Genomic DNA, 56,800 nt, shown 5'->3' on the forward strand with positions numbered 1-56,800 from the left:
GAAATGAAGGCCTGCCTGACGGCAGGCCGTTACCGGCCCGCACACAAAAAATCTGACACTCTCATGCCCCTTTGTGTTGCTGATAACGCACGCTTGGCGTTGGTCAACCGAGTCAACTCCGTCAACCTGTCAACCAACTTAAAAAATCCAGCCGCTAACACGAACGCGCGGGTTCTTTGCCCCGTACCCATTCGAAATGCCCAGGGTCCCCGGCGAGCTACCAAGCGATAGGGCAAATGCACAGGTGAACAGCAGTTCACTAAGCTGTGCACTTTTCCGCTAACACGATCACGCGGGTTTCCTGCCCCGTGCCTCAAGAAGCTTCGCAGGGTCCCCCACCACTTTTCGAAGCACGGAGAAATGCCCTAGCTCCTGTCGCTGGAGGAGTCATCGCTTAGGGGGGCTAGGGGATGTTCTCTCAAATGCTGTGTTACGGGTGTTACGCGTGTTACGTTTCAGGCTAGTGTATTGATTTTACTCATTTTTTTATTTGTTACACCGCTGTGGATCATACTCAGAGGCAAGTGTTACAAGGGCTGTAGGTGTTACATATAATTGCGTCTTGGATTGGTTTCTATCGACCCCAAAGCTGCCGTTGGCCAAAGGCAGCAATCGGCCGAGGCTGTGTAAAAACGTTTTTGAGCGCGACAGGTACTCAAAACCGGACCGAAAATCGCGCTTCTACGCAAAATCCACATCTGCTGACGTGCCGATAAATTTCAGATTTGACGTAGACGCGGACACTTCAATTTTGGTGAAGCGTTTTTACACACTCTGGGCCAAAAGCGGACGCTGGGTATGGATTGCAGATCTCGTACAGACACTACTCAAGGGCTATGCAGACCTGTTCGAACCAGGCGGCAAAGGTTGGCCAACTTTCGTCTGTACTTCCGTTGTGTGACCAGTATCGAACAACACCAGCCTCCGATATGCAGAAGTAGTCGCTGTTATCTTCAATGAAAGGCAACCAATCCCGGGGCACACCCTGGGCCCAGGCGGTTTCGGTAATTTCAAAGATATCCAGATGGATGCATCCCCCCAAAATCACCGCTGGTTCAAATGCGGCGTTTGCGACATCGCTGCCACCTTTCAGGAACCGGATATATTGATCGGGAAATCGAAAATTGAGCCTGCTCTCTGCGTCAGCAATTTCAGCATCTGTTGGAATACGAAAAGGATTGTCTGTCATTCGTTCAAGTCCGAGTATCGTGCAGTGGGCGATAGCTTATTCAATCAGAGAGTGTAGATGTCCGCTTTGGGTTGCTGCCCTTCGCCACAGACGGCAATCGGCCAGAAGCAGTCATTCGGGCTGCCTACAAAACCTGGGGCGCTTCAGTTTAGCTGCTGGCGCGACGCACTGTAGCCGTCGCGATCCGGCCAGAAGCAACCGCTAACTCCTCCTTATTTGGGCTCTGACGCCTTGCCGTCCGACCCCAACCGCGGCCCCCTTTCTACCAGAGATCCACGTGTTGAGGGCCTCAGCGAATCCGTTACTGCCATGGAGTGCCGGGTATAGGCAGGCCATCTTCAATGGAATCCCCGACCATGCTGCCGTTACGGGCCTGAATCACTAGGTAATTCAACGGCACCTCGCCGGTATTGCGCCAACAGCGCCGTCCTTCCGGTGCCACTCGAATCACCGACCCCGGCCCTACCGGCACGATGCAGTCATCCACACAGAACTCACCCTCACCGCCTAGAAAGAAATACACCTCCTCGTTGAGCCTGTGGGCATGTGTGAACGGCATGGTGACTCCAGCAGGCAGCGAGTTGATGGAGATTTCCATCCCGCTCAGCCCCAGCACCTCTTTGAGGAAATGCTTGCCCTTCATCGGTCTCGGTAGCCGGGGATGCGCAAACAGGTGGTTCATCCACTGCTGCGGCTCACCTACTTGGGCGCAGGACATGTTCTGCTCGGTACTCATCGATTGTTCCTTGTTGCGACTTTGGTTTATTGAAAAAAATGCGGCTGCAGCCTCGACCTACGCCGATGCCGGGTAAGGTCAATGCCCGCTGACTTGCGCGGTCAGCGCTGGCGTGCGGCCCTGATGCTCAATCTCATCCAGCGTCTGGTGGGCCCGCATGAGTTTGCTGGCCGCACTGCCGGCCTCCAACTGCTCGGCTTGGACAAACCAGCTGTAGGCATACTGGGCATGGATCAGTGCCTGCGCCGGATCGGCTGCTGCGGCTTCGAGGTGACACTGGCCAACGCTAAGCGCCAGGCTGCTGTTGATCAGTTCGGGCTCGATTTCGGTGGTCAGACAGTGCGGTTGCGCCGCTTGGACGGGAAACACAACACTGACAGCGATAGCGGCCGCCAGACTCACAGACAGTATTGGGCTCATGTTGATCGCTCCTTGGGTTTGACGTTCATGGCGCTTGGTTCCATTATGAAACCTGAGATCGACAGTAAGTTTCATGATAGAACCTGTCAAGGCCTTTAACGCCTTGCCGCTGGAATCATCCGACCGTCAGGACAGCCCCATGGAAAGAGTGAGTTTCGAAGACCGCAATTGCTCGATCGCCCGAGCCCTAGATGTACTAGGCGACTGGTGGAACGTACTGATCATCCGCGAGGCACTGTGGGGTACCCGCAAATTCGATGACTTCCAGCGCCATCTCGGCATGTCCAAGAGCATTCTGTCGAAGCGCCTGAAGCTGCTGCTGGAGCACGACATTCTGGAAAAGCGCAGCCAGGGCAGCAGCGTTGATTACCACCTCACAGCCAAGGGCCGTGAGGTGCTGGCCATCATCGTCAGCCTGCTGCAATGGGGCGACCGTTGGTATCCGCAGGCCGAAGGCCCACCCGTGGTGCTGGTCAACCGCCAGACCCGCGTGCCGCTGGCACCGCTGTGCTTTCAGGATGATCAGGGCACCCCGCTGGAGCTGGCCTACATTGGCCTGAGTGCAGGCCCCGGCGCCAACGAGGAAACTCGCGAGCGAATCCGTCAGATCCAGCACCGTCATACGCCGGACTGATCTGGCTGATGAACGTTTACTTATTATGGTTTGGCCCAAGCGGTGGGTTCGGCGATTAGCGGAAAGTTCGCAAGGGAGATAAAGCGCATTGAACAATACGCTTGCGTCCAAGTACGTACCAGTGGCTGGCTCCGTCAGCTTTGGGTCGATTGCAGCCAGTGGTGACAGGTAGCAATCGGCCAAAAGCGGTCATCCATAATGCCCGTGGTTGACTGCGTCAGAGTGTTTAGGTGCGCTATTGGAACAAGCCATTGCTCACGCTGAAGTCGCAACATATTCCCAGGAAGCGCATACCCAGTGCTGCGACCGTTGTATGACGTTTTGTTAGTCAATCTGTATCTAACGTTCTCCCTTTGACCGCCCTACTATCGCCCGCTCCTTCCAGGTTTTTCGAGGCTCTTGCGGCATGAGTAATGAGAATACAGGCTCTTGCGCCAAGGCCGATCAGGAAATCAAGCACACGTTCTTGTACCTGTTTTTGACCATATTTATCCCCTTTGGCCTCGGTCATTTCGTGTCGTACCTGTTTCGCACGGTCAACGCCTTGATCTATGTGGACCTGGAACGGGAACTGCACCTGCCCGCCAGCAGCCTGGGCCTCCTGACCGGCGTGTACTTTCTGACCTTCGCCGCGGCGCAGATTCCGCTCGGCGTCATGCTCGACCGCTACGGTCCGCGCAGCGTGCAGGCACCCATGCTGCTGTTCGCTGTATTGGGCTCGCTGATTTTCAGCTTCTCCCATACTGAACTGGGTCTGATCATTGGTCGCGGTCTGATCGGCCTGGGTGTTGCCGGTTCGCTGATGAGTGCGATCAAGGCGTGCGCCATCTGGCTGCCGGTTGAGCGCCTGCCGCTGAGTACGGCGTGCCTGTTATCGGTAGGCGGTCTGGGCGCCATGGCGTCCACCACACCGTTGCATGAACTGCTCAAGTGGATTTCATGGCGTGAAGCATTTCTGATTCTGGCGCTGCTGACCTTGTTCGTCTGCGTTGTCATTCATCTCAGCGTGCCGCGTACCTACAAACCCAAACCCACCACGCTCGCCGAAATGTCCAAGGCCGTGGGGACGCTTTACTCCTCGTGGATATTCTGGCGACTGACGTTGTACTCGGTGTTTGCCCATGCGATCTACATGTCGGTGCTGTCGCTGTGGATGGGACCGTGGCTACGCGATGTCGCCCGGTTGAGCGAGTCCAACATGGCCAATACCTTGCTCTGGGGCACCGTGGCGATGGTGGCAGGCTCGCTGGCCTTCGGATCGATCACCGACTACCTGCGGCGCTTTGGCGTGCAGCCGATCATGGTGTGCGGCGCCGGGGTTTCGATATTCATCGTATTTCAATCACTGATGATCAGCGGACTACCGGTATCGCCGCTGCTGATTGCGATGGGTTTCAGCTTCTTCGGTACCTCCACCACGATGAACTACGCAATCGTAGCTCAGTCGGTATCGCCTGAGCTGGCCGGGCGGGTCAGCTCGTCGTTCAACCTGGTGGTGTTCGTGCTGGCGTTCGTCTTGCAATGGTTGATGGGGGAGATTTTGAACCTGTGGCCAGCAACCGGGCAAGGACATCCGGTGGAGGCTTATCAGTGGTCGCTGGGAGTGATGATTGCGTTGCAGGTACCGGGAATGTTGCTGTGGTTGAGTTTTAAACCATGGCAATTGAAAACAGCGGCGGCGCGGTAAAACCATAACTGTCAGGTCGTTTTCGATTGCAGTCCTTCGCGACAGGCAGCAACCGGCCATAAGCAGACGTTCGGCTCAGGTAGCCTGGAGCCGAATTGCAGGACCAGCTGCTCAAAATATGATTTTCGCCTGAAGATCAACTTGTCAGGTTCAGCATGCTTTCATCTCGGCGCCTATGGAGTGAGATCCAACATGCGAGTTCGACAAACGCTGTCACCCTTTCGTTAAGTTTTTTTGATTCATTCCGAGACAAAACATCTTCCGATAGTCAGATGGAGTTGTACCTAGTTGAGCGCCAAATTGTTGTCTTAAAGATAGAGAAGTTCCAAAACCTACTTCACCCGCGATGCATTCAATCGGTAGTTCAGTCGTTTCTAGTAGCTCCTGTGCTCTCACAACTCGTTCGGCGTTTAACCATTTGGACACGGTAGTACCGGTGGCCTCCTTGAATCGACGAGTAAAGGTCCGCCTATTCATTTTTGCCATGTCTGCAAGGACGTCGAGCGACAAATTACCGGCCAGGTTTATGCGGGCCCACGCAAGTACATCAGACAAATGAGTCTCGCTAGAAAGCTCCGGCACAGGATGCTCAACGTATTGAGCTTGGCCTCCCTGCCTATGCGGCGGTGTCACCAGCATCTTCGCGGTGCGATTCGCCACATCAGCACCTAGCCGCTGGCGTATCAGATGCAGGCAGCAATCGATTGCCGCCACGGTTCCCGCAGAGGTCGTGATATTGCCATCGTTGACGTAGAGCACTTCGGGCCTGAAGCGAACCTCAGGGAAACGTCGCGCGAACTCCTCTCTGGCGGCCCAGTGAGTGGTTGCTTCCTTGCCATCAAGTAACCCGGCATCTCCGAGGACGAATGAGCCTAAACATAATCCCACTATGAGCTTGCCTTGGGCATTGGCGAGCTGGAGCGCCTTCACCAACTGTGCAGATGCGACGACCGATTGATCGCCCCATGCCGGAATGACAATTACGTCGGATGCCTCCATCAGTTCCAAGCCATGAGTGACCTCCAGACCAATCCCTTGATCGCTACTCACCATACCCGGCGACTCTGCGCAGTAACTGACGTCGTATTGAGGTTCACCAGGCGCGGATTGAGCTGTTCCCAGAACCACTCCGGGGACAGAAAGATGGAACAGGCTCACTCCATTAAAAGCTAGGACAGCGACGCGTATGGTTTGCATCAGGCAGCCTCGTCTTGGATCAGATGTATCCCTAGTAAATCATGGACAACCACTCATGCCTTCGATTGTTTAGGGGAACGGGATATGCGGCCAGTCCAATTAAGGGATGACGACTCGATGGCCCGATTATATCGAAATATGTCATTCAGGCCACTGTTGAGCATAAAAGCATTCAGCAAGAATGGAGTCATCAATGTATCAACAGGATGAATCACATGAAATTCAGAATTCTCCCCCTTGTACTCAGCATGGCCTGCGCGGCAGCAAGCACATCAGCGTTCGCAGGGACAAACGACCCTAAGGTATCTGCCGCTTCTCATAAGGTGGACTTACAGCAAGTTCGCAACGCAACGGTAAAAATCACCTATGGCGGTACGACGTTTCTAATCGATCCAATGCTGGCAAAAAAGGGTGCCTACCCTGGATTTGAAAACACCTACCGTAGCAACTTGCGCAATCCATTGGTTGATCTGACCGAGTCGCCCGAAAAAGTGATCTCTGGTGTCGACGCCGTCATCGTCACCCATACCCACCTTGACCACTGGGACGATGCGGCTCAGAAAGCACTGCCAAAAGACATCCCTCTGTTCGCTCAACATGAAGAAGATGCGCAGCTGATTCGCTCCCAGGGTTTCAAGAATGTGCACGTACTGACTGATGAGGCTGAATTTGGCGGCGTCAAGATCACCAAGACTGGTGGTCAACATGGCACAGACGAAATGTATGCCGTGCCAGCCCTTGCGAAACCGCTAGGCGAAGCTATGGGCGTGGTCTTCCAAGCGCAGGGCTACAAGACCCTTTACCTTGCTGGCGACACTGTCTGGCGTAAAGAGGTCGACCAGACTATTGAGAAATTTCATCCTGAAGTCATCGTACTCAACGCCGGAAAGGCAATGATGACTGGGTACAAGGGGTCGATCATCATGGGTGAGGAAGACGTCTTGCGCGCCTCAAAGGCTGCGAAAGACGCGAAAATTGTTGCAGTGCATATGGACGCAATCAACCACATGTCATTGACCCGTGAAGAGCTGCACACCTACGTCAAGAAGCATGGCATCGAAAGCCGAGTCGATATTCCGGAAGACGGCACTTCGCTGGAGTTCTGATTAAAGGGGCCGCAGGGGACGCTGGCTTATCTGCCGGTAAACGCTCGGCCTCGATAACATCACGTTCAAAATATGACTGGAGATTATTTATGAAGCGAGGTCTCGTTGTAGTTGACTTGCAAAACGAATACCTACCCACGGGCAATATGCCTTTGACCGGTATTGACGCCGCTGTAGAGAACGCAATCCGGGTGATCAGACACGCGCGCAATTCAGGATTTCCTATTTTCCACATACGGCATGAGTCCGAAGAAGGAGCTCCAATCTTTGCGAAGGGATCCACCGGTGCGGAAATTCAAGCAGATGTAGCTCCACAAGGTAATGAACCTGTAATCGTAAAAAAACACATTAACGCTTTCAGGGAAACTGATCTGAAGCAGCAGTTGGACGCCGCTGATATCCAGGAGATTGTGGTCATAGGCGCGATGAGTCACATGTGCATCGACGCCGTGGTGCGTGCAGCGGTGGACATGGGGTGTCCGGTTACTGTACTGCATGATGCATGCGCCACATCGGATCTTACTTTCCGGGGCGTGGCTGTACCTGCCGCTCAGGTGCATGCGGTGATGATGGCAGCTTTTGAGTTCGGCTACAGTACCGTTAAATCTGTAGACGATTACCTCTCGGCGTAAGCACGTAACAATCAGTTTTGGCTTCAGATAAGTTGAAAGACGATTAGACACAATCTCCCTTCCTGTACAGCAAAAGGGCCCTGTGCCGCCCTAGTTGATAATAATCACCGGGCCACCAAGTCTCGACATGTCAGCAGCATTTTTGCCTTTTCATTTCTCAGATTTGGGTGATTAACGTCTTGCTTCGCTGGCGTGTAGTTGTCTATACACTCATCCGACAAGCTTCAACCGTGCTGGCTTCCATGATGCGATCTCCTGATTCGGTAGTCGCTGTGGCTGGCTGTTATGGTTCGAAAGGAGAACTAGCTCAACGTCCGCTAATGGCCGATTGAGGTCAGTCGCAAAGGTCTTCAATCGGCCAAATACGGAGCTTTTGAAGAGTTTATGAGGGCATGAAGATGTTCATTGAAGGGGTTGGTAGGGCTGTTGGCCGAGACTTGAAAGTCAGGCTAAAGCGGAAGCCTAGAGAGCTTCCGCTTTAGCATTAACCCCGTTTTTTTAGCTGTTGTTCTATGAGGCTCATCTCTGCATCGATTGCTGCAATCGTAAGAGTCTCTGTTTTAGTAGTTTTACCTGTCCTTGGCTTTACAAGGTTGAGGAGCCCGCTCAAATGAGCTTTTCTCGCTTTCAGGGTTTCGGATGTGCCGACTTTGCTATGGATTGTAGTGTTCATGGCTAGGCCTCTTGGATGCCCGAAACAGCCTACCCTGAGGCTGTTTCGGGGGAGATGGCTGTTACATCGCTAGGACGTCTTGCAGGCTATACTGATTTGAGCGGTCAGAAAGATCACTACAAGTCCAGCTTCTAAAGTTCTCGCCCTGTTCCGGAATATCCAGCTTGTACAGCGCCACAGGGTCACGGTCGATTAGGCGACGAACTGCCCATAGCTTACCGCCTACATCGAGTAGCGCTTTTGCGGCCTCATTCCACTTTTCCTCAAGCACTGTGTTTGCCAGATCTGCCGCTTGATCTTCAATCTTCGCGCGTTCGCTCTGAGCTTCGGTGATGTGCTTATCGATAGTGACGAGCTCTTGCTCAAGCGCTGTGATAATCAGTTGTTGTCGACGATGATGCTCAGTCGCCGTGGTGAGATGTTTTGCGGCCTTTTGCGCATCGGCATTGGCGGCTTTCTCGCCTTCTTCATCACCCCAGGCAACCGCCTGCGCATAAGCTGTTGCAGCCTCTGTCTCAGCCTGTCGGGCTTTTGTCATATCTTCCTGGGCCTGCAGGCGGACCTGCTCCAGGCGAGTACTGATGCTATTACGTTTTTGCTTGAGTTCTTCTTCGTCGTTTTTCCAAGTAGTCATGGCTTCGATGTGGCCTGCCATCAAACTGTGATGATCTGCCAGGTTTTTTCGACGATGGATCTTTCTATCCAGTGTTTGGATGTCCCGATCACGGTAGCCGAGTTCTCTTTTTTTATCGGTGAGTTCATATCGCAGGTTGCTTTCCAGACTTTGCATGACCTCATAGTTTTCTAGCGCATCCGCATAGGGAGCCAACTCGCGCTGAAGTGTCTCCTTCTCGAGGATTTTTTTTGTGCGGAGGTCTTTCAGTTCTTGGATTTCGTTCATCTGTTTTGTCTCTGTGCAATTCGATTATGGGTTAGTTGAGCGGCTGGCGAGGCCGGGAATGAGCCGGCGCTACCTCGATCAGAAGGGATGCTGTCAGGCAGCCCGAGCCTCGCTCTCATCCGTTCCCGGAACCGTCTTCACGATGTAGCAGCGTTGCGGGCCGAGGCCGGGCAACCGGACCAGACTCGACGCTTTGCCATCACTTCCCGGCTCAAGAACGCCGCGCTGCAGCAGCTCCTTGTTAACCGCATTGATGTTCATGCCCCGGAAGATCTCCGAGCGCCATGCCTCGGGCAACACGTAATAGGTGTTCGTGGTGTGCAGGGAGTCGCCCATGCCGTGCTCCAGCGTCTTGCGAAAGCCGAGGCGGTCGATGGTGCGCGGGCCGTGCTCGTCGATCTTCGCCGCCGCCGATTCCCAGCGGGTGAAGCGGCTTTCGCCGAAGCGCTCGATGACCTGGCGCAGCCGCGCCAAGATCGCATCGCCCTCGAAGTTACCGGCGCCGCCACGCTCGTTCATCCATGCGTTTAGGCACACGCGAGCAGCGGTAGTGGCGGTTCCATCGGGCCAGCCGGTGATGCCCATCGCGGTGGCTAGTTCGCCAGCTGCGGCCGCGAGGCCGAAGCGAGCAGCTGCACGGTGCGCCTGCCCGCTGGCCGATGCCGGTAGTGACTGGGCGATAAACCCTTCCAATGTGCGGCGCAGGATGGCAGACCAACCGTGACGCTTGCCGGGTTCGCACAATGCCGTCAGGAAGGCTGTAAGCGGTGTGCCGTAGTACTTCGCTACCCGCGCTTTGAGCGCATCGGACAGCGCCGCGGCATCCTCGAAACCGTTGAGCGCGTCGAACATACCGAGGCCTTTGCTCGCATCGGCCGGAACCGCGAGCATGCGTACCTCCATGCCCGCTTTCAGCTCCTTGTTGGCCTCGGCCATGTGCTGAGCCAGTGTCTTCTCGCCAGTGGAGAGAAACAGCAGACGCCACTCCTGTACCTGTCGGCCCGCTTGGCCTCGGTCATTGGCGCGTGCCTTGCCGGTGCCGTTGCCGAGCATGTACACCGTCTCGCCAATGATGCGCGGATCGCACATGCCGATTTCATCTAGCACCAGGAGGCCGTCCGAATGAGCTGCAGCGATGGACTCCAGCGCGTTATCGGTGGAGCGCCACGAACGCACCAAGCGCGGTCCGCCGTAGATCGAGGCGGCAACTTGCAGGTGTGTGGTCTTACCGCCCGAACTGTCGCCGTACAAGTGAAAGCCGCCCGACTCATGGCCAAGCATGTGCAACAGCGGGCCAGCAAAGGCCACGCCGACGACAAACGCCAAGCGATGGTTGCCGACGCACAACGCGCCGATCTGTTCTTGCCATTGCTCCAAGGTGCCTGCTTCGCTGATCGGTGGAAGCTGCGCACCGGCCTCGTAGAAGTGTAGGTGTTCGCTGTGTGCGCCGACCTGTTGCTCGGGCAGCAGAAAGGCGCTGTCGTGCCAACCCAAGCGGGTCACCAGCCGCGCCCGTTGCGCACTGTCGAAACCCCCGAGATAGCTTTGCAGGTCATTGCGTGCATTGCGTCCCGAACGGCTTCCAGCGAGGCGCAGCCCCATGTCCACCAATGGGCCGAGCACGTCCTTACCGAAGTCGCCGGTCATGGTGCGCGCCGGGATGTTCCACCGTTTTTTGGCGCCGTCTGGATCGTCGAATTCGACCAGCAGACCCCAGTTCTGGCCTTTGTCGTCGCGAGTGCGGGCGAGTATTTCCAGAGACGAACACACTGGGCGCGCCTCGCCGTCGTCGCCGGCATAAAACACCCCTTCGGGCGTTAGACGGAAGCCACCGGGCATGAGGTCATTCTTTGATTTTGCAGGGCGCTTGGCCGCTGTTTTTGTCTTTGGCTCCGGCTTGTCTTCGGTTTGCTCAATCGTCGGCTTTTCCACGGGCAAACCGAATAGCTCACCGCTGCTTTCCAACTCAGTGAAGTGAGCAGCTGTCCAGCCTTTGGCGAGCGCATCGGCCGCATCGTCACCGTCGTTCCATTGACCACCTTTGGCGAAGGCGGCGCGATCGTTCTTCAGCATGGGCTTACGTTTGAACACATCCAGCGCGATGACCCGAACCGAGGCGGCACCGATCTCACGCAGTTTGTCGGCGATAGCTTCCATGCACGCTTTGCCGCTGACATCGTTGTCTGGCCACAACAGCACGTCGCGACCTTTAAGCGGTGTCAGGTCGGCTTTGTGCCAGGAGTTGGAGCCGTTCGGCCAGCAGGTGGCTACGTAATCCGGCAGCAGTTCAGCGGCGGCGTCGGCGGCTTTTTCGCCTTCGCACAGGGCAACCGGTGCGTCAGCGCGCAGTGCCAGTTCATCAAGGCGCAGCAGTGGACGCGGATCTGGCAGACCCTGCCAGCGCCATTGTGTGGTTTGGCCATCGGAGCGCTGACACCACGTCAGCGGCGCAAATACCTTCTTCGGTTTGCCGTCGTCTTCCGGGCCGAGGTCGAAGCGGTAGAGCGCCATGAGGGGCTGACCCAGTGCATCACGGTAGATCCACACTTTAGAGGGCGCGCCGTGTTGCCGGTGCTTGGCCGGACACTTGTTCATGGCCTCGGCCGGGATCGGCTGAATGGCAATCCATTCATGTGCTTTAGTCTTGCCGGGGGCTGGCTTCGCCTGGGCGGCGCCGGGCGAGACGTTCAGCAGGTCTGCCAGTTTGGTACAGGCCTCGACGTCGGTGCCTCCGTCCAGATAGCGCACCAGATCAATCAGATCGCCGCCCTTATCGCTGGTGGCGAAGTCGGCCCAGGTGCCCTTGCTCAAACTGATCTTGAGCGAACCGGCGCGTTTATCGCTGCGGGTAGGATTCGGGGCGGTGTATTCCTTGCCGCCGTCTACGCGCTTGCCGTTAGGCAGCCAGTGCGACAGGACGCGATCAATGTCTTTTAGCGCGGCGGCTTTTACGTCTGCAAAGCTCGGACGTTTCGCGGTGCTGTTCGGTCGTTGGCTCATGTGTCGACCCTCGGCAAAAACAGCGCGTCGTTGATGTCGTCGATCAGGGCTTTGGCCATCTCACCCAAGTACAGGGCGGGCCAACTGAAACGCTCGCCGTGGTCGCTCATGGCGGCGTCGAGGTTGAGCTGGTTAGCGTGGTGCTGCAGTTGAGAAACCATCTCCAGCGCATCTTCGACTGGGACACCGGCGTTCACCCGAAACAGCTTCAGGTCGGAAGCGTTGACGCGGGAAAATGTGGCGTGGCCAAGGGTGGTGGAAATGGTCATAGCGCACCGCCTTTCTGCGCCGCAGGAATCGAGGTGGTGTCACCGTGCAAGGCGAGGGTCTTGATCAGGCCGAGCGTGCCGCGCACATCCCAAAGAACGGCGGCAATGACGTGGTTTGCAAGGCGGGGCGACTCGCTGTCGAAGTGATCTTCAAGCAGGGTCAGCACCGAGTCGGCGCGATTAATGGCACAGGTGATGGCGTCGATGGGCACACCGGCTTCCGCGTTCGTGCTGACGCACAGCAGATCTTCGGGCAGGGCAAAACTCAGTGCGTTGTTCATTGGGCACCGCCTGCGGATTCGAGTACGCGGGCTTTGGCCATGTGAGTGTTGTAGCGGGCGAGGCGTGTTGCGAGGCTGGAATTGGCGTGTAAAGCGGCGAGAGCCATTGCACGATGGGCAGCGGCGCGAATTTTGGACGGATTGAGGGCGTGTTTCATCTGGCGTAACTCCTGTATGTGAGGAGCTGCCACAGTTCGCCGCTAAACGAATTGGGGTGGCAGCTGTGCGCGGGTTAGCGGACCGGGCATACAGGACCCCGGCAGACCCGAAGGTCTCCCACGCACAGCCACCATAAAGCAGGAATGCGGGCACAAAAAAAGCGCCAGCAATCGGTATGGGGGCGCCTGTGCGCCTGTATGTACTCGGGCCGCTAAACCCGGTCGCTGATTTTGCAGCGACGGCCAGAGAGTAACGTCCGTTTTTCGAAAGTGCAACTGCGCTGATGGCTTGCGGATTTTTCAGGTGCGGCATAAATTGTTCGTGCATGTAGATTTACCTCAACGCCTCCGGATTGCCCCCGGAGGCGTTTTCGTTTCAGGCATGGGCTTCCCAGCGCAGGGAGAGCAGGGGCAGAAATCCGCCGCTGAGCATGGAGTGGGCGTCTTCGTAGGCTTGCGTTTGCTGACCTTCGTCGACGATCACGGCACCGATCTTTTCGCAGTGGAGGGAGAGGGCGCACCAAGTACCGTCGGCCCAGCTGAGTACGCTGACAACGCGACCTTGTTTGTCCTGCTGGCTGCGGTAGCGCTCAAGACGCTGCATGAGACGGTGTGAAAAGCCGATCCGGCGTAGCACGGAAAAGGGATGCATCAACGCATTACTGGCGATCTTGCGGCTCATGCGGCCACCTGATCGCGCGCCTCGATGCGGCTGCGTGCCCATGCCTGGACTTCGGACAGAACCCAAGCGACAGGTGCGCCGCGAGCAGTGCTATTGCTCAGTTTGACGGGCTGCGGAAAGCCGCAGTCGGGACGCTGCATGAGCTTGTAGATGGTGGAACGCTTCATGCCCACGATGCCCTCAACTTCGGGCATGCGGATCAAAGTCGAAGATGCATCGAACAGTGCGTTAGAGGTTGCAGAGATAAGGCGGGGAAGTTCGGTGACAGAGGCTTTCATAGGTCTTGCTCTCGACAGGTTAGGACTGAGAGCAATGATCTAGGGGTAGGTCAGCGGTGAGCAGTTCACTTCCAATTGAAATTTCAGTTACAGCACGAAATTGCGTTTGAGGATGGTTTCCACGCTTTTGCGTGTCAGCGCCTTTTCGGTTTCGAGGGCGATCCACTCGGGGCGCTGTTTGGGTGGTTTAGCAACTTCACGTTCCAGCCAGGCGTGCACGGCCGTTTTGACGTTCCGTTCAGGCATGCCTTTCGCCAAATAATAGCGACCTTGTTTAACGATTGCCGCGTCGCGGGCACTGATGTCCATGCCGCGCTCCATGCCGCTGATGATGCCTCCTTTGCTGCGGATGGCATTCTTGATCGCACGATCAGCGACGGGCGTCAGCTCGTCATTGATCAAGCAGGGCAGGGAAGTAATGGGCTCTAGGTGAAGGACATACTGATCGAGAGCCTGGATGCGCTCGTCCGGGTCGACCTGCATCTCTACGAACTGGCAATAGAGATCCCATGGCCAGTCAGTCGGTGGTTCAGAAGTATGTGACCAAGCCTCTTGATCGGCGGCACGCATCCAGTCGGCTAAAGTTCCCAGCGCTTTTACAGCACAGGCCATGATGTAGGCAGCATGCGCCTCGTGCTCCGAAGCCGAGTAACAGTTGCTGTATTGGCGAACCCAATGCGCGAGACGTGCTCTATTGTCGGTTGAGGCATATTGAAAAATCGTCTCTTCATGCATCGTCGTCTTGATGCACATGCTGCTGAGATCGCTGTCGATGCCGCCGGTCTGAATACGCAGGCAGCACTGATCGATCAAGTAACACACGTCAGCGAGTTGCTCATGGCAGAACTCGTAGAGCGGTTGCGCCGAGAGATACTTGATCAGTCCAGCGGTTAGCGCTGAATGCAAAGTGGGTTGGTGATCAATCATCGCCAAGGTCTCTCAGCGTGTAACGCTCGATCCCACGCCCTCCGTTTTGCAGGCGTAACCAGCGAGAATCGCGCAGTAGCCACTCGTACCGAACGTTAGCCCGCAGCAACCGTGGGCTGAGTCTGGCGTTACACGCTAGGGCGGCGTTACATCGGGTGTACGGAAGGTCACGCAAACGTGTAACAGCTGTGAAAGCCAATGAATCTGGGCGTTTAGCGTGAGGCGTTACACGAGTAACACTCGTAACATGGATTTTCGAGGGGGAGTGGATGGGCTTACTCATACCGCTTTTCCAAACTGTCCCTTGATAACCTTTCCGCTTGCAAGCGCATCGAGGTGATCCGCGTACCACTGCATCATCTTCACTCGGTGCTCAAGGTATTGAGCCTTGTTGTACACCCCAGAGATTCCCTCTTCTTTATGAGCAAGCTGCGCTTCGACATGTTCTTTCGGCCAACCGTGTTCCCTGAGCAAAGTGCTAGCAGTATGGCGAGTGCCATGACCAACCAAGCGGCCCTTGTAACCAACTGTCGCAAAGACTTTGTTGATGGTGTTTTCACTAATGGTCGGGTTCTTAGCGCCGACTCCGGGGAACAGCCATCGACTGCGCCCGGTGAGGCACTGGAGTTCTTTGAGAACGGATAGCGCCTGCTTAGGGAGTGGGCACACAAAATCCCTACGCATCTTCATCTTAGCGGCAGGTGTCGTCCAGATCGCTTTATCAAGGTCGAACTCTTTCCATTCAGCTAAGCGAACCATTCCCGGTCTCGATGCCGTCCATATGCAAAGCCATGCTGCTGTTCGGGCCGTCAGTCTGCTGGGGGTGTTCTTCAGTGCGGTCAGAAAGTCGCCGAGTTCTGGTTCTAGCAAATGTGGATGCTGTTGAGTCTTTGGTGCTTGGGCTGCGATATCGCGAAGGCGGCTCCCTGGGTCGTTTTCGGTTAAGCCTAATCCAATGGCTCGACCGAAGATCTGGTTGATCCAAGTGCGACATTTTTCCGCTACGTTGTGAGCGTCTCTAGCTTCTATGGATGCTTGGAGTTCTGCACAATCTGTGCGGGAAATCTCGTCGAGGGGTTTGTCCCCCAGTGCTGGGAGGATGTCCTTGTCGAGGTACGTCCGGATCTTATTGAGGGTAGAAGGGGCAAGACCCTTTTCTTCTTTCGCCTTGAGCCAAGCGTCGGCAGCTGCTTGGAAGGTTCGAGTTTTAGCCGCATCGATTGCAGCTTTCGCAGATCGCTTTTGTTCGAGGGGATCGGCACCACTACTCACTACTTTGCGCAGTTCGGCAGCTTTGTCCCGTGCCAAGGCACCACTTACTTCCGGGTAACCCCCTAGCCCCATCCAAGCCCAATTGCCCGCCGGACGTTTGTAACGGAGCTGCCAGGATTTACCACCATCAGGTTTGACCCTGAAGTAGAGGCCGTTTCCATCCAGCTCCCGGTATTCCTTTGATTCCGGCTCCAATCCCGCAAGTGTCGTGTCAGCGAGAGGGCGGCGCTTGATGTCTGCGCGCTTCATCCTTGTATCCCAAAGTTCGGTATTTTTCTCAGGATACAAGCAGGGATACAGGGATACAACGTATAGGGGGAGACAGGGGTGGATAGATAGGCACAAAAAAACCGGCTCAAGTGGCCGGTTTCTCTGGGTCTGAGAGTCTGGTAGAGACTTTCAGATACTGCTATATGGTGCCCCGAGGGAGACTCGAACTCCCACTTCTTGCGAAAACGGATTTTGAATCCGCCGCGTCTACCAATTCCGCCATCAGGGCTCAATGGCGGCGAAGTATAGAGATGAGATAACCGTCGGTCAATCAGGTACATGGAGAATTTTTGATATTTCCGCTAGACTTCCCGGCCCTGCTAGACGAACCCCATCATGCGCGTTGCTGACTTTACCTTTGAGCTCCCTGATTCGCTGATTGCTCGCCATCCTTTGGCCGAGCGTCGCGGTAGTCGCCTGTTGACCCTGGACGGGGTCAGCGGCGCCCTGGCACACCGTCAATTCACTGATTTGCTGGAGCATTTGCGCCCCGGCGATTTGATGGTGTTCAACAATACCCGGGTGATTCCGGCGCGGCTGTTTGGCCAGAAGGCTTCCGGCGGCAAGCTGGAAATTCTGGTGGAGCGGGTGCTCGACAGTCATCGCGTGCTGGCGCATGTGCGTTCCAGCAAGTCGCCGAAACCGGGTTCGAAGATCCTGATCGACGGCGGTGGCGAAGCCGAGATGCTGGCGCGTCATGACGCGTTGTTCGAACTGGGGTTTGCCGAAGAGGTGTTGCCGCTGCTCGATCGCGTCGGGCACATGCCGTTGCCTCCTTATATAGACCGCCCGGATGAGGGCTCGGACCGCGAGCGTTATCAGACGGTGTACGCCGAGCGTTTGGGCGCGGTGGCGGCGCCGACGGCGGGGCTGCATTTCGATCAGCCGCTGATGGAGGCGATTGCCGCCAAGGGCGTCGAGACCGCGTTCGTGACTTTGCACGTCGGTGCGGGCACGTTCCAGCCGGTGCGGGTCGAGAAGATTGAAGACCACCACATGCACAGCGAATGGCTGGAAGTCGGTCAGGACGTGGTCGATGCCGTTGCCGCCTGCCGTGCTCGCGGTGGTCGTGTGGTGGCCGTGGGGACCACCAGCGTGCGTTCACTGGAAAGCGCCGCGCGCGATGGTGTGCTCAAGCGGTTCAGTGGCGACACCGACATCTTTATCTACCCGGGCCGGCCGTTTCATGTGGTCGATGCCCTGGTCACCAACTTCCATTTGCCCGAATCCACGCTATTGATGCTGGTTTCGGCGTTCGCCGGTTATCCCGAAGCCATGGCCGCTTATAAAGCCGCCGTCGAGCATGAATACCGCTTTTTCAGCTACGGTGATGCGATGTTTATCACCCGTAATCCCGCGCCACGTGGCCCTGAGGACAAAGAATGAGTCGCCAAAGTCGTATGTCGTTTGAGTTGCTTGCTACTGACGGCAAGGCTCGTCGCGGTCGTTTGACCTTCCCGCGCGGTACCGTCGAGACCCCGGCGTTCATGCCGGTCGGTACGTACGGCACCGTGAAGGGCATGCTGCCGCGGGATATCACCGCGACCGGCGCGGAAATCATTCTGGGCAACACCTTCCACTTGTGGCTGCGTCCCGGCACTGAAGTGATCAAGAAGCACGGCGACCTGCACGATTTCATGCAGTGGAAAGGCCCGATTCTTACCGACTCCGGCGGTTTTCAGGTGTTCAGCCTCGGCGCGATGCGCAAGATCAAGGAGGAGGGTGTGACCTTCGCCTCTCCGGTGGATGGCGCCAAAGTGTTCATGGGGCCGGAAGAGTCGATGCAGGTCCAGCGTGACTTGGGCTCGGACATCGTGATGATTTTCGACGAATGCACGCCATACCCGGCTGACGAAGACGTCGCGCGCATTTCCATGGAACTGTCGTTGCGTTGGGCCAAGCGTTCGAAAGAAGCGCATGGCGACAACACGGCGGCGCTGTTCGGCATCGTGCAGGGCGGCATGCACCAGGATTTGCGCATGCGTTCCCTGGAAGGCCTCGACCAGATCGGTTTCGATGGCCTGGCCATTGGCGGCTTGTCGGTGGGCGAGCCCAAGCATGAAATGATCAAGGTGCTGGATTATCTGCCGGGCCAGATGCCGGCTGACAAACCTCGTTACCTTATGGGCGTTGGCAAACCGGAAGATCTGGTTGAGGGTGTGCGCCGCGGTGTGGACATGTTCGATTGCGTGATGCCAACCCGTAATGCCCGCAATGGGCATCTGTTCATTGATACAGGCGTGCTGAAGATCCGTAACGCGTTCCATCGCCATGATGATTCGCCGCTGGATCCGACTTGCGACTGCTACACCTGCCAGAACTTCTCCCGTGCTTATCTGCACCATCTGGACAAGTGTGGCGAAATGCTGGGTAGCATGTTGAATACCATCCACAATTTGCGCCATTACCAGGTGCTTATGGCTGGTTTGCGCGAGGCTATTCAACAGGGTACATTGGCCGCCTTTGTCGATGCCTTCTACGCCAAACGCGGGTTACCTGTTCCGCCTTTGGACTGAGTTTTCTGACCCCAAGATTCAACATTTGCAACTGGAGTGCTAAATGAGCTTTTTTATCTCTAATGCCATGGCTGACGCTGCTGCACCTGCGGCAGGCCCAATGGGCGGCGGCTTTGAGTGGATTTTCCTGGTCGGTTTCCTGGTCATCTTCTACCTGATGATCTGGCGTCCACAGGCCAAGCGCGCCAAAGAGCAGAAGAACCTGCTGGGCAGCCTGCAAAAAGGTGACGAAGTTGTGACCACCGGTGGTATCGCCGGCAAGATCACCAAAGTGTCCGATGACTTCGTTGTTCTGGAAGTCTCCGACACCGTCGAAATGAAGTTCCAGAAAGGCGCCATCGCCGCCACGCTGCCAAAAGGCACGCTCAAAGCGATCTAAGTTTCAACTTCTACTCAATCGACGGGGCGCGCAAGGCGCCCCGCGTCATAAGCGGGCGGCGTGATGCTGAACAAATACCCTCTGTGGAAATACATTCTGATCCTGGCGGTGCTGGCGATCGGTCTGATTTATTCCGCTCCCAATCTTTATCCTGATGATCCGGCCATTCAGGTCAGCGGTGCCAGCACGGCGCTGCAGGTCACTCAGGCTGATCTGGATCGTGTGAGCACCGCGCTCAAGGACTCCGGGATCAACGTCAAAGCGGCCACCCTGGCTGCGGGCGGCAAGGGCGGTCTGATCCGTCTGACCAAGGCTGAAGATCAGCTGCCAGCCAAAGACGTCGTGCGCAAGGCATTGGGTGATGACTACGTCGTTGCACTGAACCTGGCACAAACCACCCCGCAATGGCTGCGCAGCCTTGGCGCGCACCCGATGAAGCTGGGTCTGGACTTGTCCGGTGGTGTGCACTTCCTGCTGGAAGTGGACATGGACAAAGCCCTCGACGCACGCCTGAAAGTCTACGAAGGCGACGTCAAGAGCCTGTTGCGTAAAGAGAAACTGCGCTATCGCAGCCTGCCGCAACTGGGCGGTGCCATTCAGCTGGGTTTCACTGATGAAGCAGCCCGCGAACAGGCCCGTGTGCTGATTCGCAAGAACTTCAACGATTTCGACATTGTTCCGGCCGACCTCAATGGCCAACCGGTACTGCGTCTGGCGATGACCCCGGCCAAGCTGGCGGAAATCCGCGAATACTCCATCAAGCAGAACTTGACCACGGTACGTAACCGCGTCAACGAGCTGGGTGTTGCCGAACCTATCGTTCAGCGCCAAGGCGCCAACCGCATCGTGGTTGAGCTGCCGGGCGTGCAAGACACTGCAGAAGCCAAGCGTATCCTCGGCAAGACGGCCAACCTTGAGTTCCGTCTGGCGGCTGAGCCTGGCGCTTCGAAAGCCACTTCCGAGTCATTCGAGTTCCGTGAAGGCAATCGTCCTGCGGCGCTGATCGAGCGTGGCCTGATCATCACCGGTGACCAGGTGACTGACGCCAAGGCTGGCTTCGGCGAGCAAGGCACGCCAGAAGTGAACATCCGTCTGGATGGCCACGGTGGCGAGCTGATGAGTCGTGCGACTCGCAACAACGTCGGTCGCAGCATGGCGGTGATCTTCATCGAACAACGTCCTGTCACCACTTACATCAAGCAAGTGGTCAACGGCGTCGAGAAAGACGTACCGGTTCAAACGTTCAAAGAAGAGAAGAAGATCATCAGCCTGGCGACCATCCAGTCGCCACTGGGTGCCCAGTTCCGCATCACTGGCCTGAACGGCCAGGGCGAATCGTCCGAACTGGCGCTGCTGCTGCGTGCCGGTGGTCTGGCGGCACCGATGTACTTTGCTGAAGAACGTACCATCGGCCCAAGCCTGGGTGCCGACAACATCACCAAAGGTATCGATGCATCGCTGTGGGGAATGCTGTTTGTCTCGCTGTTCATCATGGCCATCTACCGCTTCTTCGGCCTCATCGCCACCGTCGCGCTGACGGTGAACATGGTGATGCTGCTGGCCTTGATGTCGCTGCTGGGTGCAACGCTGACCCTGCCGGGTATCGCCGGTATCGTGTTGACCATGGGTATGGCGGTCGACGCCAACGTGCTGATCTTCTCGCGGATACGTGAAGAGATTGCGGCTGGCATGACGGTGCAGCGGGCAATCAACGAAGGCTTCGGCCGGGCATTCACCGCGATTCTCGACGCCAACCTGACAACCTTGTTGGTAGGCGGGATTCTCTTTGCCATGGGCACCGGCCCGGTCAAGGGGTTCGCTGTGACCATGTCCCTCGGGATCTTTACCTCGATGTTCACGGCCATCATGGTGACCCGCGCGATGGTCAACCTGATCTTCGGCGGTCGTGACTTCAAGAAGTTGTGGATTTAAGGGGCTGCCATGTTACGTACAATCAACTTCATGGGCGTTCGCAACGTTGCGTTCGGCGTCACATTGTTCCTTACGGTTCTGGCTCTGTTCAGCGTCGCCACCAAGGGCATGAACTGGGGGCTGGACTTCACCGGCGGTACGCTCATCGAGCTGACCTACGAACGTCCGGCCGACGTCACCAAGGTGCGTGAGCAGCTGGTTACGTCGGGTTATCACGAGGCGATCGTACAGAGCTTCGGTGCGACTACCGATTTGCTGGTGCGTATGCCAGGTGAAGATCCGCAGTTGGGTCACCAAGTGGCCGAGGCCTTGCAGAAGGTCGGTGGCGACAACCCTGCGGTGGTCAAGCGCGTCGAATTCGTTGGCCCTCAGGTCGGTGAAGAGCTGCGCGACCAGGGCGGCCTCGGCATGCTGATGGCGCTGGGCGGCATTTTGATCTACCTGGCTTTCCGCTTTCAGTGGAAGTTTGCAGTCGGTGCGATCGTTTCGCTGATTCACGACGTGATCGTGACCATCGGTATCCTGTCGTTCTTCCAGATCACCTTCGACCTGACGGTACTGGCGGCAGTGCTGGCGATCATCGGTTACTCGCTCAACGACACCATCGTGGTATTCGACCGGGTTCGTGAGAACTTCCGGGTACTGCGCAAGGCCAGCCTGATCGAGAACATCAACATCTCGACCACGCAAACCCTGTTGCGGACCATGGCGACGTCGATCTCCACTTTGCTGGCGATCGCGGCCCTGTTGTTCTTCGGTGGCGACAACCTGTTCGGCTTCTCCATTGCCCTGTTCATCGGTGTTCTGGCGGGTACTTACTCGTCGATCTACATCGCGAACGTGGTGCTGATCTGGCTGAACCTGAGCAGCGAGGACCTGATTCCTGTTGCGGCGGTCGAGACGGAAGTCGACGACCGTCCATAACGGTAATCGTTTTTCCCGCTATGGCCGAGAAGGCGCGAGTATTGAACTCGCGCCTTTTTTTATGCTCCAAGGCTGGGAGAAGCGCGGGTTTGTCCCGCCTGTGATGGCCAGGAGGTTCATGTGAACAAGTCGTTGCTGGTTGGTGCGGTATTGGGTGCTGTCGGTGTCACTGCCGGGGGTGCTGTTGCCACCTACAACCTGGTAAAAAGCGGCCCTGAGTATGCGCAAGTGCTGGCCGTTGAACCGGTCAAGACACAAATCAAGACTCCACGTGAAGTGTGCAAGGACGTTGCGGTTACCCGGCAAGCGCCGGTAAAAGATCAACACCAGATCGCCGGTACGGTGGTCGGCGCGCTGGCGGGTGGCCTGTTGGGCAACCAGATCGGCGGCGGTACAGGCAAGAAAATCGCCACAGTGGCCGGTGCGGTCGGCGGCGGTTATGCGGGTAACAAGGTGCAGGAAGGCATGCAGGAGCGTGATACCTACACCACGACTCAAACTCGCTGTAACACCGTGAATGACATCAGCGACAAAGTTGTAGGCTATGACGTTCGTTATTCGCTGGAAGGCAAGGAAGGCAAAGTGCGGATGGATCGCGATCCGGGCAACCAGATTCCGGTCGACAAGGAAGGCAAGTTGATCCTGGGGCAGAACGAACCGGCTCAACAATAAGCTGAGCGCCTCAAGCAAAAAGAAGCATCCCGAGAGGGATGCTTTTTTTGTGCCTGAATTTTATGTTCACCGCCAACGTGCTATGAAAGACTCTTCATTTTTCGCGGCCTTACGCCTGCCTGTCTGAGACCCCATGCCCGCCATCGACCATCCCCTGATAGACCAGTTCCTCGACGCCTTGTGGCTGGAGAAAGGCCTTTCCGATAACACCCGCGATGCCTATCGCAGTGACCTGGCGTTGTTCAACGGCTGGTTGCAGGAGAAGGGCCTGGAGATGATCAATACCGGCCGCGAGTTGATCCTCGATCACTTGGCCTGGCGCCTGGAGCAAAACTACAAACCCCGTTCTACTGCGCGATTTCTCTCTGGTGTGCGCGGCTTCTATCGCTATTTGCTGCGTGAAAAGCTGATCGCTGTCGATCCGACTTTGCGCGTTGATATGCCGCAACTGGGTAGGCCGTTGCCTAAATCCTTGTCGGAGGCCGATGTGGAAGCGCTGCTGGCCGCGCCAGACCTGAGCGAAGCCATCGGTCAGCGTGACCGCGCCATGCTTGAGGTGCTTTATGCCTGTGGCTTGCGGGTCACAGAGCTGATCAGCCTGACGTTGGAGCAGGTCAACCTGCGTCAGGGTGTGCTGCGGGTGATGGGCAAGGGCAGCAAGGAGCGGCTGGTGCCGATGGGCGAGGAGGCGATTGTCTGGGTCGAACGCTACATGCGCGATGCCCGTGGCGAGCTGCTGGGCGGGCGTCCCAGCGATGTGCTGTTCCCCAGCCTGCGCGGCGAGCAAATGACCCGCCAGACCTTCTGGCACCGCATCAAGCACCAGGCCAAGGTCGCCGGTATTGGCAAGTCGCTGTCGCCGCATACCCTGCGTCATGCCTTCGCCACGCACTTGCTCAACCACGGTGCCGATTTGCGGGTGGTGCAAATGCTGCTCGGCCACAGCGATCTCTCGACCACCCAGATCTATACTCACGTCGCCCGCGCACGTTTGCAGGACTTGCACGCCAAACATCACCCGCGCGGCTGACACCATTCTTCTGGGAGCGGGCTTGCTCGCGAATACGGTGTACCAGTCAAAGATGATGTCGACTGACACACCGTATTCGCGAGCAAGCCCGCTCCCACATAAAAGCCAGCACGGCCACAATGTCTCGCGTCACCCGCATTCGGCCACAGGGGCCTTATGTGGTAGGCTTTGCCGGTTTGCACGATGGGCGTTTATGACCCGGTGTTTCGGCACGGGCGTTCTGATCGTCCCATTTGTCCGCCTTCAGGAGTTCTCATGCGTCTGACCCAGATTTTCGCCGCCGCAGCCATTGCGTTGGTCAGCACCTTTGCCGTCGCCGATGATGCGGCCGACAAAGCCATTCGTAAAAGCCTGGAAAACCTCCAGCTTGACGTGCCGGTCGAAACCATCACCGCCAGCCCGTTGCCAGGTCTGTACGAAGTCAAACTCAAGGGCAGCCGCGTGCTGTACGCCAGTGCCGACGGCCAATATGTCGTTCAGGGCTATCTGTTTCAGCTTAAGGACGGCAAACCGGTCAACCTGACGGAGAAGACCGAGCGCCTGGGCATTTCGAAACTGATTAACGGCATTCCAGTGGCTGAAACCGTGGTCTACCCGGCCATCGGCGAAACCAAGTCGCACATCACTGTCTTCACCGACACCACCTGCCCGTACTGTCACAAGCTGCACGCCGAAGTGCCGGAGCTGAACAAGCTGGGTATCGAAGTGCGTTATGTTGCGTTCCCGCGCCAGGGCCTGGGCTCGCCGGGTGACGAGCAACTGCAAGCCGTGTGGTGCTCGAAAGACAAGAAAGCCGCCATGGACAAAATGGTCGATGGCAAGGAAATCAAGGCCGCCAAGTGCGAGAACCCGGTGTCCAAGCAGTTCGCCCTCGGCCAGTCGATTGGTGTGAACGGTACACCGGCCATCGTTTTGGCCGATGGGCAGGTCATTCCGGGCTACCAGCCTGCGCCACAAGTCGCCAAACTGGCGCTGGGCGCGAAATAGTTTCGCATCGTCACGGTCAGCCTTGACGATCATGGTCTGGCGGCAACATTGTCGGGCCATTAATAGAGAGCCGCGAACATGCGGTTGTTTTCACGGCCGGCCTTGAGTCGGCCGTTTCATGGGGAGTTCACAGTGAAACCGGTCAAAGTAGGCATCTGTGGGTTAGGGACCGTCGGTGGCGGTACCTTCAACGTACTTCAGCGCAACGCCGAGGAAATTGCTCGTCGTGCCGGGCGTGGAATCGAAGTGGCACAAATTGCCATGCGCACGCCAAAGCCTCAGTTCCAGACGACCGGTATTGCGATTACCAACGATGTGTTCGAAGTGGCCACGAACCCTGAGATCGACATCGTTATAGAGCTGATGGGCGGCTACACCGTTGCCCGCGAGCTGGTACTCAAGGCCATCGAGAATGGCAAGCATGTGGTCACCGCGAACAAGGCACTGATCGCCGTTCACGGTAATGAAATTTTCGCCAAGGCTCGCGAGAAGGGCGTGATCGTTGCGTTCGAAGCGGCTGTGGCCGGCGGCATTCCGGTGATCAAAGCGATCCGCGAAGGTTTGTCCGCCAACCGCATCAACTGGGTGGCCGGGATCATCAACGGTACCGGCAACTTCATTCTCACCGAAATGCGTGAGAAGGGCCGCACCTTCGAAGACGTACTCGCCGAGGCGCAAGCCCTGGGTTACGCCGAAGCCGATCCAACCTTCGACGTCGAAGGCATCGATGCAGCCCACAAGCTGACGATCCTGGCGTCCATCGCGTTCGGCATTCCGCTGCAATTCGATAAGGCGTACACCGAAGGCATCACCAAGCTGACCACCGCTGACGTGAACTACGCCGAAGCGCTGGGTTATCGCATCAAGCACCTGGGCGTGGCGCGCAGCACCGCGGCCGGCATCGAGCTGCGTGTGCACCCGACGTTGATCCCGGCCGATCGCTTGATCGCCAACGTCAACGGCGTGATGAACGCGGTGATGGTCAACGGTGATGCTGCCGGTTCGACCCTGTTCTACGGCGCTGGCGCCGGCATGGAACCGACCGCTTCGTCGGTGATCGCCGACTTGGTGGACGTGGTTCGCGCCATGACGTCCGACCCGGAAAACCGCGTACCGCACCTGGCGTTCCAGCCGGATTCGCTGTCGGCCCACCCGATCCTGCCGATCGAGGCCTGCGAAAGCGCTTACTACCTGCGCATTCAGGCCAAGGACCATCCGGGCGTGCTGGCTCAGGTGGCGAGCATCCTGTCGGAGCGCGGCATCAACATCGAATCGATCATGCAGAAAGAAGTCGAAGAGCATGACGGTCTGGTGCCAATGATCCTGCTGACGCACCGTGTGCTGGAGCAGCACATGAACGACGCGATCAACGCCCTGGAGGCCTTGGAAGGCGTGGTCGGCCCGGTCGTACGGATCCGCGTCGAGCACCTGAACTAAGCCGTTATCGTTCACCGGGCTCGCACGCGGGCCCGGCATTGCGAACACTGTCTATTGGAGCCAGTCATGCGTTATATCAGTACCCGCGGCCAGGCACCGGCCCTGAATTTCGAAGATGTCCTGCTGGCCGGTCTCGCCACCGACGGCGGTCTGTACGTTCCGGAAAACCTGCCACGTTTCACCCAGGAAGAAATCGCTTCCTGGGCTGGCCTGCCGTATCACGAGCTGGCCTTCCGGGTGATGCGCCCGTTCGTGACCGGCAGCATCCCTGATGCCGATTTCAAAAAAATTCTTGAAGAAACGTACGGCGTGTTCTCCCACAACGCCGTGGCACCGCTGCGTCAGCTGAATGGCAACGAATGGGTACTGGAGCTGTTCCACGGCCCGACCCTGGCGTTCAAGGACTTTGCCCTGCAACTGCTGGGGCGTCTGCTCGACTACGTGCTGGAAAAGCGCGGCGAGCGCGTGGTGATTGTTGGCGCCACCTCCGGCGACACCGGTTCGGCGGCGATCGAAGGTTGCAAGCACTGCGAAAACGTCGACATCTTCATTCTGCACCCGCACAACCGTGTGTCCGAAGTGCAGCGTCGCCAGATGACCACCATATTCGGCGAGAACATCCACAACATCGCCATCGAAGGCAACTTCGATGACTGCCAGGAAATGGTCAAGGCCAGCTTCGCCGACCAGAGCTTCCTCAAGGGCACGCGCCTGGTGGCGGTGAACTCGATCAACTGGGCGCGGATCATGGCCCAGATCGTTTACTACTTCCACGCAGCCCTGCAACTGGGCGGCCCGGCGCGTTCGGTATCGTTCTCGGTGCCGACCGGTAACTTCGGCGATATCTTCGCCGGTTACCTGGCGCGCAACATGGGCCTGCCGATCAACCAGTTGATCGTCGCCACCAACCGCAACGACATCCTGCACCGCTTCATGAGCGGCAATCAGTACGTCAAGGAAACCCTGCACGCCACGCTGTCGCCGTCCATGGACATCATGGTCTCGTCGAACTTCGAACGCCTGCTGTTCGACCTGCACGGTCGCAACGGCGCGGCGATTGCCGGCTTGATGGATACCTTCAAGCAGGGCGGCGGTTTCAGCGTCGAACAGGAACGCTGGACCGAGGCACGCAAACTGTTCGATTCGCTGGCCGTGGACGACGCCCAAACGTGCGAAACCATTGCCGAAGTCTTTGAGCAAACCGGCGAGCTGCTGGACCCGCACACAGCCATCGGCGTCAAGGCCGCGCGCGAATGCCGTCGCAGCCTGGATATCCCGATGGTGATCCTCGGCACGGCCCATCCGGTCAAATTTCCGGACGCAGTGGAAAAAGCCGGTGTAGGAAAAGCGCTCGAACTACCTGCACATCTTTCTGATTTGTTTGAGCGAGATGAACGTTGCACCGTGTTGCCGAATGACCTGAAAGCCGTGCAGGCCTTTGTCAGTCAGCATGGCAACCGCGGCAAGCCGCTGTAACCGGTAAAAGCTGTCACATTTTGAAGCCCGTCTCCTGACGGGCTTTCTCATTTCTGCATGCCACACTTGTCGGGTTTCGTAAAAGAAGAGCCGCCCATGAAGGACGGGCGAGACGATCACCAAGGAAGTGGCAATGCTGTTTTTCAGAGGGTTTAAGCCAGCCGTGTGCTGGATGTTTTTGCTGGGCGCCCTGGGCTTTGGGCAATGGGTAAAGGCCGCACAATTGGCGACACATGAATCCCGGGAGTCAGCCACCGTCGCACGCATTGAGCTGGACGCTCAGGAGCGGCAATGGATCGCTGAACATCCGATGGTTATCGTCGCGTCGGCGCAGTACCCGCTGTACCTGTTCAAGGATGAGCACGGTCACTGGAGCGGTTTGAACAACGATATGCTCAACCGCATCAGCGCCATGACAGGGTTGCGGTTCGTCCATGAAGAGTCGTTTTCCACCGACCAACTGCTGGAGCGACTGGAAAGCGGCGCGGCGGAAATGAGCACGACGCTGGCAATGAATGACGAGCGCAAGGTATTCCTGGATTTCAGCCATGCGTTCGGCGGGGCGGGCTGGGTACTCGTGGGGCTGGCAGGTACGCCAGCGATACAGTCCCTGGAACAGCTTTCGAAAAGAGTCCTGGTGCTGCCGACCCGGCACGCCCTGGAGGGCACGATTCGTCGTGACTACCCGGCGATCGAGCTGCGCTCGGTCAAAACCTACGCTGAAGCCCGGGCACTGGTGGAAAGTGGCGAGGCCTACGCCACCATTGAAAACGAAATCGGGGCGCAGCTCTACCCCTTGGGCCGGCTCAAGGTAGGACATGCGGTGGAAGGCAAATGGGAGGCTGATCACTTGGCGGTTCGTAAAGGACAGCCGCAGTTATTGAGCATCCTCAATAAGGCGCTCGAAGCATTTCCGCCCGCCGAATTACGCGCCATGCGGCTGAAGTGGCTGAACGGAATTGTGCCGGTACGCGCGCCCTCGGCCTGGCAGCGGATAACCCAGTGGGGTTGCTGGAGCCTGTTCATCGTTAGCCTGTTCGGCTTGCTCTCATTGCTTTGGAACCGTCGCCTTGCTGCGTTGATCGAACAACGTCGGGACGCCGAGAAAGACCTCAATGACCAGCTCGCCTTCCAGCACGCATTGATAGACGCCATGCCCGATCCGATGTTCGTGCGTGATCTGGAAGGGCGTTTGATCATGTGCAACAAAAGTTATGAGGAGCGCTTGTCGACCCGTTTCGACCAGGTTCAGGGGCGACGACTGATCGAACTCGATGTCTTGCCCAAAGAGACCGCCGAGCAGCTGCACGCCGAGTTCATGACTCAACTCGGTACTCGCAAGACCCGCTTCAGCGAACGTCAGTTGATGTTCAAGGATGGCGTCAGGGACATCTACCAGTGGACGGTGCCGTTTTACAGTGCGGACGGTCAATTGCGAGGACTGCTGGGCGGATGGAGCGATATCGGCAAGCGTACACGCCAGGTGTGAATTGACAATGCCTGTCAGTTAAGCGCAATCCCTGTAGGAGCGAGCTTGCTCGCGAAAGCGATATATCAGGCGACATCAATGTTGACTGTACCGGCGTCTTCGCGAGCAAGTCGGATCGCCGCACCGCCGCTCCCACAAGTTCTGCACCTGGCATTAAGCGTGAACCAGCTGTTTTTTTGCTGTCATCTTTACCGTGCATGCTCTATCTACCAGAGGCGCCGGTGCGCCTGCCGTTGGAATCCAGAACTTTCTTCTCGGGCCTGGGGTCATTTACTGTGGACACGCCCCAGGCACTTTGTTTTCGGACTATGGAGTGGTGATCGAGATGGAAAGTATCAGTCTATTGCTCGGTGAGGCTCTGAGCCCGTATCAGGTCACGTTGACCCCATCGGGTGCCCATGGCGAATGCCTGGTGACACTGAAGAGTGCGAGCGACGCTATCGTGGTCGAACGGCTGTTCAATCAGGCCCAGTTAACCGATAAACGTCTGCTGACGGATGTCGTCGACGGGCTGCACCGCGACGTTCTGATCGCGGAAGGACGTCTGGAGCCCTGTGTCATTGCGGCGTTGCGCAATGCTGCTCAAGACAAGATCCTGACCAGCCGAAATTGAATTGTTTTTTGTGGGAACCTTCCTGCGCCAAGGTCAGTCAGACCATGTAACAGCAGGATCAAGCATTGTGCTCCGGTGTTTGTAGCTTGTTGTCACTGGCCTTTATTCAGGCCACGTTTAACCCCGAGTTGTCTCCCCACTTCTCGGGGTTTCTTTTTGCCTGCGATTTGTCATTGCTGATGAAAGCAGGCGCTTCAGCTTAGATGGCCCCGTCTTCACGCAATCGTGTGATCTGCGCCGGGTCGTAGCCAAGGTCGTGGAGTACCTGCGCATTGTGTTCACCCAGTTGCGGCCCGACCCATTCGGAGCTGCCGGGTGTCTCAGAGAGTTTTGGCACAATGCCGGGCATCTTGAAGTCCTTGCCGTCGGGCAGCTTGGCTTGCAAGAACATTTCCCGGGCCAGGTACTGCGGATCGCTGAACATATCTTCGGCGCTGAAGATGCGGCTGGCAGGAACGTCGGCCTGGTTCAGCTGCGCGATCACCGTGTCCAGCGGCAGTGAGTTGACCCAGCGATCGATCACCCCGTAAATCTCGTCGCGACGGCTATCGCGTCCGTCGTTACTGGCCAGCACAGGGTCGTTAGCCAGGTCTTCGCGACCGATGATCAACATGAAACGCTTGAAGATCGCATCGCCATTAGCGCCGATCTGCACGTGTTTGCCGTCGGCGCTGGTGTGAATGGAGGAGGGCGTGATGCCCGGCATGATGTTGCCGGTGCGTTCGCGGATGAAGCCGAACACGTCGAACTCCGGGACCATGCTTTCCATCATGGCGAAGATCGCTTCGTACAACGCCACATCCACCACTTGCCCCAAGCCGCCGTTGACCTCGCGATGACGCAAAGCCATCAGTGCACCGATCACGCCCCAGAGCGCGGCAATCGAATCACCGATGGAAATCCCGGTGCGCACCGGCGGCCGGTCCTCGAACCCGGTGATGTAACGCAGGCCGCCCATGGATTCACCGACCGCACCGAAACCCGGCTGATCTTTCATCGGCCCGGTCTGGCCAAAGCCCGAAAGCCGCACCATCACCAGTTTCGGGTTCAACGCGTGCAAGACGTCCCAGCCCAGGCCGAGTTTTTCCAGCACGCCGGGGCGAAAATTCTCAATCAGGATGTCTGCATCGCTGAGCAGCTGTTTCAGAATTGCCAGGCCATCCGGGTGTTTCAGATTCAGGGTCAAAGACTTTTTGTTGCGCGCCTGAACGAACCACCACAGCGAAGTGCCTTCATACAACTTGCGCCATTTGCGCAACGGGTCACCGCCGTCCGGGGACTCGATCTTGATCACTTCGGCGCCGAATTCGCCGCAAATACGCGAGGCAAACGGCCCGGCAATCAACGTACCCAATTCGATGACTTTCAGACCCGAGAGCGGCTTGTTGGAGAACGGCATACTGAATCCTGTAGGACAAGGGCTGAGCGAATACAGCGTTTTAACATAGGCCGGCATCAGTCGCTCAAAGTTGATCGCCTTCAATTCGTTGATTGCCTGTTGCATCGGTTAGACTTGCCGCCTTTCCTCGTATCAAGAAGCCCGTTCATGGCCCAGCCGTCCACGACCTACAAGTTTGAACTGAACCTCACCGATCTCGACCGCAGCGTCTACGAGAGCGTGAAGCAGACCATCGCCCGTCACCCTTCGGAAACCGAAGAGCGCATGACCGTGCGGCTGTTGGCCTACGCCTTCTGGTACAACGAGCAGCTGTCCTTTGGCCGCGGTCTGTCAGACGTGGATGAGCCAGCGCTGTGGGAAAAGAGCCTGGATGATCGTGTCCTGCACTGGATCGAAGTCGGCCAGCCAGACGCCGATCGCCTGACCTGGTGCTCGCGCCGCACCGAGCGCACCAGCCTGCTGGCTTACGGCAGCCTGCGTGTCTGGGAAACCAAAGTGATCCCGGCGATCAAAAACCTGAAAAACGTTCACATCGCTGCTGTGCCTCAGGAAGTGCTGGAAACCCTGGCCAAGGACATGCCGCGCGTTATCAAGTGGGACGTGATGATCAGCGAAGGAACGATTTTCGTCACCGACGACCGTGGTCAGCACGAAGTCCAGTTGCAATGGCTGAGCGGTGAGCGCGGCTGATTATTCGCCGCTGAACAGCGTTACCCGGTTTTATCCTACGTATTCAAGAGAAGCACCTGTCACCCCATGCGCATCGAACCTCGCCTGTTGCCCGACACCCTGCCATTCCTCGGTGATATTCCACCGCTGCTGACCCGCCTTTACGCGGCGCGGGGCGTGCAGTCCGAGGCTGAACTGGACAAGAGCCTGGCGCGGCTGATTCCGTATCAGCAGCTCAAAGGCATCGATGCGGCGGTGGATTTGCTGGTGACGGCCCTGGAGCAGCGTCAACGGATTCTGATCGTCGGTGACTTCGACGCCGATGGTGCGACGGCCAGTACCGTGGGCATGCTGGGGTTGCGCCTGTTGGGTGCGGCGCATGTCGACTATCTGGTGCCGAACCGGTTCGAGTATGGCTATGGCCTGACACCGGAGATCGTCGAAGTGGCGCTGACTCGCCAGCCGCACCTGCTGATCACCGTGGACAACGGCATCTCCAGCGTCGAAGGCGTGGCCGCGGCGAAAAAGGCCGGGCTCAAGGTGCTGGTCACCGATCACCACTTGCCCGGCGATGAGCTGCCGTTGGCCGATGCCATCGTCAATCCGAATCAGCCGGGTTGCGAGTTTCCGAGCAAAGCCCTGGCCGGTGTCGGGGTGATCTTCTATGTGCTGATGGCCCTGCGCGCGCGCTTGCGCAGCCTGGGCTGGTACGAAAGCAAGCCGCAGCCGAACATTGGCGAACTGCTGGATCTGGTGGCGCTGGGCAGCGTCGCCGACGTGGTGCCGCTGGATGCCAACAACCGGATTCTGGTGCATCAAGGCCTGGAGCGAATTCGCGCCGGGCGCGCGCGGCCGGGAATCAAGGCGATCCTTGAAGTGGCCAAGCGTGATCATTCGCGCATCACTTCCACCGACCTGGGCTTCATCCTCGGCCCGCGTCTGAACGCGGCAGGGCGTCTGGACGACATGAGCCTGGGCATCGAATGCCTGCTCACCGAAGACGCGGGCGCTGCCCGTGAAATGGCCGCTCAGCTGGATGGCATGAACCAGGACCGCAAATCCATCGAGCAGGGCATGCAGCGTGAGGCGCTGGCCCAACTCAAGGATTTACCGCTGGAATCGATGCCGTTCGGCCTGTGTCTGTTCGATCCCGAGTGGCATCAGGGCGTCATCGGTATCCTCGCATCGCGTATGAAAGAGCGCTATTTCCGTCCGACCATTGCCTTTGCCGATGCTGGCGATGGTCTGCTCAAGGGCTCGGGGCGTTCGGTTCAGGGTTTTCACATTCGCGATGCCTTGAGCGTGGTCGCGGCGCAGCATCCGAACCTGATGAGCAAGTACGGCGGCCATGCCATGGCGGCCGGCCTGACGCTGCCGGAGGCGAATTTTCCGTTGTTTGCCGAGGCCTTTGACGCCGAAGTGCGTAGGCAAATGCGTGAAGAAGACCTGACCGGGCGCCTGCTGTCGGACGGCACGTTGGCGGTCGAAGAGTTTCACCTGGAACTGGCCCGCGCCCTGCGCCACGCCGGGCCGTGGGGGCAACACTTCCCGGAGCCGCTGTTTCACGGGGTGTTTCAGTTGGTCGAGCAGCGCGTCGTGGGTGAGCGGCACCTCAAAGTGGTGCTGAAGAGTGAATGTGGTTCGGTGAAGCTTGATGGAATCGCCTTCGGTATCGACCGTGATATCTGGCCGAATCCGACCATCAAGTGGGTCGAATTGGCCTACAAACTCGACCTCAATGAGTTCCGTGGCAACGAGACCGTTCAGTTGATGATTGCTCACATCGAACCGCGTTAAGCCCTTCGCGAGCAAGCCCGCTCCCACAGGGTCTGCGCTAATCCTGTGGGAGCGGGCTTGCTCGCGAAAGCGATTTCCCTTACACCGAATCTCTCGGAACCCTCCCTCATCCCCCGATGTCGACTAGGCTCTAAGCACTGCTTGATTATCCTTGTGACGTCTTGTCGAATTTTTTGCCCGCGGGGGCGGGTGTTGCACCTTTTTCCTGTCACTCGTCGACTATTCAAACAGAACCCTGGAGCCTGCCCACTGATTCGAGAGGTGCCCCATGAGTCTGCTGCTTGAACCCTATACCCTTCGTCAATTGACCCTGCTTAACCGCATCGCGGTGTCACCGATGTGCCAGTATTCCAGCGTCGATGGGCTGGCTAATGACTGGCATCTGGTCCACCTTGGCAGCCGCGCTATTGGCGGTGCTGGTCTGGTATTCACCGAAGCCACGGCGGTCACCGCCGACGGGCGTATCACTGCCCAGGATCTCGGTCTGTGGAACGATGAACAGATCGAACCCTTGCAACGTATTACCCGCTTTATCGCCGCCCAGGGCGCCGTTGCCGGCATTCAGTTGGCCCACGCCGGGCGCAAGGCCAGCACGCATCGGCCGTGGCTCGGAAAGCATGGCAGCGTCAAGCCGGAAGACGGCGGCTGGATCCCGGTCGGCCCTTCGCCCATCGCTTACGACCCTCAGCACACACCACCGAAACAGCTCGATGAGGGCGAGATCGCCGACGTCATTCAAGCCTTCGTCGATTCGGCCAAACGGGCACTGACCGCCGGTTTCAAAGTGGTCGAAGTACACGCCGCCCACGGTTACCTGTTGCACCAATTTCTTTCGCCCCTGAGCAATCAGCGACGCGATCAGTACGGCGGTTCGTTCGAAAATCGAATTCGGCTGGTGCTGCAAGTCACCGAAGCGGTGCGTGCGGTGTGGCCTGAAGAATTACCGGTGTTTGTGCGGGTGTCGGCCACCGATTGGGTGGAGGACGGCTGGAACCCTGATGAAACCGTAGAGCTGGCGCGACGCCTCAAAGATCTGGGCGTGGACCTGATCGATGTCTCATCGGGCGGTACGGCGGTAAACGCCGAGATTCCTACAGGCCCCGGTTACCAGACCCGTTTTGCCGAGCGCGTACGCAAGGAGTCAGGCATGGCCACCGGCACGGTCGGGATGATCACCGAACCTGCTCAGGCCGAGCACATTCTGCGTACTTGTCAGGCCGACATCATCTTCCTCGCCCGGGAACTGTTGCGTGATCCGTATTGGCCGCTGCATGCCGATGATGATCTGGGCGGGAACAAGGCTATCTGGCCGGCGCAATACCAGCGGGCCACTCATCGTGATCAGCCGATTCATGAATCGGATTTGCGTGATTGAATGCTGCTGTAAAACCTAAAAAGCCCCGGTCGAGTTGACCGGGGCTTTTTGATTTCAGGGTCGGGATATTGGTCGGCTATTCGGCCGTCTTCGCGAGCAAGCCCGCTCCCACATTGGATCCCCTTGAGGCAAAGATTTTGTATACGACAAAGATCAACTGTGGGAGCGGGCTTGCTCGCGAAGGGGCCATATCAGACCCCGACTAACTTTCAGGTGTACTTACGCTTCTCCGGCGCCGGCGGGAAATACTGGTACAACCAGGTTTCACTCAACGTCCGGTCATTGGTGCGAATGAACAACCGCAGCTCCACCGGTGCCACGCTGTCATTGGTCGGGTACCAGTCGAAAGTAATGCGGTAGCCCTTGATGTCATCGAGCACCAACACATTGAAGTCCTTCACTTCGCCATTCGAGCAGGTCACCACCGGCTCGATCCCCGCGCCTTCGGGCAAGCGGTCCAGACCGCCGCCGGTGAAGTCCACGGCAAAGCGTCGCGCCCAGACTGGCGGGTAATGCTCGCCCGGCGCCCAGCCTTCTATGAACCCGCCCATGCCCGAACGGGTCGCGTTGACCCGCGCCAGCGGCGTGCTCACCGGTGGCAGGGAGCTCCAGTAGAGCTTGTAGCCGTAATTGAGGGAGTCCCCGGCCGCGACCGGTTTTTTCGGCGTCCAGAACGCGACGATGTTATCAAGGGTTTCGCCAGTTGTAGGAATTTCCAGCAAATCAATAGAGCCTTCGCCCCACGCGGTTGTAGGTTCTACCCACAGACTCGGGCGCTTGCTGTACCAGTCGACGGTGTCCTGATAATTGGCGAACTCGTGATCGGTCTGCACCAGGCCGAAACCTTTCGGATCTGTATCGGCAAAGGCATTGAATTGCAGGGTGGCCGGGTTGTTCAGCGGACGGCAGATCCACTCGCCGTTGCCGCGCCACATGGCCAGGCGATCGGAGTCGTGGATTTGCGGGTGAATCGTGTCGCACATGCGTCGTTCGTGGGTGCCGCAGCTGAACATGCTGGTCATCGGCGCGATACCCAGTTGCTCGATGGCGGTGCGGGCATTGACGTGGGCGTCGACTTCCATCACCACACGCTCGGCCTGGCAATCGATGTCAAAACGGTAGGCGCCAGTGGCGCTCGGCGAATCGAGCAGGGCGTAAACCACGAAACGGGTGCTGTCCTTGTCCGGGGTCTCGAACCAGAACTTGGTGAAGTCCGGGAATTCTTCACGCTTCTTGGCGTAGGTATCGATCGCCAGGCCGCGAGCCGACAAACCGTACTGGCCGGTGGCATCTACCGCGCGGAAATAACTGGCACCGAGGAACGACAGTACGTCGTGCTGATCCAGCTCCGGGGCCTTGAACAGCTTGAACCCCGAGAAACCCAGATCGCCTTTGAGCTGTTTAGTGTCGACAGTAGTTTTTTCGTAGTTGAACAGCGACGGGCGGAAATGCACCTCGCGCGCCAGTCGAGTCTTGGGATCGACGCTGTACATGCGCACCGGTTGCTTGAAACCCATGCCGACGTGGAAAAACTGCACGTCCAGCTGACCTTTCAGGTCCTTCCACAGCGAGTGGTTGCCGTCGTAGCGAATCGCGTTGAAATTCTGCGGCGTCATGGTCGCCAGCGTCGGCGGCAGCACCTGCTTGGTGTCCTGATAAGGCTTGCCGGCGAGTTGTTTGGCCTGGCTCTTCAGCGCTTCGAAGTCGAACGCCACAGCGTCGCCATCAGCCGTGCTGCTGCCAGCCCAGGCGCGTGCCGCCAATAGACCGGTGGCCGAGAGACCGGTGTAAGCCGCGATGGCCATGGAGGCTTTGAGCAAATTCCTGCGGTGCATAAGTACAACCTGTCGTGAACAATCCCGCGCCGTTCCTGGCACGTGCTGGATCAAAAATAACGGTTCGGACATGCCTTGGCCAAACGCAACGGACTTTAGAACAGATGCCAAATAGCTTAAACCGTTCGGTTGCAGAGCAAAAATGATTGATGGCACAGCGACAGCGCGGCAATGAAACAAGACATTTCAGGTAACGTTTCTCACAGCACTTTCTGATTTATAGGGCATATCTGCTTTTTTCGACTAATTACTCTAAAAACGCTTTTCAGCGCCGATTTAATTTCTATTCTATGGGGCATGACCGGTTTCGGCCCTTCAGACCGGTGGGTTCAGCGGGCACAAGGTGACCGTTGAAAGTGATAGGGCGATGCGGTTTTGAAGTTTTCTCTGACGTATAGAAGGACATCGTCCATGTCGAAAGTACAAGGCATCACTGAAATGTTAGGAATCTTCCCCTGCCTGACCATCGGGCGGCGAAGGCGTCGGCTCAGTTCGGAGGAGTTGAAGTTGGTGGAGCGGTATCGCGAGCTGTCGGAGAGTGACCGGATTGCGATGCGGTATCTGGTGGATGCGATGCGCAGTGTTTCGCGGTTTTGAGGAGGTGATGGATTCGGCCATGACAGCATTGTCGTGGTCGGATCCTTCAGAACGAAGAGAACTTGCCTACGATGAGCGGCGGTTGCAGGCTCGCACGCTAAGTATTACGTTTGTCCGTAGAGTAATACTTCAGGAGATCATCATGACAACAACCATGACCAGTAAAGGGCAAGTCACCATTCCCAAGCCTATTCGTGATGCATTGCATCTGAAGCCAGGTGCGGCAATTGAATTCAGTGTCAACGCGCAAGGTGAAGTGGTACTGCACAGCGGTAAACCCAAAATGGGTAAGGCAGTCACTATCGACCGCTTCGAAGCCGTGCGTGGAAAGGCGGATATAAAATGGCGAACCGACGATTTGATGGCGCTATTACGGGGTGACGACTGATGATATTGGTCGACACGAACGTGTTGATTGATGTCTTGGAGGACGACCCTGTCTGGGCTGATTGGTCCATACAACAGCTTCGCGCCCAATCCCAGATCCATGAATTGGCTATCAATCCGATTATTTACACCGAACTGTCACAGACATTTTCCAATTTCGAAGCGTTGGATGATGTCGTCACTCAGCTTGGTCTTGCGATGCAAGAAGTCCCGCGCCCCGCTTTGTTTTTGGCAGGAAAGGCTTTCGTTCGTTACCGTAAAGTGGGTGGTGGAAAAAATAATGTTTTGGCGGATTTTTTCATCGGGGCTCATGCTGCTGTGAAAAAGTTGCCCCTATTGACGCGGGATGCCAAGCGCTACCGTAGCTATTTTCCATCGGTTGAGTTGATAGTGCCGGTCTGAGAGCTCTCTGTTTCCACGGATATATCTGTCGAGCTGGCAATCGGTAAAGGTTTTTGAGTTCTTCGTTGATGGGGGGAAGACCATCGCGAGCAAGCTTGCTCCCACAGGTTGAGCACTGTAGGAGCGAGGCTTGCCCGCGAAGCTTTTAATGCTTGAACATCACATGCCGTACAACGGTGTAATCCTCCAGCCCATACATGGACATGTCTTTCCCATAACCGGACAGTTTCTGACCGCCGTGAGGCATTTCGCTGACCAGCATGAAGTGGGTGTTCACCCACGTGCAGCCGTACTGCAGGCGTGCAGACAGGCGATGCGCGCGGCCGACGTCCGCGGTCCAGACCGACGACGCCAGGCCGTAGTCTGAATCGTTGGCCCAGGCCAGTGCTTGCGCTTCATCGGTGAACTTGGTGACCGACACTACCGGTCCGAACACTTCGCGGCGCACGATCTCGTCGTCCTGTTGCACGTCGGCCAGCACCGTCGGCTCAAAGAAGAAGCCATTGCCTTCCACCGCTTTGCCGCCAGTGATCAAACGAATGTGTGGTTGCGCCATCGCACGCTCAACCAATCCGGTCACGCGGTCGCGATGTTGCGCGCTGATTAACGGGCCCAGCTCAGTCGATGGATCGTCCTGCAAGCCGTACTTGATACTGCTGACGGCGGCACCGAGCTTCTCGACGAACTGGTCGTAGATGCCTGCCTGCACGTAGATGCGGCAGGCGGCGGTGCAATCCTGGCCGGCGTTGTAGAAACCGAAGGTGCGAATGCCTTCCACGGCGGCGTCGATGTCGGCATCGTCGAAGATGATCACCGGCGCCTTGCCGCCCAGTTCCATGTGCATGCGTTTGACGTTGCCGGCGGTGCTGGAAATGATACTCGAGCCGGTGGCGATGGAGCCGGTCAGCGACACCATGCGCACTTTCGGGTGAGTGACCAATGGGCTGCCGACCGTAGGACCACGACCGAACACCAGATTAAGCACGCCCGCCGGGAAGATGTCCGACGCCAGTTCTGCCAGACGCAGGGCGGTCAGCGGGGTTTGTTCCGATGGCTTGAGCACTACGGTATTACCGGCGGCCAGGGCCGGGGCGATTTTCCAGGCGACCATCATCAGCGGGTAGTTCCACGGCGCGATGGAGGCAATCACGCCCACAGGGTCGCGGCGGATCATTGAGGTGTGGCCGGGCAGGTATTCACCCCCCAGCGCGCCGCTCATGCAACGGTTGGCGCCGGCGAAGAAACGGAACACGTCGGCAATCGCCGGGATCTCATCGTTCAGCGCCGCGCTGTAGGGTTTGCCGCAGTTGTCCGACTCCAGTTTGGCCAGCTCTTCGCCATGGGCTTCGATGATGTCGGCAAGTTTGAGCAGCAGCAACGAGCGTTCTTTCGGCGTGGTTTGCGACCAGGCTTCGAAGGCGTTGTCGGCGGCCCGCACGGCGGCGTCGACCTGGGCTTCGCTGGCTTCGTTGATTTCTACCAGCACGCGGCCGAGGGCCGGGTTGAACACGGCTTGGGCAGGGCCGTCGCCATTGACGAGTTGGCCGTTGATCAAGAGTTTGGTTTGCATGGCTATGTCCTCATCGAAGCTGTTGTTTTTCCTCTATGGGAACCGGATCTAATGTGGGAGCGGCGGTGCGGCGATCCGACTTGCTCGCGAAGAGGCCATCACATTCAACATTGATGTTGGCTGACCCACCGCCTTCGCGAGCAAGCCCGCTCCCACATTTAGATCTCCGTTCCAACAGGGGGTTAGTCGTTGTCCGTTATTTCCCGCCACTGCCCGCAACGCTTTCCCCACCTTGGGTCAGGTAATAGGCGCCGAGGATCGGCAGCATGGTCACCATCATCACCAGCATCGCGACGACGTTGGTCACCGGCACGTCCCGTGGGCGGCTGAGCTGGTTGAGCAGCCACAGCGGCAAGGTGCGTTCATGGCCGGCGGTGAAGGTGGTGACGATGATTTCGTCGAACGACAGGGCAAACGCCAGCATGCCACCGGCCAGCATCGCCGAGCCGAGGTTCGGCAGGACGATGTAGCGGAAGGTCTGCCAACCGTCGGCGCCGAGGTCCATCGAAGCTTCGATCAAACTGTGAGAAGTGCGACGCAACCGGGCGATGACGTTGTTGTAGACAATCACCACACAGAAGGTCGCGTGACCGACGATGATGGTGAACATCCCAGGCTCGATCCCCAGCGTCTTGAAGGTCGCCAGCAAGGCGATACCGGTGATGATCCCGGGCAAGGCAATCGGCAGGATCAGCATCAGCGAGATGCCTTGCTTGCCGAAGAAATCCCGGCGGTACAACGCCGCCGACGCCAGCGTACCGAGGACCAACGCAATCAACGTTGCGACGGACGCAATCTGCAGCGACAGCTTGATCGCTTCCAGTACGTCAGGACGCGAGAACGCCACGCCGATCCACTTCAGGGTGAAGCCCTTGGGCGGGAAGCTGAACGCTGCGTCTTCGGTGTTGAAGGCGTAAAGGAAGATGATCAGGATCGGGAAGTGCAAAAACATCAACCCGCCCCAGGCGGCTATGCGCAGGCCCAGGGATGCCCGATCTTGAGATGAAGCATCAGAGCGCATCGAAAGCCCCCAGACGTTTAACGATGGACAGGTAAATGGCGATCAGCACGATCGGCACCAGCGTGAAGGCGGCCGCCATCGGCATGTTGCCAATTGCCCCTTGTTGGGCGTAGACCATGCTGCCGATGAAGTAGCCCGGCGGGCCCACCAGTTGCGGCACGATGAAGTCTCCCAGGGTCAACGAAAAAGTGAAGATCGAACCGGCGGCGATCCCCGGAATCGACAGTGGCAGAATCACTTGCATGAAGGTCTGACGCGGCTTGGCACCGAGGTCCGCCGAAGCTTGCAGAAGCGACGGCGGCAGGCGTTCCAGTGAAGCCTGGATCGGCAGGATCATGAACGGCAGCCAGATATAGACGAACACCATGAACCGTCCCAGATGCGAGGTCGACAAGGTGCTGCCGCCGACGCCCGGAATCCCGAGCACGAACTGCAACACCGGTTCCAGCCCCAGGTGCTGAACGAACCACTGCGCCACGCCGCCCTTGGCCAGCAGCAAGGTCCAGGCGTAGGCCTTGACGATGTAACTGGCCCACATCGGCATCATCACCGCGATGTAGAAAAACGCCTTGGTCTTGCCAGTGGTGTAACGCGCCATGTAGTAGGCAATCGGAAACGCCACGATTGCACTGACGATCGACACGACGATGGCCATGCTCAGGGTGCGTAGGATGATGTCGAAGTTCGACGGCTGGAACAGCGCAGCGAAGTTCGCCAAGGTCAGGTCGGGGGTGACCGCCATGGTGAAGTCATCGAAGGTGTAGAAGCCTTGCCACAGCAGGGTCAGCAGCGAGCCGAGATAGATCGCGCCGAACCACAGCAGCGGCGGCACCAGCAGCAGCGATAGATACAGGTTCGGCCGCCGGTACAGCAGGTTGGAAAACCGGCGCAACGGCGAGCCGCTGGCCGGGGTTTGAGAAGCGGCCATGCTGTTCATCTCACACCCCGCCCACAACATGGTCGTGCAGCGGGATCATCGCTTCGCGCGCCCAACGAGCGCTGATGCGTTGCCCGGTCTGATGTTGCGCGCTGACGTCCAGCCACTGAACATTGGCTTGGCTGATGTTCAAGGTCTGGCCGTTTTCAAGTTTCAGTTCATAGCGGGTGGCGCTGCCCTGGTACTGGATGTCGTGCAGCAGGCCGCTGACTTCGATTTCGTGGCTGGCCAGCGGACCTTCGGCGAAACGCACGTGTTCCGGGCGGATCGAAAACGGCTGTGGATTGCCGCTCAACTGCCGGGCCAGATCGCCGCGAATCACATTGGAAGTGCCGACGAATTCGGCGACAAAGGTAGTCGCCGGTTTCATGTAGAGATGGCGCGGCGTGTCGACTTGTTCGATGCGGCCCTTGTTGAACACCGCCACGCGGTCGGACATTGACAGCGCTTCGGTCTGATCGTGAGTGACGAAGATAAACGTGATGCCGAGCTGGCGTTGCAGCTTCTTCAGCTCGCCTTGCATTTGCTCGCGCAGTTTCAGATCGAGGGCACCCAAAGGTTCGTCGAGCAGCAACACGCGAGGGCGATTGACCAATGCGCGGGCCAGGGCCACACGCTGGCGTTGACCACCGGAGAGTTGCACCGGTTTGCGCTCGCCGTAGCCGCCGAGGGCGACCATGTCGAGGGCTTCTTCGGCGCGTTTATGGCGTTCGGTCTTGCCGATGCCTTTGACTTTCAAACCGTAGGCGACGTTGTCGAGTACGTTCATGTGCGGGAACAGCGCGTAATCCTGGAACACGGTGTTCACGTCGCGCTGATAAGGCGGCAGCCCGGCGGCTTCGGCGCCATGAATGCGGATGGAGCCGGTGCTCGGTTGTTCGAAACCGGCGATCAGGCGCAGGCAGGTGGTTTTGCCCGAGCCGGAAGGGCCCAGCAGGGAAAAGAACTCGCCGTCCTGGATATCGATAGAAACCCGGTCAACGGCCTTCACTTCGCCGAACTGACGGGAAACGTTGGTGAACTGGACTGCAAGCGTCATGGTGCGGAGCTCCAAAAAGGCGAGGGTCGTCACTGTGGCCTTGCCTGGACTTCTGAAATCTCCATTGATGATCGTTCCCACGCTCTGCGTGGGAACGCAGCCCGTGACGCTCTGCGTCAGCTCTGCGAATGGACGCGGAGCGTCCGTTGATGCATTCCCACGCGGAGCGTGGGAACGATCAGTTGGTGTTAGCGACCGCCCATGATCGCAATGTAATCCTGGGTCCAGCGGCTATAAGGCACAAATTTGCCGCCCTCAGCCTGCGGGGTTTTCCAGAAAGCGATCTTTTCGAACTGGTCGAAACCGTTGGTTTTGCAACCCTCGGCGCCCAACAATTCGCTTTCCTTGCACGCCGCCGGAACCGCCGGCAACGAACCGAACCACGCCGCCACATCACCCTGGACCTTCGGCGTGAGCGACCAGTCCATCCACTTGTAGGCACAGTTCGGGTGCTTGGCCTCGGCGTGCAACATAGTGGTGTCGGCCCACCCGGTGGCGCCTTCTTTCGGAATGGTCGAGGCAACTGGCTGTTTCTCGTTCATCAGCCCGTTGACCTGATAGGGCCAGGAGCTGGACGCCACCACGCCTTCGTTCTTGAAGTCACTCATTTGCACGGTGGTGTCGTGCCAATAGCGATGGATCAACTTTTGCTGGGCGCGCAGCAAATCGAGAGCGGCCTTGTATTGTTTTTCGTCGAGTAGGTACGGATCCGTGATGCCCAGTTCCGGCTTGGCGGTTTTCAGGTACAGCGCCGCATCCGCGATATAGATCGGGCCGTCATACGCTTGTACGCGGCCCTTGTTGGATTTGCCGTCGGACAGCTTCTGCTCTTCGAACAGCACGCCCCAACTGGTCGGCGGTTGCGTGAACACCTTGGTGTTGTACATCAGCACGTTCGGACCCCACTGATATGGAGCGCCGTAGGTCTGTTTATCGACCACATACCACGGTGCATCCTTCAGGCGCGGGTCTAGATTCTTCCAATTGGGGATCAGTGCGGTGTTGATCGGTTGCACACGTTTGCCGGCGATCAGGCGCAGGGAGGCGTCGCCGGACGCCGTCACCAGGTCGTAACCGCCCTTGGTCATCAGGGTGACCATTTCATCGGACGTGCCGGCGGTCTTGACGTTGACCTTGCAGCCGGTTTCCTTCTCGAAAGCGCTGACCCAGTCGTAGGCCTTGTCGGTTTCACCCCGTTCGATATAGCCGGGCCAGGCGACGATATCCAGCTGACCTTCGCCGGCGCCGACGGCTTTCAGCGGTTCGGCGGCCTGCAGGCTGGCGCTGGCAAGAAGGGCCGTGGTGATTGCACTGAGCAGTGCGGTCTTGTGCACAAGCATGGGTGAACCCTCTTCTTTAAATTATGGTCGGGGCAATGTTGAACGGGGTGATGCGCCGTGAGTGGCTTGTTATTAGCTTAGTGCGCTTTGTGAGAGGCAGACTGAGGCCGGGCTGTCTTATGGATTTATCCAGCCTAGTGCGCGGTTTCACGGTCGACAAATCCCAAAGGCTGCATTTGATGAAATAGAGCGCATGGAGGGCGTTCCCGCCGGTTTGCCTAAATGTGAGCAACATCTGGAAGCACTCTCATGAAGAGATGTCGGGCACTTTCGATCTAGGCTGGGGGCCTTAAAGATCCGGTTAACCCGAATTCGTGGAGGCAGCAAAATGAACACTCGTGGATTGCTCGATCAACTACTCAAATCCGGTCAGGATCTGTTGCAGAACAAGGCCGGCGGTACCCAGAACAAAGCGTCCAGCGGTGGTTTGGGCGGTTTGCTCAAAGGCTCCAGTGGTTCGGGCGGCCTCGGCAGTGTACTGTCCGGCGCTGGCGGCGGTGCTCTGGCGGCTGGTGCCATGGGCCTGTTGCTCGGCAACAAGAAGGTGCGCAAGGTCGGCGGTAAAGTGGCGATCTACGGCGGTCTCGCGGCATTGGGCGTGATCGCCTACAAGGCCTATGGCAACTGGCAGGCCCAGCAGGGCACCGCAGCCACAACCGAGCCGCAAACTATCGATCGCTTGCCGGCGGCCCTGGTCGAGCAACACAGCCAGGCGATCCTCAAGGCGTTGGTGGCCGCGGCCAAGGCCGACGGTCATGTCGATGAGCGTGAGCGTCAATTGATCGAAGGCGAGTTCACCAAGCTCGACAATGATCAGGAGCTGCAACACTGGCTGCACGCCGAACTCAACAAACCGCTGGACCCGACCGACGTCGCCCGCGCTGCCAGCACGCCGGAGATGGCGGCTGAAATGTACATCGCCAGTGTGATGCTGGTGGATGAGGAGAACTTCATGGAGAAGTCCTACCTGGATGAACTGGCGCGGCAGTTGAAGCTGGAACCGGGGTTGAAGGCGGAGTTGGAGAAGCAGGTGCGACAGGCTTCGGTGTAGGTCTTCAGACCGCCTTCGCGGGCAAGCCTCGCTCCTACAGTGAATTCGAACACACGATTGTCGTCGACGCTGATCCGTAGGAGCGAGGCTTGCCCGCGAAGGCGGTGTGCCAGGCAACAGATTTTTCACTGGGTGGACGCTATCGCGAGCAGGCTCGCTCCCACAATAGATCTGCAGTGAATACACAGTCTGTGCGCGACAGTAATCAACGTGAGGGAGCGAGTCTGCTCGCGATGGCGTCTTCGACCGCGACAACTTTCCCCAATGACCGATCCACGGTCCGTTTCTGCCGAATCCCGGCTTTTTGTCGGCAGGATGAGAAGCGGAACTCAGCGCCTGATAAATGAAGCACCACCCTCAGCTATACTCCTCCGCAATTTGAACCGCACCGAGGACTGACTGTGAAGAACTGGACGTTGCGCCAACGCATTTTGGCGAGCTTTGCGGTAATTATCGCGATCATGTTGTTGATGGTCGTGGCGTCCTTTTCCCGGCTGATGAAGATCGAGGCCAGCGAAGAAAAGGTCCGTACCGATGCGGTTCCCGGGGTGTATTTCAGTTCGATGATGCGCGGCGCCTGGGTCGACAGTTATAACCTGACCCAGCAGATTGTCGGCCTTTCCGGAAATCGCGCAATGACCGCTGCCGACCAGGTCATGTACAAGAGCTTCGAAGAGCGCTTGAACGAGCAAATGACCAATTACCGCAAGACCATTTTTAAGGCGGACGATCAGGCCATCTTCGACGAGTTCGAAGCGCGTCATCAGACTTTCAATAAAGAAATGACGAACGTTCTCGACCTCTATCAGCGCAAGGAATACGAACAGGCGCGTCTTGCTCTGGAGCAAAAGCTTACACCGGCCTGGGTCAATGGGCGCAAGCAGTTGAATAGCCTCATCGAGCGCAATCACGATCTGGCGGAAGAAGCCACGCTGGCCATTGGCGAAGCGGTGACGGCCGCCAAAATCAGCATGGGCATCTCTTTGCTGGTGGCGATCATCGTCGCCGGCCTCTGCGGCCTGCTGCTGATGCGCGCGATCATGGCGCCGATGAATCGCATCGTGGATATCCTCGAAATCATGCGCACCGGCGATCTCAGCAGTCGCCTGGATCTTGATCGCAAGGACGAGTTCGGCGCGGTGGAAACCGGCTTCAACGATATGATGACCGAGCTCACCTCGCTGGTGTCCCAGGCGCAGCGCTCCTCGGTGCAGGTCACCACGTCGGTCACGGAAATCGCCGCGACGTCCAAGCAGCAGCAGGCCACGGCCACCGAAACCGCCGCCACCACCACCGAAATCGGTGCGACATCGCGGGAAATTGCCGCCACCTCGCGGGATCTGGTGCGCACCATGACCGAAGTCTCCACCGCCGCCGATCAGGCCTCGGTGCTGGCCGGTTCCGGTCAACAAGGCCTGGCGCGCATGGAAGACACCATGCACTCGGTGATGGGCGCGGCGGATCTGGTCAACGCCAAACTGGCGATCCTCAACGAGAAGGCCGGCAACATCAATCAGGTGGTGGTGACCATCGTCAAAGTCGCCGACCAGACCAACCTGTTGTCTCTGAATGCCGCGATCGAAGCCGAGAAGGCCGGTGAATACGGTCGCGGGTTTGCCGTGGTCGCCACCGAAGTGCGGCGTCTGGCGGACCAAACCGCTGTGGCCACCTACGACATCGAACAGATGGTGCGCGAGATCCAGTCGGCGGTGTCGGCCGGGGTCATGGGCATGGACAAGTTTTCCGAAGAAGTGCGTCGTGGTATGTCCGAGGTGCAGTCGGTGGGTGAGCAGCTGTCGCAGATCATCCATCAGGTTCAAGCGCTGGCACCACGGGTGTTGATGGTCAACGAAGGCATGCAGGCCCAGGCCACCGGCGCCGAGCAGATCAACCACGCACTGGTGCAGTTGGGCGATGCCAGCAGCCAGACCGTCGAGTCCCTGCGTCAGGCCAGTTTCGCTATCGATGAACTGAGCCAGGTGGCTGTAGGGCTTCGTGGCGGCGTCTCGCGATTCAAAGTCTGATGAGCGAACTTGCTGCCAAACGCGGCACGGTGATGCCGGCGAAACAGTCGTTGTTTCTGGTATTCCGCATCGGCAACGAGCGTTTCGCCTTGCAGGCCATCGAGGTGGCCGAAGTGCTGCCGCAGCTGCCGTTGAAACCCATTCCCCGGGCGCCGGACTGGGTGGCCGGGGTGTTCGCCTATCGCGGCGCGGTGGTGCCGGTGATCGACCTCAGTGCTCTGACGTTCGGCCAACCGGCCCAGGCGCGCACCAGCACGCGGCTGGTGCTGGTGCACTATCGGCCGGATGAGGCGACGCCTGCGCAATTGCTCGGGCTGATTCTGGAACAGGCCACCGACACATTGCGTTGCAACCCGGCGGATTTTCAGCCTTATGGCCTGGACAATCGCCAAGCGCCATACCTGGGCCCGGTGCGTGAAGATGCCCTGGGTTTACTGCAATGGGTGCGAGTTGCCGATTTGCTGGACGAACAGGTTCGCGCCTTGTTGTTTCCCTCGCCGCCGTTGGACTTGGCGCAGTTTGAGGAGCAGGGATGAGCAGCGATCAAAGGTTTTTCGATTTCCTCAAAGAGCGAATCGGCCTGGATGTGGGCTCGGTCGGCCCGGCGATCATCGAACGTGCTGTGCGCCAGCGCTGCACGGCGGCTCGGGCGCTGACGGCCGATGAGTACTGGCACACCTTGCTGGGCTCGCGCGATGAACAGCAGGCGCTGATCGAAGCGGTAATCGTCCCTGAGACCTGGTTTTCCCGTTACCCGGAATCCTTTTCCACACTGGCGAAACTGGCGGCCAAGCGGCTGGCGGCGATCAATAACATGCGCGCCCTGCGGATTCTCAGCCTGCCGTGTTCTACCGGCGAAGAGCCGTACTCCATCGCCATGGCATTGCTCGATGCCGGGCTGGCGCCGCACCAGTTCAAAGTCGACGGCATGGATGTCAGCCCGCTGTCAGTGGAAAAGGCCAGGCACGCGCTGTACGGCAAAAATTCGTTTCGCGGCCAGGACATCGACTTTCGCGAGCGGCATTTCACGGCTGAAAACGACAACTATCGTCTTAGCGGGCGCGTGCTTGAGCAGGTGCGTTTGCAGGTCGGCAATCTGCTGGATCCGGCCTTGCTGGCCAGTGAGCCGCCATATGACTTCGTGTTCTGTCGCAATTTGCTGATCTATTTCGATCAGCCGACCCAGCAGCAAGTGTTCGAAGTGCTCAAGCGCCTGACCCACGTCGACGGGGTGCTGTTTATCGGCCCGGCAGAGGGCAGTCTGCTGGGGCGTTTCGGCATGCGCTCGATTGGTATCCCGCAGTCGTTTGCCTTCAGTCGTCAAAGTGCGCCCGAACCGCTTGCGTCCTTCGTGCCGACGCCGCTGCCACTGCCGGTGCAACAACCGGTGCGCAGTGTGGCACCGCCGCCAGTGCGCAGTCGGCCTTTCGCGACGGTCGTGCCGATGCCTCAGGTCGCCGCCAACCTTTCGAAAACCATCCCTTCGGACGCCGCCACGCTGCTGGCGAACATCGCCGCGCTGGCCAACGAAGGCAAAAGTGCCGAGGCCCGCGCCGCGTGCGAAAGTTTTTTGCGCAGTCACGAACCGGTGGCCCAGGTGTTCTATTGGCTGGGGCTGCTCAGCGATATCGCCGGCAGCGCTCTCGAGGCCCAAGGGTTTTATCGCAAGGCGTTGTACCTCGAACCGCAACACCCCGACGCATTGATGCACTTGGCCGCCTTGCTCCAGTCCCAGGGCGACACGGCCGGTGCCAGACGATTGCAGGCCCGCGCCGCCCGCAGCGAGCGCGCCGCAGACAGTGAGCGTAAACGATGAACGCCGCCGACACCTTGAGCGTCACCCATGAAGATGCCCAGGCCATCGACGACTGCTGGAACCGCATCGGTATCCACGGCGACAAGTCCTGCCCATTGCTGATCGAGCACATTCATTGCCGCAATTGCGCGGTGTATTCTGCCGCTGCCACGCGCTTGCTCGACCGCTATGCGTTGCAGCAGGACGACCGCGAGCAGGTCTCGACCGTGGTCGAGAGCGATGTGAAAACCCGCTCGCTGCTGATGTTTCGCCTCGGCGAAGAATGGCTGGGCCTGGCCACCCGCAGCCTGGTCGAAGTGGCGCCGCTGCAGGCGATTCACTCCTTGCCGCATCAGCGCTCCCGGGCGTTGCTCGGCGTGGCGAATGTGCGCGGTGCCTTGGTGGCATGTCTGTCGCTGGTGGAGCTGCTGGGGCTCGACGGCACCAGTGGCGGGGCGTCTGGCGCGCGTGTGATGCCGCGGATGCTGATCATCGCCGCCCACGGCGGGCCGGTGGTGGTGCCGGTGGATGAGGTGGACGGAATTCACGCCATCGACGAGCGCATTCTCGATGCGGCGTCTCAGTCCGGCACCCAGGCCAGCGCCAAATACACCCGTGGCGTTTTGCAATTCAAAGGTCGCAGCCTGCGTTGGCTGGATGAAGAGCAGCTGTCGGCCGCCGTGACCCGGAGCCTCACATGACCCCCGAGCAAATGCGTGACGCCTCTTTGCTGGAGCTGTTCAGCCTCGAAGCCGAGGCCCAGACCCTGGTGCTGAGCGCCGGTCTGCTGGCGCTTGAGCGCGATCCAACCCAGGCCGATTACCTTGAGTCGTGCATGCGCGCGGCCCATTCACTCAAGGGCGCGGCGCGGATTGTCGGTGTCGATGCCGGGGTCAGCGTCGCCCATGTGATGGAAGATTATCTGGTCAGCGCCCAGGAAGGGCGCCTGTACCTGAGGCCCGAACACATTGATGCACTGTTGCAAGGCACCGATCTGCTGATGCGGATTGCGACCCCGGGCAACGCTCCGGCGCCTGCGGATATCGAAGCTTACGTCGTCTTGATGGGACGGCTGCTTGATCACATGGCGGCCACTGCCCCCATGACGCCGCCGATGGCAGAACTTCAGCTGGAACCGCCGACGCCCAAGGTTGAGCCGCCCATGCCGGCCACCACCGAAGCTCCCTCGACAGCGCCCGCCGAGCCAGCGCCCATGGCTAAACGCACCACCGAAAGTGGCGAACGCGTATTGCGCGTCACGGCCGAGCGCTTGAACAGCCTGCTCGACCTGTCGAGTAAATCCCTGGTGGAAACCCAGCGGCTAAAGCCGCATCTGGCCACCATGCAGCGCCTTAAACGCATGCAGAGCAACGGCCTGCGGGCGCTGGAAAGTCTCAACGTCCATCTCAAGGACCATGCCTTGAGCCTCGAAGCTCAGGAAGCCTTGGGCGATGCCCGCCGATTGCTGGCGGAGTCCCAGCAATTGCTGACGGAGAAAAACGCCGAGCTCGATGAGTTTGCCTGGCACGCCAGCCAGCGCGCGCAGGTGTTGTATGACACGGCGCTGGCCTGTCGCATGCGGCCATTCGCCGACGTGCTGAGCGGGCAAGTGCGCATGGTCCGCGATCTCGGCCGCAACCTTGGCAAACAGGTGCGGCTGGAGATCGAGGGCGACAAGACTCAAGTCGACCGCGACGTACTGGAAAAACTCGAAGCGCCGCTGACGCATCTGCTGCGCAATGCGGTGGATCACGGCATCGAAACCCCGGAGCAGCGGCGGTTGGCCGGCAAACCGGAAGAAGGCGTGATCCGTTTGCGAGCCTCCCATCAGGCGGGTCTGCTGGTGCTGGAACTCAGCGACGACGGCAATGGCGTCGATCTGGAAAAACTCCGTCGCAACATTGTCGAGCGGCAGCTATCCCCAGCCGAAACCGCAGCCCAGTTGAGCGAAGAAGAGTTGCTGACGTTCCTGTTTCTGCCCGGTTTCAGCCTGCGCGACACGGTCACCGAAGTCTCCGGGCGCGGTGTCGGCCTGGATGCGGTTCAGCACATGGTCCGTCAGTTGCGCGGTGCCATAGTGCTGGAGCAAACGGCGGGCGCGGGCAGTCGTTTCCATCTTGAAGTACCGCTGACGTTGTCGGTGGTGCGCAGTCTGGTGGTGGAAGTCGGTGACGAGGCGTATGCCTTCCCGCTGGCGCACATCGAGCGCATGTGCGACCTGGAGCCGGAGGACATCGTGCAGGTCGAAGGCCGGCAGCACTTCTGGTACGAAGGTCGGCATGTCGGGCTCGTCGCCGCCAGTCAGCTGCTGCATCGTCCGGCGAGCCAGAACAACGCGCAGACCCTCAAAGTCGTGGTCATCCGCGAGCGCGAGGCGATCTACGGGGTGGCGGTCGAGCGGTTTATCGGCGAGCGGACGCTAGTGGTGCTGCCGCTGGACGAGCGCCTGGGCAAGGTGCAGGACATTTCCGCCGGAGCCTTGCTCGATGACGGCTCGGTGGTGCTGATCGTCGACGTCGAAGACATGCTGCGTTCGGTGGACAAACTGCTCAATACCGGGCGTCTGGAGCGCATTGCCCGGCATGCCAATCTGGCCGTGGAAGCGGCGCGTAAACGGATTCTGGTGGTGGACGACTCGCTGACCGTTCGTGAGTTGCAGCGCAAATTGCTGCTCAATCGCGGCTATGACGTGGCGGTGGCGGTGGACGGTATGGATGGCTGGAACGCCCTGCGTTCGGAGGATTTCGATCTGCTGATCACCGACATCGACATGCCGCGCATGGATGGCATCGAGCTGGTGTCTTTATTGCGTCGCGATACCCGCCTGCAATCTCTGCCGGTGATGGTGGTGTCCTACAAGGATCGTGAAGAAGACCGCCGCCGTGGCCTGGACGCCGGAGCCGACTATTATCTAGCCAAAGCGAGTTTTCATGATGACGCTTTGCTGGATGCAGTGGTTGAGCTCATTGGAGGCGCGCGGGCATGAAAATCGCTATCGTCAATGACATGCCCATGGCGGTAGAGGCTTTGCGCCGCGCTTTGGCGTTCGAACCGGCGCACGAGGTGATCTGGGTCGCCGGCAATGGGGCCGAGGCGGTGCAACGTTGCACCGAATACATCCCGGATCTGATCCTGATGGATTTGATCATGCCGTTGATGGACGGTGTGGAAGCGACCCGGCGAATCATGGCCGAGACTCCATGCGCGATTGTCATTGTCACTGTCGACCGCGAGCAGAATGTGCACCGGGTGTTCGAAGCCATGGGCTACGGCGCGCTGGATGTGGTTGATACCCCGGCTATAGGGGGCGGCAATCCTCAGGAAGCCGCCGCACCGCTGCTACGTAAGATCATGAACATTGGCTGGCTGATCGGCGACAAGAGCAATCGGGTGCGATCGGCACCGAGCTCGCACCGCCACTCGTCCTCGCGCCAGCATTTGGTGGCCATCGGTTCATCCGCTGGCGGGCCGGCGGCGCTGGAAGTGCTGCTCAAGGGCCTGCCTCGAGATTTTTCGGCGGCCATCGTGCTGGTCCAGCATGTGGATCAGGTGTTCGCCGCCGGCATGGCCGAATGGCTTGCCAGCGCCAGTGGCCTGGACGTGCGCCTGGCCCAGGAAGGCGAACCGCCACAAAGCGGCACGATCCTGCTGGCCGGTACCAATCATCATATTCGCTTGCTGAAAAACGGCACCCTGGCCTACACCGCCGAACCGGTTAATGAGATCTATCGGCCTTCGATCGATGTGTTTTTCGAGAGTGTGGCCAGTTATTGGAGCGGTGACGCCGTGGGCGTTCTGCTGACCGGTATGGGGCGCGACGGCGCGCAGGGGCTTAAACTCATGCGCCAACAGGGCTACCTGACCATCGCTCAGGACCAACAAAGCAGTGCGGTGTACGGCATGCCGAAGGCGGCCGCCGCCATCGACGCGGCTGTGGAAGTTCGCCCACTGGACAAGATAGCGTCACGATTGCTGGAGATTTTCCCAAAATGACTATCATTAGCAGCAATCGAGGCAAAAGCAGTACTCAGGTGACCGCACATGAATGATTTACAGCTCGACGACTTCAAAACCGACGAAAACGCCGCCATGGTGTTGTTGGTGGACGATCAGGCGATGATCGGCGAAGCGGTGCGGCGTGGTTTGTCGAACGAGGAAAACATCGACTTCCATTTCTGCGCCGACCCGCACCAGGCCATCGCCCATGCGGTGCGCATCAAACCGACGGTGATCCTTCAGGATCTGGTCATGCCCGGCCTCGACGGCCTGAGCCTGGTGCGCGAATACCGTAATCACCCGGCGACCAAGGACATCCCGATCATTGTCCTGTCGACCAAGGAAGACCCGTTGATCAAGAGCGCGGCGTTTGCTGCCGGCGCCAATGATTACCTGGTCAAACTGCCGGACAACATCGAACTGGTGGCGCGCATCCGCTATCACTCGCGCTCCTACATGACCCTGCTGCAGCGTGACGCGGCCTATCGCGCGTTACGGGTCAGCCAGCAGCAGTTGCTCGACACCAACCTGGTGCTGCAACGCTTGATGAACTCCGACGGCCTGACCGGGCTGTCGAACCGTCGGCATTTCGACGAATATCTGGAGCTGGAGTGGCGGCGTTCGCTGCGGGACCAGACCCAACTGTCATTGCTGATGATCGACGTCGACTACTTCAAATCCTACAACGACAGCTTTGGCCATCTCGAAGGCGATGAGGCACTGCGCAAAGTCGCCACGGCGATTCGCGACGCCAGCTCCAGACCTTCGGACTTGCCGGCCCGTTACGGCGGCGAAGAGTTCGTCCTGGTCCTGCCCAACACCTCGCCGGGTGGTGCACGGCTGGTGGCGGAAAAACTGCGCCTGACTGTCGCTGCGTTGAAAATTCAGCACATTTCCCCGACCGAAGGTTCGAGCCTGACCATCAGCATCGGCCTGTCGACCATGACCCCGCAGCCGGGCAGCGATTGCCGGCAATTGATCTCGGCGGCGGACAAGGGGCTGTACCTGGCGAAGAACAATGGGCGTAATCAAGTCGGCATCGAGTAACCGCCGACCGGATGGCTGGCAAATCCCCCTGTGGCGAGGGAGCTTGCTCCCGCTGGGTCGCGCAGCGGCCCCTCTTATCCACAAAAGAAGGGGACTGCTACGCAGTCCAGCGGGAGCTCTTATAGAACAAAATTTATCTCATTGATTTTAAAGATAAATTTATTTGCCGATTTATCGGNTTACTCGGCTTTCGCTTTAATCATTCGCCGCTAAAGCCGCCAGGCGGGCTGCCTTGACAGCCTGATTACGTTATACTCGCCGGCTTTCAAAAGTTCGCCAACGAGTGCTGCCCGCCATGGAAATCAACCCGATCCTTAACAGTATCAAGGACCTGTCCGAGCGCTCCGAAACTATTCGGGGGTATCTTTGACTACGATCAAAAGCATGAGCGTCTGACTGAAGTCAATCGCGAGCTTGAAGATCCGAGTGTCTGGAACAACCCGTCGTACGCCCAGGAGCTGGGCCGCGAGCGGTCGCTGCTGGCTCAGATCGTCGAAACCCTCGACGAAATGCATAGCGGCCTGGCCGATGCCAAAGACTTGCTGCTGATGTCCGCCGAAGAAGAAGACCAGGCCGCCGTCGATGACGTCGCTGCCGAAGTCGAGCGCCTGCGCGAGTCCCTGGAAAAACTCGAATTCCGTCGCATGTTCAGCGGTGAGATGGACGCCAACAACGCCTACCTGGACATCCAGGCCGGTTCCGGCGGTACCGAGGCTCAGGACTGGGCCAACATCCTGCTGCGCATGTACCTGCGCTGGGCGGATAAACGCGGTTTTGACGCGACCATCATGGAGCTGTCGGCCGGTGAAGTCGCCGGTATCAAAGGCGCTACCGTGCACATCAAGGGCGAATACGCCTTTGGCTGGCTGCGTACCGAAATCGGCGTGCACCGTCTGGTGCGCAAGAGTCCGTTCGACTCAGGCAACCGTCGTCACACCTCGTTCTCGGCCGTGTTCGTGTCGCCGGAAATCGATGACAACATCGAAATCGACATCAACCCGTCGGACCTGCGCATCGACACCTACCGTTCCTCCGGTGCCGGTGGTCAGCACGTAAACACCACCGACTCGGCCGTACGGATTACCCACGTACCGACCAACACCGTGGTCAGCTGCCAGAACGAACGTTCCCAGCATGCGAACAAAGACACCGCGATGAAAATGTTGCGGGCGCGTTTGTATGAGCAGGAAGTGCAGAAGCGCAACGCCGCTTCCCAGGCGCTGGAAGACACCAAGTCGGATATCGGCTGGGGTCACCAGATCCGTTCGTACGTGCTCGATGCCTCGCGGATCAAGGATCTGCGTACCAACATCGAACGCAGCGACTGCGACAAGGTGCTCGACGGCGACATCGACGAATACCTGGTAGCCAGCCTCAAACAAGGGCTTTAACGCACGCCCTACGGGGGGCAATACGACCCTGTAGGAGCGAGGCTTGCCCGCGAACCCTGCCGCCAGGCAGGGGCAACGAACCTGATGGAATATTTAAAGACATGAGCGACCTAGAACTCGACCCGCAAGCCCTGCAACAGGAAGAAAACTCCCTGATCGCCCTGCGCAAGGAAAAGCTTGCTGCCGAGCGCGCCAAGGGCAATGCCTTCCCGAACGACTTCCGCCGCGAAAACTACTGCGATGATCTGCAGAAGAAATACACGGACAAGACCAAGGAAGAGCTGGCAGAGGCTGCAATCCCGGTCAAGGTTGCCGGTCGCATCATGCTCAACCGTGGTTCGTTCATGGTGATTCAGGACATGACCGGGCGGATTCAGGTTTACGTCAACCGTAAAACCCTGTCCGAAGACACCCTGGCCGCGGTGAAAACCTGGGACATGGGCGACATCATCGCCGCTGAAGGCACCCTGGCCCGTTCCGGCAAAGGTGACCTGTACGTCGAAATGACTCACGTGCGCCTGCTGACCAAGTCGCTGCGCCCGCTGCCGGACAAGCACCACGGCCTGACCGACACCGAACAGCGCTACCGTCAGCGTTACGTTGACCTGATCGTCAACGAAGATGTGCGCCAGACCTTCCGCGTTCGTTCGCAAGTCATCGCCCACATCCGCAGCTTCCTGATGAAGCGTGACTTCCTGGAAGTGGAAACGCCGATGCTGCAAACCATTCCAGGCGGCGCGGCGGCCAAGCCGTTCGAGACGCATCACAACGCGCTGGACATGGAAATGTTCCTGCGTATCGCGCCTGAGCTGTACCTCAAGCGCTTGGTAGTCGGCGGTTTCGAGAAAGTGTTCGAGATCAACCGCAACTTCCGTAACGAAGGCGTTTCGACTCGTCACAACCCTGAATTCACCATGTTGGAGTTCTACCAGGCTTACGCCGACTACGAAGACAACATGGACCTGACCGAAGAGCTGTTCCGCGAACTGGCGCAGCTGGTTCTGGGCAGCACCGACGTGCCTTACGGCGACAAAGTGTTCCACTTCGGCGAACCGTTCGTGCGTCTGTCGGTGTTCGACTCGATCCTCAAGTACAACCCTGAGCTGACCGCTGACGACCTGAACGACATCGACAAGGCTCGCACCATCGCCAAGAAGGCCGGCGCCAAGGTGCTCGGCTTTGAAGGCCTGGGCAAACTGCAGGTGATGATTTTCGAAGAGCTGGTCGAGCACAAGCTGGAGCAGCCGCACTTCATCACCCAGTACCCGTTCGAAGTGTCGCCGCTGGCCCGTCGTAACGACGAGAACCCGAACGTCACCGACCGTTTCGAACTGTTTATCGGTGGCCGTGAAATCGCCAAC

Annotated in this window: 53 protein-coding genes and 1 tRNA gene (1 of these 54 cut by a window edge); 32 read left to right on the top strand and 22 right to left on the bottom strand. The window is 58.4% G+C overall.

Features of this window, described 5'->3' with window-relative positions; all coding sequences use genetic code 11:
- Positions 1 to 823 precede the first annotated feature (823 nt).
- The 3 genes from IC37_RS18495 to IC37_RS18505 all read right to left on the bottom strand — a co-directional run bounded on the left by IC37_RS18495 (position 824) and on the right by IC37_RS18505 (position 2,345).
- Entirely contained in the window at positions 824 to 1,189 is a 366-nt protein-coding gene (locus IC37_RS18495) for an SMI1/KNR4 family protein (RefSeq protein WP_030131115.1), read from the bottom strand.
- Positions 1,190 to 1,490: 301 nt separating this feature from the next.
- Positions 1,491 to 1,925, bottom strand: a complete 435-nt coding sequence (locus IC37_RS18500) for a cupin domain-containing protein (protein ID WP_033864928.1) — start codon at positions 1,923 to 1,925, stop codon at positions 1,491 to 1,493.
- 78 nt (positions 1,926 to 2,003) lie between these two features.
- Positions 2,004 to 2,345, bottom strand: a complete 342-nt coding sequence (locus IC37_RS18505) for a hypothetical protein (RefSeq protein WP_051414850.1) — start codon at positions 2,343 to 2,345, stop codon at positions 2,004 to 2,006.
- Positions 2,346 to 2,418: 73 nt separating this feature from the next.
- On the opposite strand from IC37_RS18505, the gene IC37_RS18510 reads away from it, so the two are divergent.
- On the top strand, positions 2,419 to 2,979 hold the full coding sequence (locus IC37_RS18510; RefSeq protein WP_256580760.1) for a helix-turn-helix domain-containing protein: 561 nt from the start codon (positions 2,419 to 2,421) through the stop codon (positions 2,977 to 2,979).
- A 406-nt stretch (positions 2,980 to 3,385) separates the two neighbouring features.
- The gene (locus IC37_RS18515) at positions 3,386 to 4,666 is read left to right on the top strand and encodes an MFS transporter (RefSeq protein ID WP_030131119.1); all 1,281 of its coding nucleotides are present in this window, start codon (positions 3,386 to 3,388) and stop codon (positions 4,664 to 4,666) included.
- Between the two features lie 213 nt (positions 4,667 to 4,879).
- On the opposite strand, the gene IC37_RS18520 is transcribed toward IC37_RS18515, so the two are convergent.
- Positions 4,880 to 5,863 (bottom strand): GlxA family transcriptional regulator, encoded by a 984-nt coding sequence (locus IC37_RS18520; RefSeq protein ID WP_030131120.1) that lies wholly within the window; start codon positions 5,861 to 5,863, stop codon positions 4,880 to 4,882.
- Between the two features lie 215 nt (positions 5,864 to 6,078).
- Here IC37_RS18520 and IC37_RS18525 point away from each other — a divergent pair, with 215 nt between their 5' ends.
- Positions 6,079 to 6,969 (top strand): MBL fold metallo-hydrolase, encoded by an 891-nt coding sequence (locus IC37_RS18525; protein ID WP_030131121.1) that lies wholly within the window; start codon positions 6,079 to 6,081, stop codon positions 6,967 to 6,969.
- A gap of 89 nt (positions 6,970 to 7,058) precedes the next feature.
- Positions 7,059 to 7,601, top strand: a complete 543-nt coding sequence (locus IC37_RS18530) for a cysteine hydrolase family protein (protein WP_030131122.1) — start codon at positions 7,059 to 7,061, stop codon at positions 7,599 to 7,601.
- Between the two features lie 484 nt (positions 7,602 to 8,085).
- On the opposite strand, the gene IC37_RS18535 is transcribed toward IC37_RS18530, so the two are convergent.
- The 11 genes from IC37_RS18535 to IC37_RS18580 form a co-directional block, all read right to left on the bottom strand.
- Positions 8,086 to 8,274: a hypothetical protein gene (locus tag IC37_RS18535; protein ID WP_030131123.1), complete on the bottom strand. Its 189-nt coding sequence runs from the start codon at positions 8,272 to 8,274 to the stop codon at positions 8,086 to 8,088.
- A 61-nt stretch (positions 8,275 to 8,335) separates the two neighbouring features.
- Entirely contained in the window at positions 8,336 to 9,175 is an 840-nt protein-coding gene (locus IC37_RS18540) for a hypothetical protein (protein WP_030131124.1), read from the bottom strand.
- A 93-nt stretch (positions 9,176 to 9,268) separates the two neighbouring features.
- Positions 9,269 to 12,175 (bottom strand): DUF927 domain-containing protein, encoded by a 2,907-nt coding sequence (locus IC37_RS18545; RefSeq protein ID WP_030131125.1) that lies wholly within the window; start codon positions 12,173 to 12,175, stop codon positions 9,269 to 9,271.
- Positions 12,172 to 12,444 (bottom strand): DUF3077 domain-containing protein, encoded by a 273-nt coding sequence (locus IC37_RS18550; protein WP_030131126.1) that lies wholly within the window; start codon positions 12,442 to 12,444, stop codon positions 12,172 to 12,174. Before IC37_RS18550 ends, IC37_RS18545 begins: the two co-directional genes overlap by 4 nt.
- Positions 12,441 to 12,725 (bottom strand): hypothetical protein, encoded by a 285-nt coding sequence (locus IC37_RS18555; RefSeq protein WP_030131127.1) that lies wholly within the window; start codon positions 12,723 to 12,725, stop codon positions 12,441 to 12,443. The genes IC37_RS18550 and IC37_RS18555 overlap by 4 nt, the downstream gene beginning before the upstream one ends.
- Complete coding sequence (locus tag IC37_RS30120) at positions 12,722 to 12,883, bottom strand: hypothetical protein (RefSeq protein ID WP_177409415.1); 162 nt, start codon at positions 12,881 to 12,883, stop codon at positions 12,722 to 12,724. Before IC37_RS30120 ends, IC37_RS18555 begins: the two co-directional genes overlap by 4 nt.
- A gap of 376 nt (positions 12,884 to 13,259) precedes the next feature.
- A complete protein-coding gene (locus IC37_RS18560; RefSeq protein ID WP_030131128.1) occupies positions 13,260 to 13,565 on the bottom strand; it encodes a hypothetical protein in 306 nt (101 codons plus the stop codon).
- On the bottom strand, positions 13,562 to 13,843 hold the full coding sequence (locus IC37_RS18565) for an AlpA family transcriptional regulator (RefSeq protein WP_030131129.1): 282 nt from the start codon (positions 13,841 to 13,843) through the stop codon (positions 13,562 to 13,564). Before IC37_RS18565 ends, IC37_RS18560 begins: the two co-directional genes overlap by 4 nt.
- 87 nt (positions 13,844 to 13,930) lie before the next feature.
- A complete protein-coding gene (locus IC37_RS30595; protein WP_256580761.1) occupies positions 13,931 to 14,770 on the bottom strand; it encodes a hypothetical protein in 840 nt (279 codons plus the stop codon).
- 279 nt (positions 14,771 to 15,049) lie between these two features.
- Positions 15,050 to 16,291 carry a tyrosine-type recombinase/integrase gene (locus tag IC37_RS18575; RefSeq protein ID WP_030131131.1) on the bottom strand — a complete coding sequence of 414 codons (1,242 nt, stop codon included), beginning with the start codon at positions 16,289 to 16,291 and terminating at the stop codon, positions 15,050 to 15,052.
- A gap of 165 nt (positions 16,292 to 16,456) precedes the next feature.
- Positions 16,457 to 16,541 (bottom strand) — tRNA-Leu (locus IC37_RS18580).
- A gap of 107 nt (positions 16,542 to 16,648) precedes the next feature.
- Here IC37_RS18580 and queA point away from each other — a divergent pair.
- From queA to IC37_RS18645, 12 genes are all read left to right on the top strand, one after another.
- Positions 16,649 to 17,698: a tRNA preQ1(34) S-adenosylmethionine ribosyltransferase-isomerase QueA gene (gene queA, locus IC37_RS18585; protein ID WP_030131132.1), complete on the top strand. Its 1,050-nt coding sequence runs from the start codon at positions 16,649 to 16,651 to the stop codon at positions 17,696 to 17,698.
- 14 nt (positions 17,699 to 17,712) lie between these two features.
- Positions 17,713 to 18,828: a tRNA guanosine(34) transglycosylase Tgt gene (tgt, locus tag IC37_RS18590; RefSeq protein ID WP_170219133.1), complete on the top strand. Its 1,116-nt coding sequence runs from the start codon at positions 17,713 to 17,715 to the stop codon at positions 18,826 to 18,828.
- 43 nt (positions 18,829 to 18,871) lie between these two features.
- On the top strand, positions 18,872 to 19,207 hold the full coding sequence (yajC, locus tag IC37_RS18595) for a preprotein translocase subunit YajC (RefSeq protein ID WP_008014002.1): 336 nt from the start codon (positions 18,872 to 18,874) through the stop codon (positions 19,205 to 19,207).
- Positions 19,208 to 19,270: 63 nt separating this feature from the next.
- Positions 19,271 to 21,139, top strand: coding sequence for a protein translocase subunit SecD (gene secD, locus IC37_RS18600; protein ID WP_030131134.1), 1,869 nt, complete (start codon positions 19,271 to 19,273; stop codon positions 21,137 to 21,139).
- Between the two features lie 9 nt (positions 21,140 to 21,148).
- Complete coding sequence (secF, locus tag IC37_RS18605; RefSeq protein ID WP_030131135.1) at positions 21,149 to 22,063, top strand: protein translocase subunit SecF; 915 nt, start codon at positions 21,149 to 21,151, stop codon at positions 22,061 to 22,063.
- 120 nt (positions 22,064 to 22,183) lie between these two features.
- Positions 22,184 to 22,735, top strand: a complete 552-nt coding sequence (locus tag IC37_RS18610) for a glycine zipper 2TM domain-containing protein (RefSeq protein WP_030131136.1) — start codon at positions 22,184 to 22,186, stop codon at positions 22,733 to 22,735.
- A gap of 133 nt (positions 22,736 to 22,868) precedes the next feature.
- The gene (xerD, locus tag IC37_RS18615; RefSeq protein ID WP_030131137.1) at positions 22,869 to 23,765 is read left to right on the top strand and encodes a site-specific tyrosine recombinase XerD; all 897 of its coding nucleotides are present in this window, start codon (positions 22,869 to 22,871) and stop codon (positions 23,763 to 23,765) included.
- A gap of 255 nt (positions 23,766 to 24,020) precedes the next feature.
- Entirely contained in the window at positions 24,021 to 24,752 is a 732-nt protein-coding gene (gene dsbC, locus IC37_RS18620; protein ID WP_030131138.1) for a bifunctional protein-disulfide isomerase/oxidoreductase DsbC, read from the top strand.
- Positions 24,753 to 24,884: 132 nt separating this feature from the next.
- Entirely contained in the window at positions 24,885 to 26,189 is a 1,305-nt protein-coding gene (locus tag IC37_RS18625) for a homoserine dehydrogenase (protein ID WP_030131139.1), read from the top strand.
- Between the two features lie 66 nt (positions 26,190 to 26,255).
- Positions 26,256 to 27,665 (top strand): threonine synthase, encoded by a 1,410-nt coding sequence (thrC, locus tag IC37_RS18630; RefSeq protein ID WP_007897604.1) that lies wholly within the window; start codon positions 26,256 to 26,258, stop codon positions 27,663 to 27,665.
- Positions 27,666 to 27,798: 133 nt separating this feature from the next.
- Positions 27,799 to 29,154, top strand: a complete 1,356-nt coding sequence (locus tag IC37_RS18635; protein WP_030131140.1) for a transporter substrate-binding domain-containing protein — start codon at positions 27,799 to 27,801, stop codon at positions 29,152 to 29,154.
- A gap of 325 nt (positions 29,155 to 29,479) precedes the next feature.
- Complete coding sequence (locus tag IC37_RS18645) at positions 29,480 to 29,767, top strand: DUF3509 domain-containing protein (protein WP_030131141.1); 288 nt, start codon at positions 29,480 to 29,482, stop codon at positions 29,765 to 29,767.
- Positions 29,768 to 29,966: 199 nt separating this feature from the next.
- Here IC37_RS18645 and IC37_RS18650 read toward each other — a convergent pair whose 3' ends face one another.
- Positions 29,967 to 31,166: a CaiB/BaiF CoA-transferase family protein gene (locus tag IC37_RS18650; RefSeq protein ID WP_030131142.1), complete on the bottom strand. Its 1,200-nt coding sequence runs from the start codon at positions 31,164 to 31,166 to the stop codon at positions 29,967 to 29,969.
- A 147-nt stretch (positions 31,167 to 31,313) separates the two neighbouring features.
- On the opposite strand from IC37_RS18650, the gene IC37_RS18655 reads away from it, so the two are divergent.
- From IC37_RS18655 to IC37_RS18665, 3 genes are all read left to right on the top strand, one after another.
- Entirely contained in the window at positions 31,314 to 31,856 is a 543-nt protein-coding gene (locus IC37_RS18655) for a YaeQ family protein (RefSeq protein ID WP_007897614.1), read from the top strand.
- Between the two features lie 66 nt (positions 31,857 to 31,922).
- Positions 31,923 to 33,632, top strand: a complete 1,710-nt coding sequence (gene recJ, locus IC37_RS18660; RefSeq protein ID WP_030131143.1) for a single-stranded-DNA-specific exonuclease RecJ — start codon at positions 31,923 to 31,925, stop codon at positions 33,630 to 33,632.
- 268 nt (positions 33,633 to 33,900) lie between these two features.
- Entirely contained in the window at positions 33,901 to 35,007 is a 1,107-nt protein-coding gene (locus IC37_RS18665) for an NADH:flavin oxidoreductase/NADH oxidase (protein ID WP_030131144.1), read from the top strand.
- 209 nt (positions 35,008 to 35,216) lie between these two features.
- On the opposite strand, the gene IC37_RS18670 is transcribed toward IC37_RS18665, so the two are convergent.
- The gene (locus IC37_RS18670) at positions 35,217 to 36,842 is read right to left on the bottom strand and encodes a glucan biosynthesis protein D (RefSeq protein WP_030131145.1); all 1,626 of its coding nucleotides are present in this window, start codon (positions 36,840 to 36,842) and stop codon (positions 35,217 to 35,219) included.
- 411 nt (positions 36,843 to 37,253) lie between these two features.
- Between IC37_RS18670 and IC37_RS18675 the strand changes: the two genes are divergently transcribed.
- Genes IC37_RS18675 through IC37_RS18685 form a run of 3 tightly spaced genes read left to right on the top strand, consistent with a single transcriptional unit; the run spans position 37,254 to position 38,228 of the window.
- Positions 37,254 to 37,439 (top strand): hypothetical protein, encoded by a 186-nt coding sequence (locus tag IC37_RS18675; RefSeq protein WP_030131146.1) that lies wholly within the window; start codon positions 37,254 to 37,256, stop codon positions 37,437 to 37,439.
- 19 nt (positions 37,440 to 37,458) lie between these two features.
- On the top strand, positions 37,459 to 37,827 hold the full coding sequence (locus tag IC37_RS18680) for an AbrB/MazE/SpoVT family DNA-binding domain-containing protein (protein ID WP_256580762.1): 369 nt from the start codon (positions 37,459 to 37,461) through the stop codon (positions 37,825 to 37,827).
- A complete protein-coding gene (locus tag IC37_RS18685) occupies positions 37,827 to 38,228 on the top strand; it encodes a type II toxin-antitoxin system VapC family toxin (protein ID WP_030131148.1) in 402 nt (133 codons plus the stop codon). The genes IC37_RS18680 and IC37_RS18685 overlap by 1 nt, the downstream gene beginning before the upstream one ends.
- Before the next feature lie 145 nt (positions 38,229 to 38,373).
- On the opposite strand, the gene IC37_RS18690 is transcribed toward IC37_RS18685, so the two are convergent.
- The 5 genes from IC37_RS18690 to ydcS form a co-directional block, all read right to left on the bottom strand.
- Complete coding sequence (locus IC37_RS18690) at positions 38,374 to 39,798, bottom strand: gamma-aminobutyraldehyde dehydrogenase (protein WP_030131149.1); 1,425 nt, start codon at positions 39,796 to 39,798, stop codon at positions 38,374 to 38,376.
- 196 nt (positions 39,799 to 39,994) lie between these two features.
- The gene (locus tag IC37_RS18700; protein ID WP_030131150.1) at positions 39,995 to 40,819 is read right to left on the bottom strand and encodes an ABC transporter permease; all 825 of its coding nucleotides are present in this window, start codon (positions 40,817 to 40,819) and stop codon (positions 39,995 to 39,997) included.
- Complete coding sequence (locus IC37_RS18705) at positions 40,809 to 41,756, bottom strand: ABC transporter permease (protein ID WP_030131151.1); 948 nt, start codon at positions 41,754 to 41,756, stop codon at positions 40,809 to 40,811. The genes IC37_RS18700 and IC37_RS18705 overlap by 11 nt, the downstream gene beginning before the upstream one ends.
- Before the next feature lies 1 nt (position 41,757).
- A complete protein-coding gene (locus IC37_RS18710) occupies positions 41,758 to 42,795 on the bottom strand; it encodes an ABC transporter ATP-binding protein (RefSeq protein ID WP_030131152.1) in 1,038 nt (345 codons plus the stop codon).
- A gap of 188 nt (positions 42,796 to 42,983) precedes the next feature.
- On the bottom strand, positions 42,984 to 44,135 hold the full coding sequence (ydcS, locus tag IC37_RS18715; RefSeq protein ID WP_030131153.1) for a putative ABC transporter substrate-binding protein YdcS: 1,152 nt from the start codon (positions 44,133 to 44,135) through the stop codon (positions 42,984 to 42,986).
- A 328-nt stretch (positions 44,136 to 44,463) separates the two neighbouring features.
- Between ydcS and IC37_RS18725 the strand changes: the two genes are divergently transcribed.
- The 10 genes from IC37_RS18725 to lysS form a co-directional block, all read left to right on the top strand.
- Positions 44,464 to 45,186 carry a tellurite resistance TerB family protein gene (locus IC37_RS18725; protein WP_030131155.1) on the top strand — a complete coding sequence of 241 codons (723 nt, stop codon included), beginning with the start codon at positions 44,464 to 44,466 and terminating at the stop codon, positions 45,184 to 45,186.
- 401 nt (positions 45,187 to 45,587) lie between these two features.
- A complete protein-coding gene (locus IC37_RS18730; protein ID WP_030131156.1) occupies positions 45,588 to 47,210 on the top strand; it encodes a methyl-accepting chemotaxis protein in 1,623 nt (540 codons plus the stop codon).
- The gene (locus IC37_RS18735; protein WP_030131157.1) at positions 47,210 to 47,746 is read left to right on the top strand and encodes a chemotaxis protein CheW; all 537 of its coding nucleotides are present in this window, start codon (positions 47,210 to 47,212) and stop codon (positions 47,744 to 47,746) included. The genes IC37_RS18730 and IC37_RS18735 overlap by 1 nt, the downstream gene beginning before the upstream one ends.
- Positions 47,743 to 49,026 (top strand): protein-glutamate O-methyltransferase CheR, encoded by a 1,284-nt coding sequence (locus IC37_RS18740; RefSeq protein ID WP_030131158.1) that lies wholly within the window; start codon positions 47,743 to 47,745, stop codon positions 49,024 to 49,026. The genes IC37_RS18735 and IC37_RS18740 overlap by 4 nt, the downstream gene beginning before the upstream one ends.
- Positions 49,023 to 49,706, top strand: coding sequence for a chemotaxis protein CheW (locus tag IC37_RS18745; RefSeq protein ID WP_030131159.1), 684 nt, complete (start codon positions 49,023 to 49,025; stop codon positions 49,704 to 49,706). Before IC37_RS18740 ends, IC37_RS18745 begins: the two co-directional genes overlap by 4 nt.
- On the top strand, positions 49,703 to 51,991 hold the full coding sequence (locus tag IC37_RS18750) for a hybrid sensor histidine kinase/response regulator (RefSeq protein WP_030131160.1): 2,289 nt from the start codon (positions 49,703 to 49,705) through the stop codon (positions 51,989 to 51,991). The genes IC37_RS18745 and IC37_RS18750 overlap by 4 nt, the downstream gene beginning before the upstream one ends.
- Positions 51,988 to 52,998: a chemotaxis response regulator protein-glutamate methylesterase gene (locus IC37_RS18755; protein WP_030131161.1), complete on the top strand. Its 1,011-nt coding sequence runs from the start codon at positions 51,988 to 51,990 to the stop codon at positions 52,996 to 52,998. The genes IC37_RS18750 and IC37_RS18755 overlap by 4 nt, the downstream gene beginning before the upstream one ends.
- A 48-nt stretch (positions 52,999 to 53,046) precedes the next feature.
- Positions 53,047 to 54,048, top strand: a complete 1,002-nt coding sequence (locus IC37_RS18760; protein ID WP_030131162.1) for a diguanylate cyclase domain-containing protein — start codon at positions 53,047 to 53,049, stop codon at positions 54,046 to 54,048.
- Positions 54,049 to 54,343: 295 nt separating this feature from the next.
- Positions 54,344 to 55,439 (top strand): peptide chain release factor 2 gene (gene prfB, locus IC37_RS18765; protein ID WP_095920368.1). Its coding sequence is split into 2 segments (ribosomal slippage): positions 54,344 to 54,415 and positions 54,417 to 55,439, totalling 1,095 coding nucleotides; the frame shifts between segments, so codons are not numbered across the junction.
- Positions 55,440 to 55,540: 101 nt separating this feature from the next.
- A protein-coding gene (gene lysS, locus IC37_RS18770) for a lysine--tRNA ligase (protein WP_030131163.1) crosses the window boundary here: on the top strand, positions 55,541 to 56,800 show its 5' portion. 243 nt of this gene lie beyond the right edge of the window; the window shows 1,260 of its 1,503 coding nt (coding positions 1-1,260); its start codon is at positions 55,541 to 55,543; its stop codon lies off the right edge, out of view.

It is taken from the genome of Pseudomonas sp. QTF5, assembly GCF_000512695.2.
In the GTDB taxonomy this organism is placed as follows: domain Bacteria; phylum Pseudomonadota; class Gammaproteobacteria; order Pseudomonadales; family Pseudomonadaceae; genus Aquipseudomonas.

Bases quoted from the DNA above. Each gene is read 5' to 3' on its own strand.
- IC37_RS18750 (WP_030131160.1), top strand. From the start codon at position 49,703: ATGACCCCCGAGCAAATGCGTGACGCCTCTTTGCTGGAGCTGTTCAGC.
- IC37_RS18700 (WP_030131150.1), bottom strand. From the start codon at position 40,819: ATGCGCTCTGATGCTTCATCTCAAGATCGGGCATCCCTGGGCCTGCGC.
- recJ (WP_030131143.1), top strand. From the start codon at position 31,923: ATGCGCATCGAACCTCGCCTGTTGCCCGACACCCTGCCATTCCTCGGT.
- IC37_RS18725 (WP_030131155.1), top strand. From the start codon at position 44,464: ATGAACACTCGTGGATTGCTCGATCAACTACTCAAATCCGGTCAGGAT.
- ydcS (WP_030131153.1), bottom strand. From the start codon at position 44,135: ATGCTTGTGCACAAGACCGCACTGCTCAGTGCAATCACCACGGCCCTT.
- IC37_RS18555 (WP_030131127.1), bottom strand. From the start codon at position 12,725: ATGAACAACGCACTGAGTTTTGCCCTGCCCGAAGATCTGCTGTGCGTC.
- IC37_RS18550 (WP_030131126.1), bottom strand. From the start codon at position 12,444: ATGACCATTTCCACCACCCTTGGCCACGCCACATTTTCCCGCGTCAAC.
- queA (WP_030131132.1), top strand. From the start codon at position 16,649: ATGCGCGTTGCTGACTTTACCTTTGAGCTCCCTGATTCGCTGATTGCT.
- IC37_RS18645 (WP_030131141.1), top strand. From the start codon at position 29,480: ATGGAAAGTATCAGTCTATTGCTCGGTGAGGCTCTGAGCCCGTATCAG.
- IC37_RS18545 (WP_030131125.1), bottom strand. From the start codon at position 12,175: ATGAGCCAACGACCGAACAGCACCGCGAAACGTCCGAGCTTTGCAGAC.
- IC37_RS18530 (WP_030131122.1), top strand. From the start codon at position 7,059: ATGAAGCGAGGTCTCGTTGTAGTTGACTTGCAAAACGAATACCTACCC.
- IC37_RS18500 (WP_033864928.1), bottom strand. From the start codon at position 1,925: ATGAGTACCGAGCAGAACATGTCCTGCGCCCAAGTAGGTGAGCCGCAG.
- IC37_RS18755 (WP_030131161.1), top strand. From the start codon at position 51,988: ATGAAAATCGCTATCGTCAATGACATGCCCATGGCGGTAGAGGCTTTG.
- yajC (WP_008014002.1), top strand. From the start codon at position 18,872: ATGAGCTTTTTTATCTCTAATGCCATGGCTGACGCTGCTGCACCTGCG.
- IC37_RS18565 (WP_030131129.1), bottom strand. From the start codon at position 13,843: ATGAAAGCCTCTGTCACCGAACTTCCCCGCCTTATCTCTGCAACCTCT.
- tgt (WP_170219133.1), top strand. From the start codon at position 17,713: ATGTCGTTTGAGTTGCTTGCTACTGACGGCAAGGCTCGTCGCGGTCGT.
- IC37_RS18635 (WP_030131140.1), top strand. From the start codon at position 27,799: ATGCTGTTTTTCAGAGGGTTTAAGCCAGCCGTGTGCTGGATGTTTTTG.
- IC37_RS18670 (WP_030131145.1), bottom strand. From the start codon at position 36,842: ATGCACCGCAGGAATTTGCTCAAAGCCTCCATGGCCATCGCGGCTTAC.
- IC37_RS18690 (WP_030131149.1), bottom strand. From the start codon at position 39,798: ATGCAAACCAAACTCTTGATCAACGGCCAACTCGTCAATGGCGACGGC.
- IC37_RS18535 (WP_030131123.1), bottom strand. From the start codon at position 8,274: ATGAACACTACAATCCATAGCAAAGTCGGCACATCCGAAACCCTGAAA.
- IC37_RS18525 (WP_030131121.1), top strand. From the start codon at position 6,079: ATGAAATTCAGAATTCTCCCCCTTGTACTCAGCATGGCCTGCGCGGCA.
- thrC (WP_007897604.1), top strand. From the start codon at position 26,256: ATGCGTTATATCAGTACCCGCGGCCAGGCACCGGCCCTGAATTTCGAA.
- IC37_RS18650 (WP_030131142.1), bottom strand. From the start codon at position 31,166: ATGCCGTTCTCCAACAAGCCGCTCTCGGGTCTGAAAGTCATCGAATTG.
- IC37_RS18505 (WP_051414850.1), bottom strand. From the start codon at position 2,345: ATGAGCCCAATACTGTCTGTGAGTCTGGCGGCCGCTATCGCTGTCAGT.
- IC37_RS18510 (WP_256580760.1), top strand. From the start codon at position 2,419: ATGATAGAACCTGTCAAGGCCTTTAACGCCTTGCCGCTGGAATCATCC.
- IC37_RS18675 (WP_030131146.1), top strand. From the start codon at position 37,254: ATGTCGAAAGTACAAGGCATCACTGAAATGTTAGGAATCTTCCCCTGC.
- IC37_RS30595 (WP_256580761.1), bottom strand. From the start codon at position 14,770: ATGATTGATCACCAACCCACTTTGCATTCAGCGCTAACCGCTGGACTG.
- xerD (WP_030131137.1), top strand. From the start codon at position 22,869: ATGCCCGCCATCGACCATCCCCTGATAGACCAGTTCCTCGACGCCTTG.
- IC37_RS18575 (WP_030131131.1), bottom strand. From the start codon at position 16,291: ATGAAGCGCGCAGACATCAAGCGCCGCCCTCTCGCTGACACGACACTT.
- IC37_RS18520 (WP_030131120.1), bottom strand. From the start codon at position 5,863: ATGCAAACCATACGCGTCGCTGTCCTAGCTTTTAATGGAGTGAGCCTG.
- IC37_RS18760 (WP_030131162.1), top strand. From the start codon at position 53,047: ATGAATGATTTACAGCTCGACGACTTCAAAACCGACGAAAACGCCGCC.
- IC37_RS18540 (WP_030131124.1), bottom strand. From the start codon at position 9,175: ATGAACGAAATCCAAGAACTGAAAGACCTCCGCACAAAAAAAATCCTC.
- IC37_RS18560 (WP_030131128.1), bottom strand. From the start codon at position 13,565: ATGAGCCGCAAGATCGCCAGTAATGCGTTGATGCATCCCTTTTCCGTG.
- secF (WP_030131135.1), top strand. From the start codon at position 21,149: ATGTTACGTACAATCAACTTCATGGGCGTTCGCAACGTTGCGTTCGGC.
- IC37_RS18655 (WP_007897614.1), top strand. From the start codon at position 31,314: ATGGCCCAGCCGTCCACGACCTACAAGTTTGAACTGAACCTCACCGAT.
- IC37_RS18515 (WP_030131119.1), top strand. From the start codon at position 3,386: ATGAGTAATGAGAATACAGGCTCTTGCGCCAAGGCCGATCAGGAAATC.
- IC37_RS30120 (WP_177409415.1), bottom strand. From the start codon at position 12,883: ATGAAACACGCCCTCAATCCGTCCAAAATTCGCGCCGCTGCCCATCGT.
- IC37_RS18495 (WP_030131115.1), bottom strand. From the start codon at position 1,189: ATGACAGACAATCCTTTTCGTATTCCAACAGATGCTGAAATTGCTGAC.
- IC37_RS18680 (WP_256580762.1), top strand. From the start codon at position 37,459: ATGACAGCATTGTCGTGGTCGGATCCTTCAGAACGAAGAGAACTTGCC.
- IC37_RS18685 (WP_030131148.1), top strand. From the start codon at position 37,827: ATGATATTGGTCGACACGAACGTGTTGATTGATGTCTTGGAGGACGAC.
- IC37_RS18665 (WP_030131144.1), top strand. From the start codon at position 33,901: ATGAGTCTGCTGCTTGAACCCTATACCCTTCGTCAATTGACCCTGCTT.
- IC37_RS18745 (WP_030131159.1), top strand. From the start codon at position 49,023: ATGAACGCCGCCGACACCTTGAGCGTCACCCATGAAGATGCCCAGGCC.
- IC37_RS18710 (WP_030131152.1), bottom strand. From the start codon at position 42,795: ATGACGCTTGCAGTCCAGTTCACCAACGTTTCCCGTCAGTTCGGCGAA.
- IC37_RS18735 (WP_030131157.1), top strand. From the start codon at position 47,210: ATGAGCGAACTTGCTGCCAAACGCGGCACGGTGATGCCGGCGAAACAG.
- IC37_RS18740 (WP_030131158.1), top strand. From the start codon at position 47,743: ATGAGCAGCGATCAAAGGTTTTTCGATTTCCTCAAAGAGCGAATCGGC.
- IC37_RS18705 (WP_030131151.1), bottom strand. From the start codon at position 41,756: ATGAACAGCATGGCCGCTTCTCAAACCCCGGCCAGCGGCTCGCCGTTG.
- secD (WP_030131134.1), top strand. From the start codon at position 19,271: ATGCTGAACAAATACCCTCTGTGGAAATACATTCTGATCCTGGCGGTG.
- dsbC (WP_030131138.1), top strand. From the start codon at position 24,021: ATGCGTCTGACCCAGATTTTCGCCGCCGCAGCCATTGCGTTGGTCAGC.